The following is a 56,659-nucleotide window of genomic DNA, read 5'->3' on the forward strand; positions in this document are numbered from 1 at the left end:
GCACCGCGCGGCGAAACGGTAATCCACCCAGACGCCGTGTGTTCCACACGCAGCGTGGAGGGAATCTCCGTCCTTTAGGACGGAGAGAATGTCAATTGTGCCGTGAGTCGTGGACGGTGGGCCTCGGCGGCCTCGCCGGCTGATGGGAGGCATTCCGGGGGCTATCGTGACCCATGTCCTGGTGCCGGATTCAAGGGACTTCCTTCGCCAGTTCGGCGATCCGTGCCCAGGCCGGTGAGGAAGCGCCGGCCGCCACGCCGGCCAGCCGGGTGATTGTCGGGTTGGGCGGCGGCCCGGCGTCGGTGCTGCCGTCCTGTCCGGCGTACCATCGCCGGGTCCGTTCGGCCAGCGCGGGCAGGCGCGGATCGTCCGGTGACCAGTCGAAGGCGCCGTCGTAGTCGAGATACAGCGCGCGGAACTCGGGATCGGCGATGGCCGCCAGTTTGTCGGCGATCCATGCCGCCGCCAGCTCCGGCGCCACCGACTGCAGCAGGATCCACAGTTCGCGCTCGAGTAGTACGCTGCGCTCGCTGACCCCTATCTGGCGCAGCCGCTCCAGATAGCCGGTGACCTCTGCCGAGACGAACAGCCGGTCCCCGCTGTGGAGCTGGGCGATCCGCTGCCGGGTCCGGAGGATCTCCTCGGCTCGCCTCCGTAGGTTGCGGTCGATCTCGTCGAGCGCCGCGGTGAACCGCTCCGGGCCGGCCCCGAGCAGCTCCTTGATCCGGGCCAGCGGCACCCCGGCCTGGACCAGTGTCCTGATCTTGACGAGCTGGATCGCCTGCTCGGCGCCGTAGCGTCGGTAACCGGACGAGTCGCGTGGCGGCTCGGGCAGCAGGCCCCGGTCGTGGTAGACGCGCACCGCCTTGATTGTCACGCCCGCGTAGTCGGCGAGCTGGCCGATGGTCAACAGGTGCCGCCCGTCGGCCAGCTCGTCGCTCATGAACCGCATCGTGTCAGACGGACGAGCGCCGGGTCATCCGACCGCCGGCGCACCGGTACGCCGCCCCGCCGTGGTAGGACACCAGGTACTGCGACGGCAGCCCCTCCAACGGGATTCCAGCCGGGGCGAAGAGATCCTTCCCGATCGGCACGTAACGCAGCGGCGGCGCCGTGAACGAGCCACCAACGAAGCCGGTGAAGATCCGCTCCTGCACCTCGTCCGCTGGCTCGTAGGTCACCTGCTCCTCCAATCCGCCATCCACAACGCGCACGTCGACCCGGAGCTGGTTCGAGCGGTACGTCCCCGCGTACGGCTGAAGATCGACTGCCTCCGGCGCGTAGGCCGGCGTCTCCACCGTGCCGAACAGCCCGGCGAGCCAGAGCAGCAGCTCGTCGTGCAGCGCAAGCGCCCGCGAATCGTTGCCGTACGCGGCGAACACCAGGTCGTGCTCCGGCATGACGACCAGCACCGCCACTCCACCAGGCGAGGCCCCGGACATGGTCAGCACCGTCGTGCCGCCGAGTGACCGCACCAGCCAGCCGAGGCCGACGGGCGAGGTGTTCGGCGTACCCGGGTCGTACATGACCGACTGCATACGCGCGACCGACCTCGCCGACAGCACCCGCGTGCCCGACGGCACCATGCCGTCGCCGAGATGGACCCGCCCGAAGCCGAGCAGGTCCTCGATGGTGCCAATCGGCGTGCTGCCGGCCGGCCCCCACGTCTGCGGCAGCATGAACATGCCGGTCGGCCGGATGTCACCGGTGGTCGGATCGGGGAAGTGCCCGATTGCGGTGGAGCGCAGGATGGCCCGCTCGGCGGAGGTGCAGGCGCCGGTCATCCCGGCGGCCGCGAAGACGTCACGCTCGAGCAGTTCGTGGTATGGCCGCCCGGTCACCACCTCCAGCAGCCGGCCGGCGACGATCATGCCGCCGTTGGAGTAGCTGACGTACTCGCCCGGCTCGAAGAGAACGCCGCACTCGCGGCCGAGCCGCTCCAGGTAGATCTTGAGGGCGTCGCGGCCGACCGCGTCCGGGAAGAACAGGTCGGCGTCGATGCCGCTGGTGTGGGTGACGAGGTGGCGGACGCGGATCTTCTCGGCCGTGCCGGGCGCGGCCAGCCGGAACTCCGGCAGGTAGTCGACGACCGGCGCGTCGAGGTGGAGAGCGCCCCGCTCGACCTGCTGGAGCACCAGCGTCGTCGTCATGATCTTGGTGATGGACCCGAACAGGAAACTGGTGTCCTCGCCCATAGGTGCTCCGGTGGCGAGGTTCGCCACACCGTGAGCGACGACGGCCTGCTCTCCCGCGTGGTAGATGCCGGCGAGGAATCCGGGAACCTTGGTAGCCTCGCAGAAGTCGGCTGCCCGCTTGCTGATGTGTGCGATCTCGTTCATGTCATCGATCCTCGAACCCTGCCCCAGGGACAAGGTCAAGCCCCATTTTGGCGGCGTCGCCGATCTCGCCCGAGTCGACATGAGGCCGTCGGGCACCCGGGCCTCTGCTCGGCCGGGCAGCCGCCGCCGGCCTGATCACCGCCAAGGCCGCCGATCTGATCAGCGCGACTCGCTTCGGCGACGCATTGATCGAGCACCTGGCCGCCGAGCAGGGCGTGACCGCGCCGGTCCTGCGGATGTGCCGCCGCCCCGCCGAACGCATCGTGGCCGCAGCCGTCACGCGTGGCGACCTGTCCGGCCCGATCCGCTCGTCTCGCCGACGAAAAGCCGCTATGGCGGTCTGACAACGTGGTCGAGGTTCGGGGCCGTTTCCGTCTCGGTCGCCCTGTCACGGCGAAACTCGTCGTCGCGTACCGGGTCGTTGGTCACGGCCTCGGCGAGTCGGGCGGTGAGGTGTCGGATGTGTGTGACGAGTTCGGGTGGTTGGTGGATCTGGAAGCGGAAGCCGAACGATGTGACGTAGATGGCGATTTCGTCGAGGGAGTTGGATCCGGTGTGCAGGAGGCAGGTGTGCGGGTCGACGGCTTCGATGACACCGACGGTGGGTGGGATGCGTTCGGCGGCGGCCTCTGCTGGCGCGTGCAGGGTGATCCGGGCCTGGTAGCGGTAGGGCGCGGTGGAGACCCCGCGGGTGAGGTAATCGGCGAGGTCGACGTCGGGTGCCGGTCGGGGGGTGAAGCGGGGGCCGGTGGGGATGCGGGGGCGGATCCGGTCGACCCGGTAGGTGCGCCAGTCGCGCCGGTCGGTGTCCCAGCCGACCAGGTACCAGCGTCGGCCGGTGTGGACCAGCCGGTGCGGTTCGGTGTCGCGTAGCGAGTTAGCGCCGTCGTGGCGTTGGTAGTCGAAGCGGAGCCGCTGCTGCTCGCGGCAGGCGGCAGCGAGGACGGTCAGCACGTCCGGGTCCACGGTGGGGCCGGTGGTGGGGACCGTGACGGTGACCGAGTGCAGCAAGTTGACACGGTGCCGTACGCGCGACGGCAGTACCTGTTCGAGCTTGGCCAGTGCGCGTAGCGAGGTTTCCTCGATGCCGGTGACCGTGCCGCTGGCAGCGGTACGCAGGCCGATGGCGACGGCGACGGCCTCCTCGTCGTCGAGCAGCAGCGGCGGGAGCTTCGTTCCGGCGCCGAGCCGGTAGCCGGCGGCGCCGGGGGTGGCGTGCACCGGGTAGCCGAGGTCGCGCAGTTTCTGGATGTCGCGGCGCACGGTCCGCACGTCGACCTCTAGGCGTTGCGCCAGATCGGCGCCGGTCCAATCGCGCGGGGTTTGCAGCAGCGAGAGCAGGCGCAGCAGCCGGGCGGAGGTTTCCAACATGCCGCAAGTCTGCCAGGAAGTTAGGACCGAACCTGCCCTAGCTGCCTCGTAGCGTGATGCTCATGAGCGAACAGATCACCCCGTTCCGGATCGAGATTCCCCAGGACCGCCTCGACGACCTGCGTCACCGGCTCGCCCACACCCGTTGGCCGGACGAGCTGCCCGGCGTCGGCTGGGAGGCCGGGGTGCCGCTGGACTACCTGAAAGACCTGGCCGACTACTGGCAGACCAAGTACGACTGGCGCGCCCACGAGGCACAGCTGAACGAATTTCCCCAGTTCACCACCGTCATCGACGGACAGAACGTGCACTTCCTGCATGTGCGTTCGCCCGAGCCGGACGCACTGCCGCTCGTCATCACCCACGGCTGGCCCGGATCGGTCGTGGAGTTCATGAAGATCATCGGACCGTTGACCGATCCCGCCCGACACGGCGGTGATCCCGCCGACGCCTTCCACGTCGTGGCCCCGTCACTGCCCGGCTTCGGCTTTTCCAGCCCGCTCGCCGGCCCAGGCTGGCACACCAGCCGAGTGGCCAACGCCTGGGCCGAGCTGATGAAACGTCTCGGCTACCACCGCTACGGCGCCCAAGGCGGCGACACCGGAGCGATCGTCTCCCCCGAACTCGGCCGCATCGACCCCGATCACGTGATCGGCGTGCACGTCAACAACCTGGGCACCTTCCCCTCCGGCGATCCGGCCGAGCTGGTCGGCCTCACCGAGGCCGACCAGGCCCGCCTCGCGCTCATGACGACCTGGGGCCGGGACATGAGCGGGTATGCCATCGTCCAGTCGACCCGGCCGCAGACGATCTCCTTCGCCCTCACCGATTCACCGGTCGGCCAACTGGCGTGGATCGTCGAGAAGTTCAAGGAATGGACCGATCCGAACGCCGCCCTACCCGACGACGCTGTCGACCGCGACCTGATCCTCACCGACGTCTCGGTCTACTGGCTGACCAGCACAGCCGGATCCGCCGCCCGCATCTACTACGAAGACGCCCGCACCTGGGGCCAGGCCAAGCCACGTTCAGGGGTACCGACGGGGGTGGCGGTGTTCCCCAACGACATCACCATCCGGCCCCTCGCCGAACGTGACCACAACGTGGTGCACTGGTCCGAGTTCGACCGCGGCGGGCACTTCGCCGCCATGGAAGCACCCGACCTTCTGGTCGGTGACGTGCGGGAATTCTTCCGCCAGTTCCGCTGACGGCCCCCAAACAGGGCGGGTGAAGATGCTGGTCAGGTAGCCCTTCACGGTCCCTCGGACGTCTGCGCACGCGGCGCCGGAGTTCTTTACCCGCGCCGACGTCGAGCAGCTCTATGCCAGCCGCTACGAGGTGCACTTCAACTCCGCCCGCACCGGTGTCCGGCTCGTGGGCCCCAGGCCCACGTGGGCCCGCCGTGACGGCGGGGAGGCCGGACTGCACCCCTCGAACATCCACGACACGGCGTACTCCGTCGGAGCCTTGGACTTCACCGGCGACACCCCGATCCTCCTGGGGCCCGACGGTCCCAGCCTCGGCGGCTTTGTCTGCCCCGTCACCGTGGTGTCCGCCGACCGTTGGAAGCTGGGTCAGCTCCGGCCGGGCGATACCGTCGCGTTCGTGCCGGTGCGCGGCGAGGCCGCCGCCTCGCCGCGGCTGCTGGACCTGCCGGCGTACTTCCCCGGCGGAGACGGGGACGACGGCGTGCTGCGCCGGCTCGACGGCGACCCTGCGGTCACCTACCGCCGCCAGGGCGACGACGCCGTCCTCGTGGAGTACGGCGACATCGTGCTCGACCTCGCCCTGCGGGCCCGGGTACACGCACTCCACACGGCGCTGGCCGGGCGGGGCCTGCCCGGGGTCCTCGACCTGACGCCCGGCATCCGGTCGCTGCAGGTGCATGTGGACCCTGACGTGCTGCCGCTGCCGGCGCTGCTCGACCTGCTGGTCGAGGCCGAGGGGTGCCTGCCCGCCACCACCGACCTGGTGGTCCCGAGCCGGCAGGTGCGCCTGCCGCTGAGCTGGGACGACCCGGCGACACGGGAGGCGATCGCCCGCTACATGGCCGGCGTGCGGGACGACGCGCCCTGGTGTCCCTGGAACATCGAGTTCATCCGGCGGATCAACGGTCTGGCCTCCGTCGACGACGTGTACCGCACCGTGTACGACGCCGAGTACCTCGTCCTCGGCCTCGGGGACGTCTACCTCGGCGCGCCGGTGGCCACCCCGCTCGACCCGCGGCACCGGCTCGTGACGACGAAGTACAACCCCGTCCGCACCTGGACGGCGGAGAACTCCGTGGGCATCGGCGGCGCCTATCTGTGCATCTACGGCATGGAGGGCCCGGGCGGGTACCAGTTCGTCGGACGCACCACCCAGGTGTGGCGCACGCATCCGGCTCCGGGGGAGGACCCGTGGCTGCTGCGGTTCTTCGACCGGATCAGCTGGTACCCCGTCGAGCCCCAGGAGCTCCTCGACCTGCGCGCCGACCTCGCCGCCGGCCGCACCGGCCTCGACGTCACCGAGGGCACCTTCTCGCTCGCCGAACACGAGCGGTTCCTGCGCGACAACGCCGAGCCGATCGCCGCCTTCCGGGCGACGCAGGCGTCCGCGTTCGACGCGGAGCGCCGGGCCTGGGAGGAGGCCGGGGAGTTCGATTGGGCCGAGGCCGCGGCCGCAGTCGAGGTGGCGAGCGCGGCGGACGTGGTCGTGCCCGAGGGTGGCGCCCGCGTGGACGCGCCGTTCGTCGCCAACGTGTGGAAGGTGGAGGTCGCCGTGGGCGACGTCGTGGAGGAAGGGCAGACCCTGGTGGCACTGGAGGCCATGAAGATGGAGACGTACGTCGCCGCGCCGTCCGCCGGCGTCGTCACCGCCGTGCCCGCGAGCCCGGGAGCGCAGGTCGCGCCAGGCGACGCCCTCGTCGTGCTGGGACGGGCCTCGTGAGCGCCCGCCCCGAGGCCTTCATCGTCCGCCGCGACGCGGCTGAGGTGGAGGCGGAGCTCTCCGCGTCCTCCGGGCCCCTGGCCGGTCTCCGGCTCGCGGTGAAGAACAACGTCGACGTGGCCGGCTTCCCCACAACGGCCGCATGCCCGGCGTACGCCACCGGGCCCGCGGGTAGCGACGCCGTGGCGGTCGCCCGGCTCCGCGCCGCCGGCGCCACCGTGGTCGGTGTGACCAACCTCGACCAGTTCGCCACCGGGCTCGTCGGTCAGCGCAGCCCCTACGGCGGTGTCCGCGACGCCTGCCGCGCGACGCACGTGTCCGGCGGGTCGAGCTCCGGCTCAGCGGTCGCCGTGGCCCTGGGCGCCGCCGACATCGCCATCGGCACCGACACCGCTGGGTCCGGCCGGGTGCCGGCCGCCTTCCAGGGGATTGTCGGCATCAAGCCGACGCTCGGCGTGGTGTCGGTGGAGGGCGTCGTCCCCGCCTGCCGGTCCTGGGACGCGGTGACGATCTTCGCCCGTGACCTGGACACCGCCGACGCCGCGATGGCGGCGATGGCAGGTGGCCCCGGCACGCGTCGCTGGCCCGCCGACGCCCCGCTCGCCGTGCCGGCCGCGGCTCGGGTCGCGGTCCTCGGCGAGCTGCCCGCGATGGCTCCCGGCTGGGCTGAGGCATTCCGGGCGGCGGCCGACCGGCTCCGCTCGGACGGGTGCGTCGTGGACGCGATCCCCTTTGCCTCGTTCCTGGCAGCGGCCCGGCTGCTCTACGACGGCGGGCTGGTCGCGGAGCGGCACGTCGCGGTCGGCGCGTTCGTCGACGCCCACCCCGAGCTGGTCGACCCGGCGGTCGGCGGGATCATCTCGCGGGCGGGTGAGGTCAGCGGCTCCACCCTGGTGCGCGACCTGGCCCGCCTCGAGTGTTGCGCACCGAGTGCCTCGGTCTCCTCGACGGGTTCGACGCGCTGCTGGTCCCGACCGCGCCCTTCCAGCCGACCGTCGCCGAGGTCGTCGCCGAGCCGGTGGCCGCCAACTCCCGGGTCGGCACCTACACCAACTTCTGCAACCTCTTCGACCTGTGCGCGGTCGCGGTGCCGTCGGGCACGGTCGACGAGGGGCCGGCCGGAGTGGCCCAGTTCGGGGTCACCGTGGTCGCGCGGGCGTTCCACGATGCCGTGGCGCTGGACCTGGCACGCCGGGTCATGCTGCTCACGCCGCCTCCGCAGGAGTACGCCGGCGGCGTGGCCCCGCTGCCGGAGCGGCCGCTCCCGTGGCCCGCCACGATCATCGACGGGGGAGTGGAGGCCGTCGAGCTGATCGTCGTCGGCGCCCACCTCGTGGGGCAGCCGCTCGAGCAGGAGCTGCGCTCGCTCGGGGCGCGGTGGCTCGGACCGGCACGGACGGCCCCGGCGTACTCGCTCGCCGCGCTCGACACCACGCCACCCAAGCCGGGGCTCACCCGCGTCGGCGGCGACGGCGTCTCCGTCGACGGAGAGCTCTGGGCACTCTCCGTCGGTGCGCTGGGCAGGTTCCTGACGGCGCTTCCCGCGCCGATGAACCTCGGCCGGTCGAGCTCGACGACGGCCGCTGGGTGGTCGGGTTCGGGTGCGCCGCGGACGCAGCGGCCGCCGGTGAGGACATCACCGCCCACGGCGGCTGGCGCGCCTGGCTGGCGGCGCGGGCCTGAGCCCGCTGTCCACGTCCGAGCTCACAGCCGACGGCCATCCGGCAGGCTGCCGACTCGGCCGGCGGCTGCACGTCGTAGGAGACGGCACAAGTCTGTGCGGTCGGACAGCGGCGGGATGCCGCGAAGGACGTCTCCCGCAGGGACACCGGAGAGGCGGCACGGAAAGTGCTCAAGATCGATGAACGATGCGGTACCGCCGGACGTCATCGATATCGCGGTGCGTCACTTCGCCGAGCGCATCGCGTAGCCAACGATACCTTGAAGGGAAGTGAACATGGCAAGCAGACGCATCGCGCGCGTTGGTCTGGCCATCGGGGTTATGGCCCTGTCGCTGCTCGCCGGCGCCTCGCCCGCATCTGCCATCATCGCCGGCCACGACGCCACTACGAACTATCCGGCCATGGGCTCGCTGCAGGAGCTCCAGTCCGGGGGTGGCTTCGACCACGCCTGCGGCGCCACCCTCGTGCACCCGCTGTACGCCGTCACTGGAGCGCACTGCGTCACCAACTACCCCGACGGGACAGCCAAGGATCCCGACACGTTCCGGGTACGGTTCGGCTCAACGGACCGTACCGTCGGCGGGACGCTGGTATCCGTCGCCCAGGTGATCCCCCATCCGGACTGGAACTGGTTCAACGGTGGCACCGGCCAGCCCGCGTCCGATCTGGCGATGTTGCGCCTGAGCGCCCCGGTGACCACGATCCCGTTCATCATCGCGCGGCCGAGCGGCTCGCCGCCCGCCGTCCGCATCATCGGCTGGGGCAAGACAACGCCCGACGCCAGCGGCCCCTATCCCACGATTCTGCAGGAGGACAACACGTTCATCCTGCCGAACTCGGAGTGCGCCGCCGCAGGCATCACCGCCGGGGAGTTGTGCGTCGACAGCCACGGCGGACACGGTATCTGTCTCGGCGACAGCGGCGGGCCTGCTCTGCAGGAGCTTTCGCCGCACATCTGGCTGGCGCTGGGAACCGTCAGCCGGGGCGCGGGGACCGCGTGCGGCGATGCGGTCATCGTCTTCACCGACCTGGCGTACTACGGGCCGTGGATTCTGCACGTGGTGTTGACCGGCCAACCGTAGCGATCACCCGCCCGGGTGCCGGTGGAACGGTTCCACCGGCACCTCGGCGTTGATGACAGCTGCATCAACAATGCTTGACGTTCGATCAGAAGGCTCGGCGACGCAGGTTCGCGGACTCTTCGCACAGGGCTGAAGCTTCGGCCGTACCCGGAGGGCTGCTCTGGCCGCCGACATGGGTTCGGTTTGTCGTGGGCAAGCCGCCATACTCATGGCTGATGTCCACCGGACATGCACGGTGATTTCATGACTCATGTCCAACGACGCCGTCCGGTTCTCGCTTCTCGGTCCGGTGCGCGCTTGGCGGGGCGACGACGAGATCGATCTCGGAGCGCCACAACAACGCGCGGTGCTGGCGCTGCTCATGGCGTACGCGGGACAGCCGGTGACCATGGCGCAGTTCATCGACGCCCTGTGGCACGAGGAGCCGCCGCTGTCCGCCGTCAACGCGGTCCACCGCAGCATCGGGCTGCTGCGGAGGGCGCTGGAGCCGACCCTGTCGCCCCGTGACCCCGGCCAATGGCTCAGCCGGTCCTCGGCGGGATATCAGCTCGCCGCCACCGCCGGCAGCCTCGATCTGCTGCGCCTTCGGGCGCTCGCCGACCAGGCGCGTACCGCGCCCGCCCCCGAAGCGGTGACGCTGTTCTCGCAGGCCCTGCGCCTCCGGCTCGGTCCGTGCGGCAGCGGGCTCGAACCGGGTCTGCTCGGCCATCCAGTGTTCGTCGCGCTGGAACACGAGATTCTCGCCGTCGCCCGTGAGGCCGCCGATACCGCGGTCGCCCACGGCGAAGCCCGGCAGCTCCTCGCGCCCATCCGCCGGCTCGCCGCGGAACACCCGCTCGACGAGGCCCTCGCGGCCCGACTCGTCCGCCTGCTCGCGGCCACGGGGCTCCAGGCCGACGCGATAACAACCTATGCCCGGGTACGCGAACGGCTGGCCGACGAGTTGGGCGTGAGCCCCGGCGTCGAGTTGCGGGCGGCGTACGAGCACGTCGTGCGGTCCGAGACGGTGGGCTCCGAACCGGAGCCGCCGACGGCGGGCAGCCGTCCACGGCAGCTGCCCGCCGACTTGCCGACCTTCGTCGGACGGGACGCCGAGATGGCTGCGGCCCTGGCGCTCGCCCCGGCCGACGGGCCGGCCCCCACCGTCGTGATCACTGCGATCGGCGGGATGGCCGGGGTCGGCAAGACCACCCTCGCCATCCGCTGGGCGCACTCCGAGGCCGCTCGCTATCCCGACGGCCAGCTCTACGTCAACTTGCGCGGCTTCGGCCAGGCCGAGGAGGTCATGTCCGCCACCGAGGCGATCACCGGATTCCTGGAGGCACTCGGCGTCCGACGCCAGGCCATGCCGAGCAGCCTCGACGCACTCGCCGCGCTCTATCGCAGCACCATCGCCGACCGCCGGATGCTCATCCTCCTGGACAACGCGCGGGACGAGGAACATGTCCGTGGGCTTCTTCCGGGTACGCCCGGTTGCCTGGTCATCGTCACCAGCCGCAATCCGTTGCGCGGCCTCGTGGCCCGGGACGGGGCGCACCCGCTGCGACTCGACGTTCTGACGCCGGCGCAGTCCCGCGACTTCCTCACCACACGACTGGGCGCGCCGGCAGTGGATCGGGAGCCGCACGCCGTCGACGCCATCGTCGACCGTTGCCGGGGACTGCCGCTGGCTCTGGCGATCGTGGCGGCGCGGGCGCTCAGCCACAGACCCTTGTCCCTCGCCGCGGTCGCCGACGACCTGCGCGCCGCCGCCGGGCTGGCCGACCTCACCGGGTTCGATCCGGCCAGCAACGCCCGGACCGTCTTCTCATGGTCGTACCAGATCCTCTCCGCCGACGCGGCACGGCTGTTCCGGCTCATGTCGCAGATACCCGGCACGGACATCACTGTGGCTGCGGCGGCGAGCCTGTGCGGGCTGACCAGGGACGAAGTCGCCCCGCTCGTCAGCGAGCTGACGCTGTCCGGGCTCGTCGGCGAGGGCAGCTACGGCCGATACACCCAGCACGACCTGGTCCGCGCGTACGCCGGTGAGCTGATCGACGCCGCCGAAGCGGCCGAAGCCCGGCGACGTGTGCTCGACCACTACTACCAGTCGCTGGACGCGGCCGAGGCGCTGCTCGTCCAACCCCCGCTCACCACGTCGTCGCCGCCCCGGACCGGGGTGACGCCGGAACAGTTCGCGTCGTCGGCGGCCGCGACCGCCTGGATCGCCGCGGAACAGCAGACCCTGTACGCCGCGATCCGGCGGGCGACCTCCGCCGGCGACCACGCGTACGCGGTGGGGTTGAACCTGCTTCTGGTACGCCACTTCCTCAGCAGCGCGCCGTTGGCCGTCGCCGCCTCCCTGCTCCAGCTCGGCATCGACAGCATGGGGTCCGGCGCCGATCCCCTGGACGAGAAGCGCCTCCGGGACGGGCTTGCCACGGCGCTGGCGAAACTGGGCAGGTTCGACGACGCCATCAAGGAACTGGAGCGTTCTCGGCTCCTGGAGGCCGAGCACGGTGACCTCACCGCCCAGGCGGCGACGATGATGACGATGGCCCGCATCCTGTACTTGCAGGGGGCCTGGGCCCGGTCCCTCCTGCTGCTCGACGAGTGCGTCTTGATGTATGTCGAGGCAGGGAACCAGCGTGGCCAAGCGCGTGCGCTCAGCGCCAAGGGCTGGGTGCACACGGAGAACGGCGACCACGAGGCGGCGTTGGCGGCCTGTGAACGGGCCCTCGCCGCCTATCAAGACCTGCTCGACCCGGCGGGCGAGGCCGCCACGTGGCACAGCATCGGCCACACCCGGTTCCAGCTCGGCAAGTACGCCGAAGCGGAGGAGGCGTACAACCACGCGATCGAGCTGTGCCACCGGTCCGACGATCGTGACCTGGTGGCTCAGGTGCTGGAGAGTCTGGGTGACATCTACGCGGCCACCGGCGGCTCGGCGCGGGCGCGCACGGCGTACGAGCAGGCTCTATCCATAAAGGAGGATCTGGGGCTGCCGACGGCCGGCGCGGTGCGGGCAAAGCTCGCAGCGCTGAGGCCGTAGGCCTCAGACAGTGCCGGGGGCTAGCCGCAGCTGTCTTCCCAGATCTGGCGGGCGCGCTGTTCGGTGGTGCCGTAGTTGTCGGAGATGTTGAGCAGGGTGGAGCGGGCGGTCTCGAGGTGGACGGTCATCTGCTGGGCGGCGATGTTCCAGGCGGCTTTGGCCACGGTGTAGTGCTCGCGGGCGTCACCGGCCCGCGAGCCTGATTCTCACTCCCTCCACCAGAGCGGCCCGAAGGTTGCTTCGGGCCGCTCTGTGCTGTTGGCTGACGATTGCGCCGATCGCACTGAGGAGCGTGAATGTAATCACTCCGTGTCACGATGTGGGACGGAACGTGCGCGGCGCGGCCTCCGACGTACCGGGCGCGCGCCGCTGATCGGCGGCCGAAGACGTCGGCACGGAGTCGTCAACATCCGATCGACGCCTGCTGGACAAGCATTTGGCGAGGGTCGGCCGGAGCCGGTTGCCGGTAACGTTGTGGGCCGTGGCCGATACCGATGCCGTCGTGATCGCGAGTCGTTACCGCTTGGTGCGTACCCTCGGCGAGGGTGGCATGGGCCGGGTGTGGGCCGCGCGCGACGAGTTGCTCGGCCGGGACGTGGCACTCAAAGAAGTCGTGCTGGAGCGCGGGCTGAGCCGGGACGAGATGGAGGAGTCGCGCCAGCGCGCGATCCGTGAGGCCCGGTCGATCGCCCGGATCGGGCATCCCAATGTCGTCGGCATCTTCGACGTCGTCACCGACAGCGGTTCGCCGTGGATCGTGATGGAACAGGTCGAGTCCCGGTCGCTGTTCGAAGTGATCCGGGACGACGGCCCCGTGCCACCGCGGGAGGTGGCGCGGGTCGGGCTGAGCGTGCTCGCCGGGTTGCGGGCGGCGCACGAGGCGGGAGTGTTGCATCGCGACGTCAAGCCCGCCAACGTGTTGCTGGCGACGGGCGGCCGGATCGTGCTCACCGACTTCGGGCTCGCGACCGCGAGCGGGGACTCGGGCATCACGCGTTCCGGAATCCTGCTGGGTTCCCCGTCGTACCTCGCGCCGGAACGTGCGCTGGACGAGAACACCAGCCCGGCCAGTGACCTGTGGTCGCTCGGCGCGACGCTGTACGCCGCGGTGGAGGGCCAGCCGCCGTATGAGAAGTCGACGCCGGTGGCGACTCTGGCGGCCCTGGCCACCGAGCCGCCACGGCCGGCGCAGCGAGCCGGAGTGATGGGTCCGGTGCTGGACGCGCTGCTGACCCGGGACCCGGCCGAGCGTGCCGACGCCGCGACCGCCGAACGGCTGCTGCGAGCCGCTGCCGAGGGTGTGGAGCCGGAACCGGTGGGAGCGGCCGAGCCGACGGAGCCGGGGGAGAAGGAAAGCGAGGCCGACAGCGAGCCGAGCCCCGGCGAAGGCGGCTCTGTCGTAAGAGGAACCGCGACCGCCGTGGTGGTCAAGCTGAGGCGGCCGCGGCGGCAGCGGTTGTGGGCCGCGGTCGGTGGGACGCTGGTGATCGCCGCGGTCGCCGTACTGCCCGCCATGGCCAGTGATCTGGCCGGCGGAAAGACACCGGCGAGGACCGCCGACGAGCCTTCGACGGGCACGGAGATCGTCGTGGTGGAACCGACGCCGTCGTCGTCAGATCTGTTGGTTCTCTCGTCCGCCACCGCCTCTCCCGACCCGACGGCGACTCCCAAGGTGCCGGGAGGCCCGGCGACGGCGCCTCCCAAGGTGCCGGGACGCCCGGCGACGTCGGCCGCGCCGTCGAGCCGGCCCACGGCTTCGCCGCTCGGCCCGGCCGTCGGCCGTCAGTTCAAGGGCATGCAGACCGCGACCTGCCTGCAGTTGAACACCGCAACCGGGGCGATCGAGTTGTGGCGTTGCGACGGCCGGGGCGCGCAGAAGTTCGACCTGCGAGCCGACCGCACCCTGCGGGTGCTCGGGCGGTGCGTGCAGATCGAGGGCACCACCGACGGCGCTCGTCTGGGCACCGGCGACTGCACCGGCGAACTCGCCCAGCAGTTCGACTACAACACCTCCTACGACCTGGTCAATCTCCAGGTCGTCAAGTGCGTCGACGTGACCGACGGCAAGCCCGGCAACGGTGTGCCGGCGCAGGTGTGGGAGTGCACCGGCAACGGCAACCAGAAGTGGTGGCACTGAAAGCTGAGGCTGCTGCAAGCCCGTGCGGCAGAACTCGACCGGGCGGTACGGCTCTGCGAGCAGGCCGCCACGACAGGGAGCCTCCCGCAGTGGAAGCGGGAGGCTCCTTCAACTGAAGAAGTCCCGCCCCTCCAATCGGTGCGGCCGATGGTGGGGCGGGGCTGTGTGGTTCGGGATCAGCCGTCTGCCATGCGGTCGCGCCGGACCGGGTCCGTGCCGCCGGGCCGGCTCGGCACGTGTGCGTACGCGAAGACGGTGGTGGCAGCAGCACGAGTGCCCATGACGGTCCTCCCCTGAGATGAGGTGGCCGAGCCACCTCGAGCTGGGAAGAACGTAAGCCCCCGCTTGTGGAGAAAAACTTGGCGCGAGTCGCCTCGTCAGGGCTCCGGCGAAGCAAGCTTCCGCCGGACGGCCTCCGCGTCGTGATGATCGAGGTCCTCCAAGATCGCAAGCGCCTGCTGCCACGATCGACGCGCTGACGGCAGATCGTTCAGGGCGGCGTACGCGTCGGCCCGATGGGTCAACGCCGTCGCCTCACCGTACCGTTCTCCGACCTCCCGGGCGATCTCGAGCGACCGGCTGAAGCAGTCGAGCGCATCCTCGTTCTGCCCCAGCTTTTGCAGCGCGAAGCCCAGGCTGTCCCAGGTCGACGACTGATTATTGCGGTCGCCCAGCTCCTCGAAGACCGGCAGCACCTGCCGGCACAGATCCCGTGCACGTTCGTAGTCGCCGAGCTGGGCGTGCTCCCATCCGGCGGCGCTCAACGCGTTGGCCAGGGACAGCCGCTCACCCGGATCCCCGCGGAACAGCTCCGCCGCGCGTTCGGCGTGCGACAAAGCTTCCTGGTGGCGCTGACGCTGGTCGTACGCCATCCCCAGCGACATGTGCACACGGCCCTCACCGATCAGATCCCCGAGCCGCCGGTGGATGCCGAGAGCGGTGTCCAGATCTTCGACGGCCTCGTCGAACCGGCTCAACAGGATCAGCGGGTACGCCCGCACGCGCCGGGCGAATGCCTCGGCGGCGAGGTCGCCCAGCCGTTGGACTGATCGCACCACCGCGGATTGAATGTCGATCTCGTCGAGCCAACCGGTGCGGGCCCGCCGGACATCGGCCAGAGCCCAGCCGAGCTGCCAGACACGTGCGTCGAAACCGTGAGCCTCCGCCAAGGCGATAGCCGCCCGCAGAACACGTTGCTCATTCCTGCACCAGTCGACGGCACCACCGCGCGCGGTCAGATCGGTCGGTGTCACACCTTCGAGCGGCGCCTCGATCGGCGGCGGCTTCCGATAGGGACTCACCAGACGGTCAGCCGCGTACGCCGTCTGCGCGTAATGATCGAGAAGCCTGGCAACCGCCTGTCGCCTCAGCTGCTCCGAATCGATCTGCTCGGCGACCTCTGCCGCGTACGACCGCAGTAGGTCATGCATCGCGTAGCGGTCCCCGGGCTGTTCGGTGACGAGTCCGGCAGCGACCAGATCGGCGAGAAACTCCCGTGCCGCGCCCGGCGTGGCACCTGCCAGGCTGGCCGCGGCGTCGGCGGAGATGTCGGGCGCCGGATGCAGTCCCAGCAGCCGGAACATCCGGGCCGGCGCGGACGCCAGCTGCCGGTAGGACCAGGAGAACACGGCGCGGATGTCGGCCTGCGGGTCGCCTGCGGACAGCGTGTCCAGCCGCCGGGTGGCGTCGCGCAGTCCGGCACTGATCTCGCCCAGCCGCACGTCGGGATGGGTCGCGGCGTGGGCTGCCACGATGGTCACGCCGAGCGGAAGACCGGCGCAGGCCGCGAGGATCTCGTCAACCGCCGCAGATTCGGCCCGCATCCGCTCGTCGTCGAGGCGTACCGAGAGCAAGCGGCGGGACTCGTTGTCCGGCATGGCCGCGAGCACGACCGGCCAGGCTCCCTGGGAAACAACCAGCCCCGCCAGCCGATCGCGGCTGGTGACGATGACCATGCTGGTCGCCGTCCCGGGCAGCAGCGGGCGCACCTGCTCCGTGTCCCGGGCATTGTCGAGCAGCAGAAGGAATCGTCGACCGGCCACTTTGCTCCGGAACAGGGCGGCCTGCGCGTCCAGATCCTGCGGAATGGTGGCCGGGGCGACTCCGAGCGCCTCCAAGAACGACCGCAGGATGTCACTGGGATGGACCGCCACGTCGCCGGGGCCGAATCCGCGCAGATCGGCGTACAGCTGGCCGTCGGGGAACTGCGTGGCGACCTGGTGAGCGAGGTGCAGCGCGAGCGAGGTCTTGCCGATTCCCGCCATTCCGCCGATCGCGGTGATGACCACGAACGGGCCGTTCTGCATGCGGGCCTGAACGGTCGCGATCTCGGCCGCCCGGCCGACGAAGACGGGGAGGCCTATCGGAAGCTGCGCCGGTCGGGGCAGCGGGCGTGACAGGCCCGCCGTGGCGGCGGGTGGCCGTAGCACCGCGTCCCGCGCACCCACCAGCTCGCCACCGGGATTCAGCCCGAGTTCGTCGCGCAGTTTGGCCCGCACCTTGTCGAACCGCTCCAGCGCATCGGTCTGCCGGCCCGACTCGGCCAGCAGGCGGACTACCCGCGCCTGCAGCGGCTCATCGAGGACGGCTCGATCCGCCGCGAGCTCCACCAGCGAGAGGAGCGTGGCATCAGGGCGTCCAGGAAGCGTCGCGTCCGCGGCCTCCCGGGCCGCCATGACATATTCGCGGTCGATCGCCGTGAAGACCGGCCTCTCCCGGACGTCCGCGCTCACACCTTCGGCGGCCGTGCCGCGCCACAACCTCAAGGCTTCCGCGAAGCGGGCAACCGGGTCGCCGTCCTGCCCGTGCGCCTGCTCGACCAGGCGGCGAAACCGCAGCAGATCAGAAGTCTCGGCGTCCGCCCGCAGCCGGTAGCCACCACCCGCGCGCGTGAGCCAGCTACCCGGCTCCCGCGGGGCCAGCTGCGGCTCCAGCGCCCGGCGGAGGTACCCGATGCTTCGATGGACCGTGTTCACGGCCGAATCCGGCGGGTCCTGCCACCACAAGCTGTCGACGATCTCGGCGATCCGCACCGGCTGTCCGGCGTGAGCGAGCAGGACCGCCAGCACCGCCCGCTGTTGTGGCGCCCCGAGATCGAGTTCCCGCTCGCCGTCCCACACCCGAACCGGGCCCAGCAGGGTGAACCACAAGCTGTCCAGCACCCGCTCCGCTCCTTTGACCTGCTACTGGTCTCGTGCCCAGGCTAGTCGGACCCTCACGGGCATCGCTGCCCTCGCGCTGGGATCCACTCCTTCTCGCTTCTCGGGTACGCCCGGACGGACGAGCCCAGCCGGTCGTCCGGTAGGTGACAAATCCGCGAACTCTGTGTTAGCCGCCGCCCGTCGCCGATGCCGTCTGGCGATCATCAAGCCGCGGTGAATCAGCCGGCCCTCCGAGCCGTAAAACCCCACGAGAGCGATGCCCGCGTTGCTTGGAGGTGGGGGTGTCAGTCGGCCGGTGGTCGGTCCAGGTCCAGTGCGAGCGCGTCCAACCGGGCGCGCTGCCGTTCGGCGAACGCGTCGTAGACGCCGTCCAGGAGCTGACGGGCCCGAGCGGCGGTCCGAGCCGCGGCTTCGTGGTCTCCGAACCGAGCCTGGCAGACGGCCAGGGATACCACGCCGTCGGCGCTGTCGTACGCCAACTCCGGCGTCACCGCCAGCGCACGTTCGTACGCCTCGACAGCATGTGCGCCGTCACCAGCCTGTTCGTACAGACGAGCCGTCACGATCAACAGGTGCTGCTCGCCCCCGAGACTGTCGTAGTCGCGGTAGGTGTCGATGCCGCGGCCTAGCTCCGCAACTGCTGCCGCGACGTCGCCCGTGCGGTGGAACAGCAGAAGCGCCGAGAACTCGCGGCAGGCGCCGAGAAACTCGTGAACACGGGTGGCTTCGGGATCGCGGCTTCCGGGCTCGGCGGCGCGGGCCATCTCCTCGGACAGGGTCCTGACCTCGCCGGCCAGCTCCGCGGCAAGCTCGATGTCTTCGCCGGTGGGCCAAGCATGGCGGTCGACCAGCGCACCCGCCATCCCCAGCAAGCCGCTCGCCGTACGCAGCGGGTTGCCGGACATGCGGCCTACCTCGGCCGCCATCTTGAAATGCTGGTACGCCTCATTGTGCTCGCCGAGTTTGGCGTAGCCGCGTCCCAGACCGGTGTGGAGGTAGCCCCGCCACCAGGTGGCGCCCAGCCGCTGCGCTGCGGCGAGAGATCGGCTGCTGGCGGATATCGCCTCGTCCCAGCCGACCAAGCCGTTGCCGGGGTCGTAGGGGTTTGTCTGGAATCCGTTCAAGCCCCAGCCGAAGAGCATGACGCACTCGTCAAAGCCCTCCTGCTCGGCGAGGTCCAGCACCGCCCGCACGTTTTCGTGCTCCTCGGCGAACCAGGCCAGCGCGTCCTTCTTGTCTGCCGGCAGCCAGGGCGTCACGACCGGACCCGGCTGGCCGGCGTCGGCCGTCACCCGGTACGGAGCGACCATCTTCGCCGCCGCGATCAGCGAGTACGCGTAATGCTCGACCGTCCGGCGGGCGGTCTCCTGACGCTCGGCGGCGTCGCCCAGCTCAGCCGCGTACGCCCGGACCAGGTCGTGCGCCCCGTAGCGGCCGGGGCGGTGCTCGTTCAGCAGCTGCGCGTTGCACAGTTCGGCGAGCAGGTCCAGCGTCTCTGCCCGGCTGCGTCCCGCGACGCTGACCGCCGTACTCAGCGCGACGTCGGTACCTGGATGCCGGCCGAGCCGGCGGAAGAGCTCGGCGGCGCCCGGCGAGAGCTGCCGGTAGGACGAGGCGAAGACCGCTCGCACGTCCCGCCCGCTGGTGACGCCGGTGAAGGCGTCCAGCCCGGCGCGTCGCCGGATTTCGGCCGCGACCGCGCTGAGCGTGAAGGCCGGACTGCGCTCCACCCAGGCCGCGCAGATCGCCAACGCCAGCGGAAGGCCGCCGCACACCTCGATGATTTCCGCGGCGGCCTCGGGCTCGGCGTCCAATCGATCCTTGCCCAGTCGCGACCGCAGGTAGCGGTGGGCGTCCGTTTCGGAGAAGACGCCCAGCTTGATCAGCCGTGCGCCGTCCTCGACCGCCAGCCCGCCCAGGTAGCTCCGGCTGGTGACGACGACCGTGCAGCCCAGAGCGGTGGGCAGCAGCGGGCGTACCTGGTCTTCGTCGCGTGCGTTGTCGAGCACCACCAGGACGCGTTTCCCGGTGAGCGCGGTGCGGTAGAGAACGGCCAGGTCCTCCAGCGTCGATGGTTGATGGGACCGCTGCACGCCCAGCGCTTCCAGGAAGTGGCGCAGGGCCTCCGCCGGTTCCAGGGGCGAGTTCCGGGACGAGAAGCCACGCAGATCCAGGTACAGCTGACCGTCCGGATAGAGGTCCAACGCGCCGTGCGCCCATCGCACCGCCAGGCAGGTCTTGCCGACACCGCCGAGCCCGGCGACCACCACGAGAGGCATCGCGTCCTCGGCGAGGCTCTCGAGCCGAGCGAGTTCGGCGTCTCGACCGCTGAACGATCGCAAGTCGGCCGGGAGCTGGGCCGGACGGGGCACAACCGCCGCAGTGCTTGCGGCCGGTGTGGGCAGCGGCTGAACCTCCGGCTCGATCAGCAGGGCCTGATGGGCCAGCCGCATCTGCGGGCCAGGCTCGATCCCCAGCTCGCGGACGAGCAGGTCACGGAACCGCCGGAAACGCCGCAGCGCCTCGGCACGCCGGCCGGCCGCGGCAAGAGCACGCAGCAGGCGCGCGTGGAGCCCTTCATCGAGCGGATACCACGTGGACGCGCGATCCAGCGCCTCGACGAGCACCTCGACACGCCCGGTGCCGAGGGCCAGGTCGGCCGCCTCGGACAGCACCGTGACGTGTTCGCGATCCAGCGCGGCGAAGACCGGATGCCCGCGGACCTCCGGCGGAAGGTCGGACGCGGCAGGTCCGGACCACAGGGCGAAGGCTTCCGCGTACGCGTTGTCGGCCGCTTCCTCGTCGGCCGGTTCTGCCGGTCGCCGCGCCTGGGCGACGAGTTCCCGCCAGCGCAGAAGATCCGCGTCCGTGTCGTCGGTGGCGAGCGCGTATCCCCCGGAAACGCGGCGGATGAGGCCGGCGGGATTCCGGGGTGGGTGTTCCGGCTCCAGCAGCCGGCGCAGGCGGCTGATGTACTGCTGAACGGTGGCGGCAGCGGCGGACGGCGGTGCTCCGGCCCACAGGACGTCTTCGAGGGCGGAGGAAGCGACGGGTCGGCCGGCGGCGGCGACAAGTGTTGCCAGCACGGTGCGTTGCTGCGGCGGCCCAAGTTCGATATCGACGTTGTCGCGCCATCCGCGCACTGGTCCAAGCACTTGGAACCGCAATCTCAATGGGGCTCCCGTCAGACGCCGTTGCCGTGTAACTGCAGCGGTTCCGCCGCGCTGCTGACGACCCTACTCCGGCGGCGATGGTAGCGCCCAAACTGGCTCGTCGCGGCCACCCTGGCGGGATCATGGCCGTGGATCAGCCGACGGGGCACCGGCCACGTCACGCGGCAACGCCGTCGAACAACCGCGTCAACGGGTGTTCGACGGCGTCGGTGCCGGGCGGCCGGCAGGACGGGGCAGCCGTCGTGCTAGGCGGCCGGCACGAGGCGTACGCGCCGATGGGTGGTATTCGGTGACGTCGTGTGCGGACGGGCGTATTCCGTCACCGGATGCGAGGAAGCCGTGGTGGATTCACCGGCGAGGATGCTCTGATGGATGGCGCGCAGCTGGACCCCCGGCTCGAGACCCAGGTCGTCGATGAGCGCTCGGCGGGTCTTCTGGTAGTGCTGCAATGCCTCGGCTACCCGGCCGCTGCCGTGCAGCGCGGTCATCAGCAGCCCCTGGACGTCTTCGCGCAGTGGGTCGGCTGCGGCCATGCTCGTCAGTTCCGGGAGAACCTCGCCGTACCGCCCGAGGCCGACCATGGCCCGGAGGAAGTCGACCCGGGCGGCGGCGACGAGCTGCTGCAGACGCAGACGCTGGCCCGCCACGTACGGCCCGAAGGTGCCGGCGAGCGGCTGACCACGCCACAACTCCAGGGCCGCGTTCAGCTCGGCGCGGGCGGTGCCCCAGTCGTTGCGACCGGCGGCCTCGGCTCCGCGTGCGGTGTGCCGGCTGAATCGGTTGACGTCGATCATCTCGCGTGTGGTGTGCAGGATGTACCCGCCGTACACCGAGTCAATTCGGGCAGGGGCGTCGGGGCTGAGCTCGCTCAGAACTCGCCGCAACCGCGACATGTAGGTGCGAACGGTGGTGACGGCGGACCGGGGCGGCTCGTAGCCCCACATCCCCTCGATGAGTTCCCCGAGCGTGGCCACCGCACCTTCGCGGAGCAGCAACATGACGAGGATGGTCCGCTGCTGCGGCGATCCTAGGTTCAACTCCGCGTTGCCGAGCCAGGCCCGTACCGGGCCGAGGAGGCCGAAGTTCAGGGTCTGCGATGCGTGGGTCTCAGCCATACGGCAACGGTAGCGAGCGAGGTTGATACGAACATTAGTTCAAGGACTGAATGAAGCGTTCAGAGTTTCTTCAACCTGATGACGCATCAGACCACCAGGGCATCGACAGGGGATCAACGCCGGATCGCCTCGGCTCGGAAGCGCGAACCCGGGAAACAACCCCGCGGTCGCGGCAGGAGCACGTTGTCAATCTGACGGCGATGTCTTGTTGATGTCGCGGGCCTCCACTCATCGTGCCCAGTCCAAAGAGGCGAGCGGCTTGGGTGAGGAGGCACGATGGCAACGCTGACTGACGCTACTACCGTTACGCGGGGCAGGATGCCCTCGGCGGATGCCGAATCTCGGATGCGTGAGCTGTACGAGAAGTCGGCCGAGGCGGTGTTCCGATTTCTGCTGCGTCTGGCGTTCGGTCGCCGGCAGCTGGCGGAGGACCTTCTGCAGGAGACCTATCTGCGCGTCTGGCGGAAGTTGGACCAACTGCCGGCGGATCCGGCGTCCGCGGCGCCGTGGCTGTTCACCGTGGCTCGCCACGTGGCGATCGACGCCGCGCGTGCCCGCGACGCGCGCCCGGCGGAAGTCGGCGCTTCCGAGATCCCCGCGATTCCCACCGCGGACGGCCTCGCCGACCACGTGGTCGATTCCCAGATCGTCCGGGCCGCGTTGTCCCGCCTGAGCGACCAGCACCGCGAGGTGCTCTTCGAGGTCTACTACCGGGACGCGGCCCCGCTGGACGTCGCGCGGCGGCTCGGAGTTCCGCTGGGCACCATCCGTTCGCGGACGTTCTACGCGCTCCGGTCGCTCAGTGCACATATCGCCGACGCCTGCGGCGAACGTGTCACCCGGCCGGACCAGTCCCACGTGAGGCCCAGTACCCGAAGGCTGTCGACGCATCCGAAGCAGGTGCTCAACGCGCGGTAGCCGAAGCGGCGGCCAGGGCAGACGTCACCCTTGCCCGGGTTCGCCAGCCAATCATCGATACCCACGCCGCTGCCGTCCGCGGAGCTTTCCCCCAGACCGGGCGGTTCAGCGGCCCCGGCTCTGGCCGACGGCAAGACGGCTGAGCGGGCGGCCTTTAAGGACGCGTACGAGAATGCGCTCACTGCACCAGCCGACCGGGCGACACTGCTCGGTGAGATTGCGGCAGCCCGGTACGCCCCGTGGCCGGGTGTCGCAGTGGGATCGTGTTGGACGTCGCGGGGAGCGGACATCGTCCTGTCCGCCGGATGTCCCACTGATGGGACTTGTTTCGTCCCACAATGCCGCCCGTACATTTGCACGAAACATCTTCGTAGCGGTTCGGCAACCAACGCCGACGCGGTCCCGGAAGCAGGACGAGCGCAATGTCTGCGACGGCACGATGACATCCCGCGACTCCGGTGTGGACACCCTGGCTGCTTCCTTTTTGCCACCTTCCCTGCCGCCCTACCAATTTGCGTGCGGTCAGTGTCGCCAGAGAATCGGCCGCCGGCGCCTGATGGTTTGTGGGTGCGGTCGTGCCTGAGTTGTGGATTCCGACGGATCCGGAGTGGGCGTGGGCGTACAAGGCGATTTTGTATACGTCGGGGGAGGAGTTTCCGGAGGCGCGTGAGGCGGAGTTGCGGGGGTTGGCGCGGGATCTGGTGGAGTTTTCGCGTCAGTTGAATGCTGCGTCGTTCGGGGTGAACACCTTTGCGCATGGGGTGTTGGCGGCGTTGGAGGGCGATAGTTCGCGGGCGTTCCGTGGGTTTGTGTCGGATGTGGCGGAGGAGGTGCCGCAGGGTGCGCAGGTGGCGACGTTTTTGGCGGACTCGGCGCAGGATTTCGCGTTGGACACCGAGCAGACGAAGTACACGGTCACGATCGCGATGTTCCAGCAGGTCCTCGACATTTTCCTGGCGTTGTCGGCGGGGTTGACGGTTTTGGTGCCGTTCCACATCGGGATGGGTGGGCGGGTCGTTCGGGCGTTGATCCAGGGGTTGAAGGGGCGTACGCAGCAGCGGATCGCGAAGTTGGTGATCGAGGGTGTGGATGAGGGTTTGGAGGAGGTGTGGCAGTCCGGGCTGGGGCAGGCGGTCCAGTTCGCGGAGGGTAACCGGAAAAAGGTCGACGGGCAGGGGTTGGGGATCGACTTTGTCGCGGGGATTTTCGTCGGCTGGGTGGCCAGCGTGCTGCATTTGGGGGGTAAGAAGTGGGCGCCGAAGGCTACGGACTCGTCGGTCGGGCATGGGGTGCTGGACGGGTTGTCGGAGTTGCCGGTGGAGGCGGTCCTGTCGTCGATCATGGGGGCGGGGTTCAACCCGGGCGCCACGTTTGTCGCAGGGTTGATCGGCGGGGTGTCACAGAAGTGGGCCGAGATGATCGGCGGCGGGCACCGGCCACCAGGCGACGTCGACCACAGCCGCCCACCGTTGAAAGACGGACCCAACCTCACCAACGCCGGCACGGGCCCGGGTGATGGCGAGCAGTTGCCGGCGTACACGCCGGGGGCCAGCCCACCGGAGTACGCGTCACTGCCAGGCACGGTCCCGGCCGAGAACCCACCCGGGTACACCACCCCACCGGGCCAACCCCCCCACAGCACCAACCCCAACGGCACCGGCCCCACCACCACCGGCCCGAACGACACCACGCTTCCCGGGACGTCCACCGGGAACGGCACGACCAACGCCACTGGCCCGGTCACGACCGACGGTGCTGACCCGCTGACGTCCAACGGCGCCACCACCCTGGGTGGCGGCGGGACCGCGAACGGCACTCCCATCCCGGCCACCAGCACCGGTACCGACGCGACGACCCCACCGGGCACGAGCACCGGAACGTCAACCGTCAACGGCGGTGGCACGCCGACCTCGGCCGACAAGTCCAGCACCGTCACCGGCCAACCGACCACCTCCACCAGCACGATCGGGTCGACCCCGACCAGCAGCCAGAACCTCAGCACCGTCGGCACCCCACCCACCCTGACCGTCACCGTCGACGATCCCACCGCCACCACCGCGAACACCACCACAGCAACCGCTTCGCCCAGCACCACGGCACAGACCGCAACCCCGAACACCGCCACCACCACCGCCACCACCACCGCCACCACCACCGCCACCACCACCGCCACCACCACCGCCACCACCACCGCCACCACCACCGCCACCGCCACCGCCACCGCCGCCACCACCACCACCGGCACCAACACCGCGCCGACCACCGCAACGCAAGCCGCCACCACCCCGGTCGCAAGCGCGACAACCGCCGCCGATCCGACCAACCCCGCAACCAAGGCCCCAGCGACCGGCAGCAGCCCGACCGAAACCACCCCGCCACCGGCAACCGAACCCACCACGAGCATCGAGGTCGCCACCCCGATCACCGTCGCCCCACCGGCCGCCCCCACGCTGGCAACCACCGCACCGACCAACGCGACAACCGTTGCCCCGCTCGGGCCGAGCAGGGTCGTCGGGCCACCGCGACCAGGTACGCCCACGTCGAACGCCAGCGTCGATCCGCCGGTCGAGCGTCCGGCCGCGTCCACGCAGGCCGCCTCCGCAGCAGCAGACAGACCGGTCACGACCAGTGTCGAGTCGCCGGTAGCACCGCAGCAGGCCCAGGACGTGGATGACGGTCAGCCTGTTCGTCTCGCCCTCGCCCAGGCCGATAACAACGAGCCCGGACCGGTGCGGGCGCGCCCCGTGCCTTCAGGAATCTCGCTGCTGCCCGCCGCCGACGAGGCCAGCCAGTCCCACGCGGAAGCGTTCGCTCCGCACAAAGACCACTTCCATGTCTTCGCACATGGCACCGAAGACGCAATCGAGGTCGACGGGCGCCGGATCGACCCGCAGCAGTTGGCAACCCTGATTCGCGAGGAGTCCACCTGGGACGGCCGCACCGTCGTTCTCGTCGCGTGTGACACGGGTGCCAGCCCGACTTCCGGCTTCGCCGCGGGCCTCGCACGTGAGCTGCCTGGCGTTACCGTCATCGCACCCAGCGGCACCGCGTGGACCACGCCCGACGGCCGCGCCGTCGTGGCCCCGACCGCCTTTGACAACGACGGCCGTCCCCGCCTGGCATCCACCCCCGGCGATCAATGGCAGGCAATCACCGCAAGCGCGAAATCCGGCCCCAACTCCGCTGTGCAGGTCGCCTCCCTCGGACCAGTGCTACCCCTGATCCCGCCCCATTCGACCGCCCGTACGCCGTACCGGCAGTCCGTGGCCTGGACCGCCGGAGTCGGTTCGCGGCGGACCGTGCCCCCACCGGCCAACGGCGCGACGTCAGCCGACCCGGACCCGCAGACCGACCCCGTCGCGGATCAGACCATCGGGGTTCCGGTGGCTGGGCTGCGGCGCCTGTTCGAGCACCTGGCCAGTGACGACCGGAGTGGCGGAAGTCCGAGCGCCGACTACGGCCGGGAGCAGGCGCGAAACGCCATCGCTTTCGCCGACGAATGGTCGCAGGAGTACTCGGCTCAGCGCGGTCGTGTCCGGCCCGAGACGGAGCACCAGCTCGAGGTGGACGCCGTGGCCGGGTTCGTGGCTCTGGTCTACACGCAGACCGCCGCGCTCGCTGCGGGCTGGCACAACCTTGCCGGCGATCAGGTCACCGACCACGCGGCCGTCGCATCACGAACGGCGCTGTTCGCGATCCAGGCCGCGTTGCCGCCGCAGGTGCGTGCCTGGATGCAGGTCCACGCCCAACAGCTGAGCAACGACCTGTTCCGCCACTACCTGGAGCAGAACGGGCAGTGGTTGCGAGAGCAGGGCTACCAGGGCAGCGACGGGGTCGCCGGAATGCCGTTGCTTGGCCCAGGCGAGACGCGCACCATTGAGCAGTACGTCGCCGGGGCCTTCGGCGCGTCCGACGAGCGCATCGATCAACATCAGGCGATGGGCATCGACGTCAGCCCGACCAGTCTGGCCGCCGGTTCGGACGGAATGTCGCTCGTGGTCGTGCAGCTGCCGACCCGCGGCAGTGACCTGCTCCAGCAGCGGAACCGGGACCTGACCGGCTGGGCGACCTCGCTCACGCAGGAGATCCAGCAGGCCGAGTCGCAGGCGCGTGCGGACAGACTGAAGAAACTGGCGGATGCACTGCGGGTTCTGCGCGAATGGCCGGGCGCCGGGCGGCAGACCCCGACAACCGCCCGGTTGCAGGCCGTTGACGCTGCCGTGGCCGCGTACCACCAAGGCGGCGACTTCGACCAGTGGCGGCAGGCGCTGATCGGCATTCACGAGACGATCACCGCGTCCAGGGACGGTGAAGCCGGCTCTTCGGCCGAGCGGCAAGCCATCGCCGATCTTGATACTGCGGTCGCGGTGATGCTCGATCAAGCCACCAGCAGTCCCACCCCCGCCGGCCCGGCTACGGCTGACGAAGTGGCCGAGTCGCAGGCACGTGAGGAGAGACTGAAGAAACTGTCGGACGCGCAGCGGGAGCTGCGTGATTGGCCGGGCGGTGGACCGAGGACGTTGAGGTCGGCCAAGTTGCGGGCTGTCGACGCTGCCGTGGCCGCGTACCACCAGAGCGGCACGGTCGACGAATGGCGGCGGGCGCTGGTCCGCATGGACGAGGCGATCAACACGTGGATGAGCAGCAAGGTCAGCTCCTCGATCCACCGGCCACACGTACTCAGGCTGCAGACCGCCGTCACGGTCATGCTCGGCCAAACGCCCGTTGATAACGCGACGGCCGACGCGTCGGATGCGCCTGCGGACAACTCGGAGGAACCGGCGAATGCGCAGCGGGTGTTGCGTGACTGGCCGGGCGGTGGACCGAGGACGCTGAGACCGGCCAAGTTGCGGGCCATCGATGCGGCCGTCGCCGCGTACCGCGACACGCATGATCTCGACCAGCGGCGTCAAGCGCTGGCTCGTATCGACGAGGCGATCACGGCGTGGACGGGCGGCACAGTCGGCTCGTCGAACCAGCGGCCGGACGTTGCCCGGCTGCAGTCCGTGGTCAAAACCATGCTCGGGCCCGCAGCGGAAACGGTCGCGGCGGGTGAGCCGGCCAGCGCACCGGTCCGGCCCCGGCCCGGCGATGACCGGCGCCGGTTGCGAGCGGTCATGCGTCAGTGGCGGCGTCAGTCGCGGCTGCCCGGTAAGCCGCGTTCGCGATATCTGCGGGCGGTCGACGCCGCGGTGGCCAAGTATCGGACGGCGCGGACCTCCGATGAGCGGCGGCGGATTCTGGCTGACATCGAGCTGGCGATCGCGAAGTGGCAGGACGTCAAGCGAGGCAAGTCAGCCCGTTGGGATGCGGTCAACGAGTTGCTGGACGTCGTCGCCACCCGGCTGGACCGCTCTGCTCCCGCAGACGCGTCGTCGACGGCGGATGCTCAAACACCCGGCACGCAGACAGATCCTGAACAGGCGAGGTTGGTGCTGCGTCAGTGGCGGCAGCTGTCGCAGCGGCCCGGTGTGTCGCGTTCCTGGGACTTGCGGGCCATCGACGCCACGGTCGCGCGGTTTGAGAAAGCCGAGTCCGCCGAGCAGGAGCAGCGGGCTCTGACCCAGCTCAAGCGGGCGATCACCGCTTGGCAGGCTGCCGCGCGGGGCAACGCGGCCCGCTCGGACGTCGTGAACGTCTTGCGGGACGCGGTCAATGACCTGCAGAACCAGCCGTCCGAGGCGAACATGTCGGCTACCGCACCGCAAGCGTCCGACCCGGCGAACGCGGCTTCGACGCCGCCGGCCACGACGGCCGACCCGGCGCCGGCAGCGGCGGTGGCGGAGATCGGCCATGCGCTGGTGCGTACGGCGATCGGCATCGACACGGCGATGGAGGAGGACGACGGCCATCGGTATCCGGCGCGGCCGGGGTTGTCGTCGTTGACGGATCTGGTGTCGTACGCGAACGATCCGGCCCGACGAAATCGGCCGGAAGACCGCGTCGGGTTCGCGCGCACCACGGCCGATGAGGTACGCCGGGCCCTGGCACAGGCCGGTCCGGGCAGCCGTGGATTCGTCGTGGCCGCTGGCCAACCGGAAACGATTCTGAACGTCTCTCAGATGGATACGGAGACGGTGTTCGTCCATGGGCAGGCCGGTGTCGAGGTCACCGTGGACGATGCCACGCCCGTGTGGTTCCTGCCGACCACCGGCGGAATTGCTCCCGTCACCGGCGGTGGCCGGGCCTGGCGATCCGACGCCAGCCCGGCCCTCGCCGAGCGTGTGATCATGAGATGGCCGACCCGGCAGGCAGACCGCCCGCCGGAGTGGATCGAGGCTGACGAGCACCTGCACGCCTTCCAACAGGCTGCCACCCTGCAGCAGCGGCAGAATGCCCTGGCCGGGCTCGGCGCGGCGATCTCTGCCTGGCAGATGAAGCAGCTGACGGCCGGCGCCAGCTGGACCAATGCGCAGTCGCGGCTGTGGCGGCAGATCAGCAATCTGCAGCAGTCGGTCGCGCTGCTGCTACCCGCGTTCGCCAGCGTCGACATCACCGCCTCCGGTGTCACGCTGCTGGCCGCCACCGACCCGGACCGGGGGCGCGCCGACATCTATCCCGCCCACCCCGCCCGGTACATGGTCTTCGCCTACGGTGGTTCCGGCGGGACCGTCTGGGCCGATGGCCGACGCATCTCCCCGCAGGAATTGGCCGCGATCGTCCGCGCCGACCCGCGGGCCGAGCACCGGCTCGTGGTGCTGGCCGCCGCCGGCACCGGCGCCGATCCTGACGACGGGTACGCCGCACAGCTGGCCCGGCTCCTGCCCGATGTCAACGTCGTCGCCCCCACCGGCGGCATCCGGACCACTCCCGACGACGACATCATGGTCGATGCGCCCACCTCGGATGGCGAACCGGCGGCAAACTGGAGAGTCTTCCGGTCCCAGGTGGAACCCGACCGCGGCCGAATCCCCGGCGCCGGCCGCCTCCAGGTCGACGAGTTCGGCAACACACTGCTCGCTCCCAACCCGTTCGAGGTCGCCGAGTATGCCGCCACTGCGGCCGCGCCCGCCCCGGAGCCGCCGCCATCACCTTCGGCTGAAAACGCAGACGACACACCGGCCAGTCCAGAACCAGCCAGTCCGGAAGCAGAGCAGTCCCCGGCGGAACAGACGCCGGACGTCGAGGAGCACGCGATCGCGGTGCTGCACGGCGTCCAGCGGGCCGCGACCGACCTGATGCGGGAGATCGACGGCCTACCGGGCCTGTTCGCCGACCCGGATGACGACCTCCGGTTCGGTGAGGTCGAAGCTCGACCGGTTCTCTTGGCGGACGGTAGCGACGTCCGCAGCATCCATATCGTCCAGGAAGGCGTCGAAGCCATCGGCGACGTCGAGGATGTCGACGCCGGCGACGACATTCAGCAGGCGGCGCTCGCCGTGCTGCAGGAGTTCGACGGCGGTCCTCGCCCGTTCTCCGCCGAGGAGGACGACGGTGTCCGGTCCGGGCGGGTCCAACCCCACCCTGTTCAGACAGAGCAGGCCAGCGACGTCCAGAGCGTCCACATCGTCTACGAAGACGCCGGCGACGTGGACGCGGAAGCCGTTGACGCCGCCGCCGACGTGGATGACCTGTCGGGTGAGCGGTTGCTGTTGTCGCCGGACGAGTTGGCTGCGGCCGACGATGCCGACGACCTGTCGGGTGAGCGGTTGCTGTTGTCGCCGGACGATTTGGCTGCGGCTGACACTCTCGACTACCTGGATGACCTGGCAAATCCGTTCGCCGAATCGCCGGACGAGACCGCCGCGTCAGCTGGGCGGATCGAGGATGTCGCGGCGGACGTGGTCCGATCGGCCGAGGACGTGGACGAGGCCGCGCGGCAGGCCCAGACGCTGATCGCCTACGCGTCCGCCAGCCTGGACGGTTACCTTGGTGAAGCTCAAGCGGCTCTGGCACGGGCCCGCTTCGTGCAGGCTGACCTCGCCTTTCAGGTCAAAACGAACCGGAACCGGCTGGCCCGGGCCGAACGAGCCGACAACCGGACCACCGACAGCCGCGATCAGATCACCGATCTGACCCGGTTCATGCTCGACACCCAGTCCGAGAGTGATGTGGCGCGCGCGCTGGCGCAGGATCTCCAGCAGGAGAGCACGACCGAGGCCGAGGCGGCCACCCAGGCGCTCCTCAGCGCGTCGGACGCCGTTGCGGACATCACTGCCACCGCCGAACGTGCCCAACGGATCCACGATCAGATAGCCGCCGCCGTCGACCGGCTTCAGGACGCCCGGACCGAGATCACCGTTCTCGCCGACCACGTCGCGCTACAGATCGCCCTCGCCGATTCCGCCCGCGCGGCGGCCCGACCCGTCGCCACCCTCCCATCCGGCTCCGGCCTCGATCACCTCAGCGCCACCCACCAGGCCCTGATCACGGTCGCCAGCGGTACTGAGGAACTGCGTCAGGCCGTCCAATCGACGGTGGACCAGGCGGCGCAGACCGTCACCGACGCTCAGCTGTCCGCCCTGGAGACCGCCGATCACCTGCGGCAGCTGCAGCAACACGCGCGGCACGCGGACACCGCCGCACACGAGGTTTCCCGGCACGCCCAGACCACGCACGAAGCGGCCGCTCGCGCCGCTCAGCTTCTCACGCGAGTTCGGACAGCGCTCCAGCCCACCGGCACCAGGCGCCCGGTCACCGCCACCGGCCGGGAGCTCGTACGGCGCGTGCCGGCGGGGATGTCCCTGCTCTCCGCCTCGGATGAGGTGAACCAGGCACACGCGGAGGCGGTGGGCGAATATGACGATCGCTACCACGTGTTCGCCCACGGAAACGAGGACGCCCTGGAGGCCGACGGCCACCGGATGGACGCCGCTCAGCTGGCTGACCTCATCAGGGGGGACTCCGCCTGGCGCCAACGGCCCGTCGTCTTGGTGGCCTGCGACACCGGCGCCGACACCACCGACGGTTTTGCCGCGAAACTCGCCCGCGAGCTGCCGGGTACCACCGTCATCGCGCCCAGCGGCACCGCATGGACCACCCCCGACGGCCGCGCCGTCGTCGCTCCGGCAACCTACGACGAACACGGCCGCCCCCACCTGAAACCCGCGACCGGCGACCAATGGCGGATCTTCACCGCCAACGCGAACCCCGACCCCGACACCGACACCGACACCGACACCGACACCGACACCGACACCGACACCGACACCGACACGAGTGTGGAGATCACGACCCTCGGACCAGAGCTACCCCTGATCCTGGCCGACCCAACGGCACCAGCCCCATACGAGCATGCCGTCTCGTGGAACCCACAACACCGCTCAACCACCGCCGATGCCCAGTCCGACCTCGGGCTCGACACGCCCGCCCCGCAACCCGACGCGGCCCAGGATCCGGTGACGGTCTTCATGATGCAGCCGGGCGGCTCGGGCGGGCCGTCCCGCCACCACGACACGGCGAGCGACACCAGTTCGGTCAGCGAAGCGAGCAGTTTCCGCAACGCCGACGTCACCCTGGGCAAGCAGTCACCTCAGAGGTTGACAAAGCTCCGCAAGGACGCCGCGGTGATCGTCCAACAGCACCAGACGATCGCCGCCGGCACCGAGGTTCACCTCGCCGCGATCGATGAGGTTGCCGCCGCTTTGCATCGGGGCGGCGAGAATCATGCGGAGGCCGTCGCGACCGAGCTCGCCGGAGATCCGTCGGTCCTGGCGGAGGCGGCCGCGTCGGGCCGACCGGGTCGGTCGCCCAGCGCGGTGGACGGCGGACGTATAGGGCCGGAACGCGATCTGCCCGGCGACGGATGGACATACATCGGGGAGGGCTTTTTCCACGAGGACAGTCGCGTCCTCATCACTCTCGATGGACAGCTCCACGAGATCGACGCCTCGGCACCTGTCCCGCAGGGCGTACCGGCGACCTTGACGGGCTCCGACATGTTCGGCGTCGACTTCGCCACCGGGGACGATGTTTTGGCGGTCCATATCCCGTTCGCCGCCGAGGTGTCGCATCACGTCGTTCATACGGGCGTCGGTCCGCTGCTCATCCGCGATGATGCGCCGCTGCCAGATCTCAACGGCATACCGACCGTGCCGGGCCGGGTCACGCTCCATGTGGATTCTTCGGTCACCGATCCAGCGGTGATCCGGCAAACGCTGGCGGAGATGACCGACAGCCGGGTGCTCGTCCGGCTGCTGGATCCGCAACCCATGAGCGCACAGGAGGCGGTCGACTTCGCGGCCCAGGTCCTGAACGGACATGCCCAGCGCGGCCCGGTCGTCATTCCCGCCGACCGGTTGGACATGACCGTTTCCCACGATTGGATCATCCCCGTCGACCGGAACCGCCGCGTCACGCTCCCCGAGTTCGCGCACGAGTTCCACGCGTACCCCGGCGATTGGCCCGCACCACCGGCCCGTCCGCCGTCCGGCACGACGCTCACCTCGACGCGCGGGGTCTTCGAGATGGGCGACGGCTGGGTCATCCAGCAGACCTCGCACGGGGTCTTCGTGCACCCCCGAAACGCGCCGCCCCGGCTGCTCGGTGTCGGCACGCCATCTGACAGCGCGCGCGTCACGGTCGGCGCGCCCGGTCACGTCGTCCCCGACCGCGTGCGGCAGTACGTGGCCACGCTGCTCGACAACCTTCCCGGCGCGCGCCCTCGCGACGTCCACGTGCACGACACGCAGACGTGGCAGCTCTGGCTCCACCAGGACACCGTCGGCCCCGGCGTCCTGCACGAGGGCGCCATCTATCTGGGGCACGCCCCTCAGGGCAGCCTGCCGCCGCCGCGCGGCACCGTCCGGCTCATCCACGGCCCCGACGCCGATGTCGCCGCATACCTGAGCGGCCTGCCGCCCCAGGTGGCCCGGCACATCGTGCTCGACCCCGGCCCGGCCCGTGGGGATCTCACGCTCTCCGACGCGATAAATCTCGCCCAAGAACACCAATTGCCGGTACGCGTCGATCCTGCGCTCGTGATCGGCCCGTTGCCGGAAGGCGTACACGCGGTTCCGGTATCGGCCAACGGGCGGCTGACCTTCGCGCCGTTCGTGGACGGGTACCACATCGTGCCGCCCGGCGGGCAGCTGCCGCAGCACAATCCGGCAGGACTGCCGTCCGTCCCGGGGCCGCGCGAGATGTACCGGATGGCCGGCGGCTGGATCCTCGACGTGCTGCCGAACGGCCTGTGGGTACGCCCCGCCGACACGCCATCGGGGGCGATCACGGCGATGGAGCAGAGCCCGACCGCTCCAGGCCGCCATTCCCTGATCGTCGGCATTGACGGGGTCACCGTTCCAGCCGCCGTGCGCAGGCAGGTCGACGATCTCGTGAACCGCCTCCCGCAGGACGTCCGGGATCGGCTGGTTGTCGAGCAGGTGAGCCCGCGTCCGGCCGCACCGCCGCCGCGCCCGAGGCGTCCCCGGACGCAGCCCGGTCGGCAGGTCTTCCGTTACGACACCACAACCGGCCGCCTGGATCTCGTGACGTTCGCCCAGCGCGGCGAGTTCCGTGGCGCCGGGCAAACCCTCGGCGGTGGCGCGCCACGGACGGAACCCGCCTCGACGCAGACCCGGTACACGTACTTCGCCGCCGATCTGGAATCGTCGCGGCTGACGCAGGTGCACCCCGAGTCGGCGGACGCTGTGCACGCCACCGAGATGGCCACCGGCATCTCCGAGCGTGGGCACGTGCTGCTGGCCTACGACTGGAGCACGCAGCGCTGGAGCACGACGAGCATCGGCTCCGGGCCGGCGGATGCCGTGTCGCCGGCGAACCCACCGATGCAGCTGCTGCGCAAGGACGATTCCGGCGCCATCGATCTCGTTACGTTCATCGGCGAGCCGGTCGCGGTGCCGCAGCCGAGCGGGTATCAGTACCGCACGATCGACGGCGAGCAGTCGACGTGGCAGCCGGGCCGTTTCGAGGGCAGCATCATGGTCGATCACCTCGGCGGCCCTGGGCAGAAGGCGGTCCTCGCGCGCGATCCCGCCACGGGTGCCTGGCTTTCTGTTCCCTCGTCCGAGACATCGACCCAGCCGAAGCCGCCACCCAGCGGGAAGGCGACCAACGGCGGGGACCCGCACCCCGTCACCGGTACGCCCGAGCCACCGGCCTTCGTCTCCTATTTCCGCTTCGACGAGTCGGCGAATCTCGTGCCGGTCCCGGTACGCGGCAACCACGTCGATGTCGCCGAGGTCGATCTGTCCACGGGCGACGTCGAGCGCAGCACGTTGGTGCCCAACACGGCCACGCAGGGCCGGCTGACCTACTCCACTGAGGGGTACCTGACCACGCCGCAGGAGGGTACGCCCGGCCGTCTCACGCACGACCCCGTGACGGGTCGGATCGTCAAGCATGAGTCGCCCGTCAGCAGCCAGGGTTCCTCAAGCAGTGGCTCAGGGGCGGGCGCCGCCAAGGGCGGGGGCGGAGTCGGCTTCCGGAGCAAGGGCGGCGCGGCGATCGTCCGGACGACGAAGACAACTTCGCTGATCAAGGAGCCTCCGCCTCCGAGGCACTCCTCGCTCATCCGCGACAACCATTTCCAGCGTGCCCGCAACGACCTCGCCCGGCTGGACCAGCAGGCGCAGTTGCGGCCCAACGCCGAGCGCAGCGCGACCGAACGTCAGGCCGCCATCGATCAGGCGCTCGCCGAGGCGACCCAGGTCACCAATCAGCAGCAGATCGACACGCGTCCGGCCGCTACGCAGCTGGTCTCCGCGATGCGATCCGTGGTTCTGGCCAAGGCCAATGGCGAGCTGACCCACGAGTCCCGCCAGTACGCCCTCGAGCAGCTGTTTGCCCGGCGCGGCCTGCCGGCGATGACGCTCACCGCGGAGCAGCATGCGGCAGCGGACGCGGTCATCGAACAGCGCCTCGACTTGCTGAACAGTGCCTGGGAGCGGCTTCAGGACGATCCCGAGACCCACCTCACCCCTGCCGGGCAGCAAGCGATCCGCGACGCACACGGCGATCCGCGCATACCGCAGCACCTGGAGCTGACGCAGGATCAGCATCAGCAGGCTGCGGCGGACGAGGTGGCGCAGCGCAACCGGCGCCGCGAACTTCTCCTTCAGGAGATCGGCGAGCCGGTGCCGCAGACCTTGACCGAGGCGGGTCCCGAGCCCGTCCTCGCCCCGCCGACCGCGATCGCGGCCATCGACGCCTTCCACCTTTTCCTGTACTCCCATCGCGGTACGCAGGCCAGCACGCTGCCGACGGCCGAGCGGACATGGCAGCGGCTGACCGGGCCCGTCCACGACTCCGGCTCGGCGCGGACGCCCTTGCCCATCCTGAGTTCGGCGATACCAGCCGGCGCAACCGATGCGGTCGGTGGTACATCGCTTAATCTTGTCTGGGAACATCGGGCCGGACAGCACCAGCTCGGCGAGGCGGCCCTGAATATCCTGAACGACCGGGGCCTGCACGTGGTGGCGGCCATGCCCGGCGACGGGCCCTTCACGCTCGTCGCGAGCACGGCCGTCCATCACGGAGCGATCGGTCTGCTTTCCGCGCTGGAAAGCACGGCGGCGACGTGGGCGCAGACGCTCGCGGGCATGGTGCTCGCGGATCGGGCGCGGGGCAACGGCGACTGGCCGCTGCTGGGCCTGACGCGACCCGACGACGAGACCGTGACGAGCGTGCTGACCTGGCTGTCGGAGGGCCTTCCGCCCGACCGGGTGCCGCGGGCGGTGCTCGGCGACGCGGCCTCCGGCGCAGAGGTGGTGGTACGCCTCACCGCCCACCTGCTGGGCCACCCCGTCGATCTGATCCGCGCCGACGGCACGCAGGTGCCCCTGGGACCGAGGAACGACCTGACGCCGATCGTCGTGGTGGAGTCGCAGACGAGCGAGTTCCTTGCCACCGTGCCGTTCGCGCATGTCCCGTCGGTGATGGCCGCGAACGGGGGCACGCGCATCATCGCGCCGACCGGGCCCGATGGTGTCCAGGGCGACGCGCACCTCTTCCGTCACCTGGGACAGTTCCTCAACGACCTGGCCGGAGGGCACACCGTTCCGCCGTCGAGCGTCCTCACGGAGAACCTCCGCGACGCACTGCTGGGCGATCCCGCTGCGGGGCAGGGCATCGTCGGGCACCTGGGCACGGTCGGGAACGCGAACGCGCCGTTCGTGCCGGAACCCTTCACCAGTGATACGCCCGTGACCGAGTTTCAGGCGGAGGCACTGGCGTCGCGCGGTCTGGCTGTGGTGGACAACGCCGGCGGGTCCATCTTCGAGGCTTTGCGGGACGCCGGCACGCATGCCAACTCCCGGCTGCGGGGCCTTGCCGAGCAGAGTCCCGCCGACATCCGTGCGGGACTCGCCGGGCTCCTCCTGGCCGATGTCGCCCTCGCGGGAACCTCCTGGCCGCTGCTCAACGCCGGTCCCGCGGATTTCCCGCAGCGCAAGGTGGCGCTCGCGTCCTGGGTGGAGCAGCTCGCCTCGCCGGGCGCCACCCTGCCGCCACTGGCGGCCGTGGGACTCGCACCGGCGGTCGCGGCTCTTTTCGGCGTACGCGTGGAACTGATTCGTCCCGATCGCGTTCTGACGTTCGACCCGCCGACCGTCAGCGCCACGACGCCGACCGTCCACCTGGTCGTCAGCGCCGACGGCGGCACCTGGGCGACCGCGGACACTGGGTCGCGGGTGCCCTCGCCGACCACGTCGGACTTCCAGACCGCAAGCGAGGGCGTACCCTCGCCAACCACGTCGGACTTCCAGACCGCAAGCGAGGGCGTACCCTCGCCAACCACGTCAGACTTCCAGACCGCAAGCGAGGGCGTGCCCTCCGACTCGGAGTCGGACCACGGCATCGGCGGGGAATCCGAATCGGGGTACCTGGGCGACGTGTCCGACGAGTTGTCGGACGAGGACCCGCCGCCGTCGCCGATCCTGCCGCCGCCGCCACCGCCCTCGCCGGTCCTGCCGCCGCAGCCCGTGCCGCCGCCGAGTACCCCGCTGGCCATGGATGCCGTCTTTTACAGCGCGGGCATCCCGCGCTCGGAGCTGCCCGGCATGACGCAGCTGCTGGCCAGCATGCAGGCTACGACGAATCGCCTGGGCATACAGGTGACCGCCGCGGAGTGGGCGGCGGTGCCGCAGAACCTGCTGAGCAACTACCAGCACATCGTCACCGACGGCATGGTGGTCCGGCTGGGCGGCGCGGAGTTCCGCGTCCGTTTGGCGCTGACCGACCCGCGCGACCTGAGCAATCCTGCCGGATCCTTCGACGGCGTCAACCAGCAGCGCTCGTCCGACGACATCGAGGGCCGGGCCGACAGCGCCGCCGGGCGCTATCACGCCAACCAGGCCACCAGCGCTGTCTTTCAGACGGGCGCGCACTCGCAGTCCTACAGCGGGCAGGGCACCGCAATCCGGGCGAACCTGTCCGCGGCGTTCGCGCTCGGCATCGACCCGAGCGTCGTCCAGGTCGTGCGGCTCGGTGTCAGCGTCAGCGGCGAAGCCAACGCCATCAGTCGGGGAACGGGCCACATCAAGGACGCCGAAGGCGGGCGCGTCTTCGACTACCGCAGCGACTCGCGCATGGTGGCGCTTCAGGGTACGTGGCAGTCCCAGTGGCGTACGGACCCTCAGGTGCCGTGGAGCCAGCTGCGGGCAACCCATGCGAATCCCCCGGCCGATCAGCGGTTGATCCTCGCCGTCCCCGAGCATGACCTGAATCCGGTCCCCACACAGGTGCACGCGGTCGCCCCGCCCGTCGGTACTCCCGCCCATCAGGAGTTCCTGGAGAATCAGACGCGTATCCCGGAGACCTACTACGCCTCCGGCCTGTCGGGGATCGCCGAGCTGACGGATGAGATCGCGGCACAACTGCACGCGGCGGGCGTCAACGCGCCCATCGGCGGCCTCCTGCGCGACGAACTGAACCAGAAGGTGTCCAATCTCAACGTCCACTTCCACGAAGCGGTCAACTCTGCGGAGGGCTACCACTTCACGCTGCATGACAACGGCCGGGTCATCGCCGACGTCGCCATCCATTCACAACGGCTGGCCGGTGCGCGCCGGGTCGGCGGCAGCAGCGACGTCGGCCACATCGAGCTGGTGCGCACGGCGATCACCGGCAACAGCGGTTCGATATCGGTGGGGCAGACCTCCGGCGTCAAGGGCAGCGTCGACGTCAACATGGCGCCGCTGCCATGGCTGAAACTCGGCGTCGGCGCGTCCGCGGGCATCAACTGGAACACCTCCTACGCAAACCGCTCCGGCCGAGCCGGGCTCTGGGTGGTCGTTTCCCGGTACACCGGATTCACCTCGGCGTACGCGATGAGATTCCAGCACCACGCGACGATCTCGGTGCGTACGCGGCCCGACGCCGAACCGGTCCCGACGAACCAGGTCCAGGGCCAGGCGTTGACCCGGTTCCCGGAGCCGGCGGCGCTGGCCCATTCGCTTCCGGTCGACGCGGCGGCCGTCCACCCGTCTGCGGCGGAACGTGTGCAGACGATCAACGACAGGTCGATGATCGAGTACTCCGACGGCCTGCTCCGCAACACGGTTCCCCGGCCGAACGATCCCCAGGTCCTGCCGCTGCCCGCGCATGTGTCCGAGGGCGGGGGCATCGGGCACGGTCTGGCGCACTTCGCGGAACAGGCCCCCCGGGACCTGCTCGACGTGCTCGAACCCGAACTGCAGGCGGCCGGGTTCCTGCCACCGGACCTCGCCCGCCCGTTCCATCTCGGCGACGATCCGGTCCAGTGGGCCACCGAGACCGCCGTGGACTCCTGGATGGACAACGTCGAACTCCTCCAGAAGATGGTCTCCGTCCGGGCCCTCGACTCCCATTACGACGACATCCACCGCGACGGCATGTCGTTCACCCTGCGCGTCCGCGACAAGAAGGGTGTTGTCCGCGCCGCCCGGATCACGATCACGGCGAGGATGCATCTGCCGACGGACGCCCAGGGCAACGCGACCGGCTTCGAGCGGATCACCGACGAGTACCACGCGGTCCTGCTGAGCATGGGCATGAACACGGCCTCGGGTAGCGTCGGCGGATCCAAGGAGTTCGTCGCGGGCGTGAAGCTCAAGGGTGGCGTCGACGGCCTGCCATACAGCGACTTCCTGCGCGGTGGTGTCGACTATCAGCGCAAGGTGGGCGCGAGCGACTCGATCAACTACCTGACCAACGAACCGATCCTCGGTGAGTACCCGGGCGCACTCGCACAGTTCCGGCTGCGCAGCCGCTTCCGGATTCAGGTCGAGTACTCCACCGACCGCCAGGCGTTCGACGTGCGGATGCCCAGGCGGCACAGCGCGCTGGTGCACGTGATCCCGGGCATCAACAACCCCAACCATCCCCGGGGCAACGGCCAGCCCACCCACCGGCGGGTGCTGGACAAGGCGTTCGTCTACTCGCTGGACACCGCGGGTCTCGTGCAGCACGTGCGCGACTCACAGCCCCGGTTCACCGGGCCCGGCCGGGTCACCGACGAGGAACTCACGAACTTCGCCGGCAACATCCAGGTCCGGGCGCACTTGCGGGAGATTCTCGCCGGGCAGTACACGACCGAGCATCTGCACGAGACCGGGTTCCTCGTCGGGCGGCAGGGCGCCGTGTCGATCTCGGCCACGGTCGGCGACTCGACCTTCGTCGGGTCCACGCCGGACAAGTTCGTCCTGGGCCTGATCGACCTGTGGCTCGCGCAGACGGGCCAATCCAGCTCGGTATCCAACGGCGTCACCTTCGAGCAGATCGCCTTCGGCCTCGGCGGCGACCCGCGCAACGCCAACCTGGGCGGCGTCGCCGCCGACACCAGCAAGACCAGCCACATCGGCTGGACCGAGTCGCAATCTATCGGGCGTACCGGCGGCATCGAGCTTCTCGACCTCGACTTCCACCGGGTGTACGCCTATACCGCCCCCGCGCGCTTCCAGGTGACCGCGATGCAACGCCGGGAGGGCAAGCTCATCCCCTCGGGCGCCCAGCACACCAGGCACACCGATCGCCGTGACCGGACGATGGTGTACGTCCTGGCCGAGCCCGAGGCGCTGGCCCTGTACGCCGAGAACGAGCTGCCCGTCGACACGTATCAGCTCGAGGACGCGATGGGCCGTTGGTTCGCCGGCGAACTCGTCCTGCCGGGCGACACGGTCGCGGGGGTCCTCACCCGCATGGCGCAGGACGGGCAGGGCACGCCGGCCCGGATCCGGGTCTGGGCGCGAGGGCTCGTCAACCACCACAACGATGGCCGGCTGCCGGTCAACGACCAGCGGGTGCGCGATGCCTTCGAGCGGCAGTTCGAGCTCAGCTTCCGCCGGCAGCGCAGCCCCTACTCGTCGATGACCATGCCGGAGTACATGATCCGGGGCGGTGCCAGGGCCCTGGGCCACCACGCGGTGCACACGTTCGCGCTCGACAGCATGCGTACGCCCTTCGACGAGGTGCACGCCGCCGTCGAGCAGGCCGCGCCGGGGCTGCTCGGCCGCCATCCGCAGGTCTGGACCGGCCGGGACGACGACATGGGACGCCTGCCCGGCGGCGTGGAAGCCCTGCAGAGCCTGCTCTCCGGCGGCCGCGAGCACGCGATGATCAAAGATCTCATGCACTCCGAAGGTCTGTGGATCTACTTTGTGAACCCGGTGGGCTGGTTCAACGCCGATGTCGTCGCCGTCAACCTGCGCCTGACGCTGACCGGCCAGCCCCAGGTGCGCTCCTTCGTCGGCGAGTCCGGAATCGAGAACTACGGCCACGCGTACATCAACTCCAACAAGAAGCAGGAGCGCCAGTCGTCGTACGGATACACGGCTGCCCATGTCGGTCTCAACGGTGTCCAGGGCATGTCCGGCGGCACGTCGCTGGCGGTGGGCGGCGGCACGTCGCGCGGTATAGACCGCAACACCCAGGGCACCGAGGAGATGACCGTCTACGACTGGAGCGGCAGCTATCGCGTCGAGTCCCGGTTCACCTTCGACATCGAGGTACGCCGCCTCAACATGGTCAACCGGCCGCTCAACAACCTGATGATGCGTGCCTACCGGACGATGGCCGGACATGCCCGGCCGGTGAACGTCTCCCGCGCCGGCACCCTCGACCTCAAGGTCCCGCGCGGCCTCGCCGAGGCCCGGCCCCTGCAAACGCCCGCCAACCTGCCCAACTTCACGCCGATGCCGCGGCTGCCCGGCGACGCGTACGTGACGACGGCTCTGATCGACGACGCGCCCCGCATCGCCCGGCGGCTGCTCGCCGACGCGCTGGGCGACGTCGCCGAGAACAGCGACTTCTACTCCAGCGTCTCGCTGCCGGTGCTGTTCTCGCGCTCGCACATGGCCAACCACATGCCGCACATCCTCAGCCCCGAGGGTCACGTGCTCGCCGACGACCTGGCGCTGGCCGGGCACTCCAGCGACCGGGTTCGCCTCAGCATGCGCGGGCGCCTGTTCGACGTCCAGGTCATCGCACCGATCGTCAACGCGACCGGCACCGGCCGCTACGGCAAACACCAGAGCGGCACGAGCGCCACCTCCAACACGGCCCTGCGCGCGTGGACGGCGTCCGGCGACGCCGGCAACACCCAGACGATGGGGGTCAACGACGCCGCCCACCTCAAAGACCCCTGGGGCACGCACAACTTCGACGCCTCGACCAGCGTCAAACGCCAGAATCCGCAGGGCCAGGGCAGCACCTACACCGACAACTACCGTCGGGAGCAACACCTCAAACAACAGGGCAAAGTCTTCCTGGTACGCATGCGCGGCGTCTTCGAGCTGGAGGCGAGGCGTACGCACCACAACCTGTTCAGCAGCCCGGACTACCGAGGAACCTTCCGCAGCGACCCGATCACCGGCGACGTCTACGCCGAGGTCTTCGCCGACGAACTGGCCGCGCTGCAACAGCGAATCGCCGACCAGACCGCGGCCGGGCAGGCGCAGAACGACCCGGCACGGTGGACACCGCTCGGACCGAACCCGGCCGTGATGAACCTGCACGACATGCTTTCCGCCGCCGGGCGCGACGGCGCGGACGCGTTCCAGGCAGGCGACCACGTCACGCGGGCCGTACGCGACCACCTCGCGCAAACGCGGCGCAACCTGCCCCGGCCCCGGGGCCGTCTCGTCCACCGGAACCAGATCCAGGACACGCGGCCCGTCATCCTCCAGGTCGACGAGGCCGCCCGAGCACACCGGACCTATCTTGTCGTCCTCGACTGGGCCGAGCGACACCTCGGCGACCGCCTCGCGGAGCCGGCGCGCACGAACTTCCGGCGGTATCGGCATCAACTTCCCCGGCGGATGCCCAACCCGACCACGCCGGAGATGGTCACGACCTGGCGGGAGCGCACCACCGAAGTGATCAACTTCGTCAACGCCACCCTGCGGCCCGGCCGCGGCCCGCTCGCCCTGCCGCCCGAGGTGTCGGTGCTCGGGCTGGACCCCGTCACGATCGGCCGCCAAGTGGCGCACGAACTCGGCAGGGACGTCCTCGTCCAGGTGAGCTCGGCCGACGGGCAGGTCTGGCACCGGTCAGCGCCGGACGGGCGCACCTATCGCGTGGGACCGGACACCCGGCCCATCGACCTCCAGACAGCGGTGCGCAACCTTCCACGGTCGATACGCCATGAGATCCGCGACTTCGACATGCCTCAGGCAGACCTGGCCGATCTGTATCGCGACTCCTGGGCCCAGGGCATGACCTTCGAACAGGCCGTCGCCGAGCACATCCGTCCACTTCGAGTGCGGCGGGACACGGACCGACGGGTCGAGGATCTCCTGGCCGAGGTGGGCCGCGACGAGTTCGGCAGGCTCTACGAACAGGCAGCCTCGATCATCCACCAGTGGACGTTCGGGCGTACCGACGCCACCACGGCGATCGAGGTCCAGGCGGCGCTCGGCGACAACGACGCTTTCATCACCATCATGGAGGCGCTGACGCGCAGCCGGATCCGGGCCGAGGAGATGGCTCGCGAGCTCGGCTGGGCTCGCGGCTTCACGGTACGGCCCGCGCCATCCCCGCCAGAAGCCCGTCCGCCGGCGGTGATCATCCCGGCACCCGTCGGCACCCGCTTCGCGGGGCTCGCCGCCCGGTGGCTGGCCGCCAGACGAGGCCGGACGTCTCCCGGCGTGGACACGGTGCCGCCGCCCAGCGAGTACCTGTCCGCCGGACCCGAACAGCCCGAACTGCTCGCGGACCGTCCGGTGGAGCAGCAGGCCCGCGCGGTCGCCACATACCTGCGGGGTGCCCTGCCCGGCATGAAGGTCGAAGGGCCTGTGGAAAGACTCACCGGGAACCTGCCTCCGGGCGCCCTGGTATGGATGGGCCGCGCCCAAGACCCTGCTTCGGCATACGAGGTGACGAAGGCCGGCAGGATCCTCGAGTTCGTGACCGGCCCGCAGCCCAGGACTGTGTCGTCCTTCGTGATTCCGCAGCCCGGCCCGCGCGCCTCCGGGATCGTCTACGTGGTCGCGTTGCCCGACATGCAGGAGACCACCAAGCCGCCGATGACGGTCTTTGGTGGATTGACTGCAATCCCCGAGGAGGAAGAGGCCACCGAGCCGCCGGTGACGGTCATCGGTGGGGCCGACGGCGCCGAGGAGGAGACGACCGACTTCGCGCCGATCCGGGGGGTCCGGCCGGAGCCGACGGCGGACCGGGGCGCGCTACCACCCCCGGTCATCGGGCGGACCCGGCGGCAACCGGGCCCGGTCAGAGACGGGTACGCTCAACCGACGCCGCGCGACCTGGAGTGGCTCCGCGATCACCAGCGCAGGATCGAGGACACGCCCAGAGACGGTGACTGCTTCTTCCACGCGACGGTGGCGGCGGTCGGCCAGGACGACATCAGGCGAGCGATGGACGTGCTCACCCGGCACCTGGGTCTGCCGCTTCGGACGACAGCCGACAACATCCCCATCACCGGCCGGGATCTGCGGCTGTTCATCGCCGACGTGGTCGAACAGCAGTTCGACGGCGCATACCACGAGGCCCTTCAGCTCGACACTCTCAACGAGGTCGCCAATACGACGAACCCGCGGGCGGGGGCGGTCGACGCGTTGAGGCAGCTGGGGGACTACGCTCCGGAGTACGGAGACTTCCACCCGGCGATCACCATCAACGTCCTGCGCCTCGCCGGCCAGCTGGGCGGACCTGAGCTGGACCGGTCCGCTGTCACGCTGCGGGTGCTTCACGACGGGGCCATCATGGGCCGCGGCGACGACGAGGAGCATTACGAGCCCGATTTCCCCGTCGTGAATCGGGCCGGCCTGCACTACTTCGTGACCCGACGTGCCGGCGTACCGGTGCCGGCGGTGGCACACTTCCCACCGGTTCCCGGCAGGGTGGCGGTCGGTCACGCGATCTACGACTCGCCGTCATGGGCAGTCGACGGCAACGGCGTGTACCGCGGCATCGCCGGGGGTGACCGGACGGTCCGGGAACTGCCGGTGGGGTTGCGCCCCGGCCATCCATACGGCGAGACGACCGCCGAACAGTTCCGGGAAAGCATGCGCTGGCTGCTGCCGGGAACAGACAACAACGATGATCAGCAGGTGGCCCTCCTCGGGCTCGCCGCCGACGTGGCGGAGGAAGGAGTGCTCACCGACGACGTCGCCGCCGAGATCGCCCGTACGTTCGGCGTACGCGTGCAGGTGTTCACGACCGCCGCCGACGGACAGGTGTCCGCCCGCGAACCGGTTGGTCAGCGGGGCCGCGTCATCCGGCTGCACCAGACGTTCCGCTACGAAGGGGCGATGCAGGTCGCACCCCTCCTGGTAGACCCGCCGGGCCTCGGTCGTGCGTATCAGCCGACGACGCGGGGCCCCGTGCACGGTCTGCGGCTCGCGCATTCCGAGCGCCGGGAACTGCCGCAGGCCACCTGGTACTTCACCCACCAGGCGAACCAGGCCCTGACCACCGCACTGATGGGCTACCCGGCGGATCCGAACACTCTCACCGTCTTCCTCGGGGCGCCCGGCGTACTCATAACAGACCACTTGATCGCCGACGTGGTCGCTGACCTCGCCTCGGTCCCAAACTCCACCCACCAGCACCTGAGGTTCGTCGTCCTCGGCCGGTGGCCCGCGAACTGGTCGCCGATCGAGAGGAGTGCCCTCGCCGGGTTCGTAGGGGCGGGCGGCGGGCGAGCGACCACCGTTGATGAGCAGGAGCTTCTGAGAACGGCGCGCGCACATCCCTCGCGCGGGCTCACCAGTCCGCCCCAGATGACGACGCGCTTCCGCCCGGCTCCGGCCACGTCGCCCGGCGGGCCCATGGCGGGGTCTTCCCAGCAGCAGCCTCAATCGTCGTCCGAACAGGGAATCACCCGCCGCGAACGCGCCGCGATCGTGATCACCCTGCTGCGGAGCTATATCGAGGTCAACCCGGAGACCGAGGCGAGGCGTCAGCAGATGGCTCCGTATGTGGCCGCTGTCGACGGAGGCGATCCCGAGGCGCTCGACGAGAGCATCGCTGTCCTCGAATCGCTGCTGGAGCACTTCAAGCAGCAGGACGACAGTAGATCGACGACCACGCCGAGCGGCCTGCCTACGGCAGCACCGTCCCAGGACCCTCGGCCCGCTTCCGACCCGCCGGCCCGAGTTCCGCTGCCGTCGGGAGAGGCGGCGTACCGGGCGATGCGGTGGATGCTGGCGCCCGGCCCCCGGCCTTCGGGCCAACCTGCCCGAGTTGACTCGGCGGCGCAGGCCGACGCGATTGCCTTCGACCTTGCGGCGGTCGACGATCAGGTGCAGCAGCTGTCGCACGCGCTCGCCCAGGAGCAGGATTTCACGGTGTCGACACCCGCGAGGCTGTGGCAGGACGAGACATTGCCGGAAGGCACGCGGATCTGGTTCGGCGACGAGAACGGGTCGCGGTGGGTGGCGCTGGTGCAGCCCGATGGCCGCTACCTGAGGTATCTGCCCGACGACGACATCACCCAGGTGGACTCGCCATCGGACACCGACTTCGCCAGGCTGCTGGCGGGTGACGGCCGCTGGGTGGTCGCCACCCCGGTTCCGGTCCGCCTCGTGGGGCCGGAACCGATCATCACGGCCGGACGGGGGCCCAGGTCTCCCATTCCGCCCGGCGAGCCGATTTCAGTTCTGATGCCGCCGCTGGCGTCCGTGCAGCCACCGGCGTCCGTGCAGCCGCTGGAGCCCGATGCGCTCGTGCGTCTTGCCGAGGCCGGTCGGCTGATCCACTGGCGTGGTCTGCTGTTTGATCCACTGTCCGGTGCCGCCATTGATACGGATGTACGCCGGTTGTACCTGATCGATCCCGTGCACCCGACGCACCCCAATCCCGCTCGCCCACAACGCACCCTGCTGTATCGGGGCGGGCAGGCGCTGCGGGGGTTCGAGCTGACACACGGGGGGTACGGCTTCGGAATACTCGGTGCCCTCGACGAGAACGGACAAATCCTCGCCGGGGGTCACCCTCTCTCCCTGGAGGAGTTCATCGAGGACTGGATTGCGTTGGCCACTCTCGGCCACCGGCCCGGAACGGACCGGAACGACCGGGTCCTGCTGGCGCTCCAGATCGATCGGCGGGATCAGGCCGGTCCGTTCGTGGACGCCCTGGCGAGCTTGGTGTGGCAGCTGGAGAACGCGGGCGCGTCGTTGCCGTCGGAGATCGCGTTGCTGGAGTTCGACGGCATTTCGGTGCCGCACGTCACGATGAAGAAGGTCGCCAGCCGCGAGCCGTTGACGGCCCAGACGGTACTCGACCTGCGGCAGCCGGCCCGAGCGCAGCTGTACCTGGAGGGGCGCCTGCCCGTCGGTGCTCCCTCCTACGACGCCCTTCCCTCCTACGAGACCGCGCTCGAGTCGGCGGAAGAAGCCGTGCCTTCGGCACCGCCGGTTGCCCCGCCGCGCCTGTTGCGGGTCCCGAGCACCACGCCCTGGACCGATCCAGCCCAGGGGAGTGGTTTCGGGGTCAACGAGTGGCTGCTCCTGGGACTGTGGCCTGCCCGCTCGGTTTCCGACGACTTCACGCCCGAGTGGGCCGGGGTGCCGGCCATCGCAGACGCCGCCGAGGTGGCGCTGCCCGCTAGCGGAGCCGTTCCGGCGATCACGCTGGGGGTGGCTCACAACCGGCATCGGCCGATCTCGCTGTGGCTCAACCGGTACGCGACCGGGCCGCTTGCCGTGCCTCTCACGGACAGCACCGACATGGCCCAACTGGCGTTCTACCGCTTCATGACGTCGGCGGAGGTCGACCGTTGGGACCCGGAACACGACAACGGGCTCCACAGGTACCTGGGCTCGTTCGGCGAGCACCCTCGTGACCTGGACCTGGTGTCCGCTCTGCACGATGTTCCGGACCGCGAGCGTGATCCGGTCGATCTGATCGATGCCGAACTGCTCGGCGAGCGCGGGCGCCCGGTCACCGAGCTTCATCAGGCGATTCGTGCGGTACGCCAAGCCCGGCTCGCCGAACGCTTCCCGTCGGACGGGCTCCAGCAGGAGCTCACCAGGATGACCGAACTGATTCCGTGGGCCGAGGCGTCCCGGATCGTGGTGGAGCGTGGACGCCTCGTTGGGGACCAGCTGCGCACCACGTCGGCCGGCGACCAGGACGCCGACCGGTACGCGCAGCGACTGCCGCTGGCCGCGGACGACCCACATCGCACCTGGCTCGTGGTGCTTCCCGATGTGGTGCTCGCGGAGCAGGACGGGTCGCCGTTCGTGAATCAGCTCAGCCGGCACATGTGGGTGGTGACAGCGGCGCCGCATGCCAACGGCTGGATCGTGCACGAGATGGGCTCCAGCCACACGACACGGTACGCGACGCTGTCCGCGGCGGTGGCGCTGATCTCGGCGGTTGACGCCTCGCGCCGGATCGCCGCGACGGACGATACGGCGCGCGACCAGACTCTGGTGTCCGAACGCTTCGCCGTCCTGCCCGCCGAAGCGCGGCGAACGCTGCCGACGGTATCGCAGTCGGACGTTCCGAGCATTGGCGGGACGCGTGAAGTGACGGCGTCCTCCGCGCGTGAGCTGCTTCGCGAGGTGCTGGCGGCGAGCCAGGATCCTGCCGTCCGCCAGACGCTGTCCCAGCAACTGGAGCCGGCCGCCGAACACAGCGCCACCCTGCCGGAGCCGTCCGCAGCGCGGCCTGCGCCGCCGGAGTCGTCCGATCCCGTGACGACACTGCGGAGCCAATCCGGCCGAATCACCTGCAACGGCGTCGACTGGCGAGCGTGGGCCGATACTCGCGCGGCCGTCCCGCTCGCGGCGGACGCGTCGAGTGGCCTGGACGTGCGCCCGGTCGTGCTCCAGGGCGACACGGGAGAGGGCCAGATCATCCAGCGAGGGTTCCTGGCCGTCCGGGGCCGGCCGGGCGGGTGGACCGTCCACGTGCCCAGGTTCAGCCGCGGCCACAGCGACGTCGAGGTGCCGACCGGCCCGTACGCCGATCTCGAGGAGGCGATCATCGCCGGCCGGCGGGCGTTCGACGCCCGTATTCGTGAGCTGGCGGTGCAGGCCGGGCACTGGCGGCGCCTCGTCGGGCCGCGGGTACGGGAAATCGATCCGGTCGACACGTTCCGGCGCCACTGGGAGGCACGTCGGCGGACGGCGTCCGGTCTCGACGACGTCGAGCCAGGCCCTGATGTGGTACGCCCACCGCACACCGGCTGGCAGCGGGATCTGGTCGCCGTCCTCGACCGGTACGGCTGGGAACTCGCGAGCTGGCTCGGCGTACGCGAGGGGGCGCTTCCGGACGACGCGGCAACCGTGCTGGCCGCCGGGCCGGACGACGGCCGCATGCGGATCGTCGTGCTGCCCAGCGAACAGGCCGACGACGTCTCCGCCGACCACCCGGTGCTGACGCAGTTGACGCAGCAGGTCATCGTCGTTCTGCGTGACGGCGACGGATGGCGCGTACTCGACCGGTCCGCCACGGGACGAGCCTTTGCCGACTTGCGAGACGCGCTCGAGGCGAGCCTGGTCCTGGCCGCCACGGCCGTTCCGCCGAGGCGCGACTCCGGCACCGGCGACGCCGCCGACCGCGCGGACCTGGACCGGGCCGCGCGGCTGCTGCGGATGGCCTGGCAGTCGGCGGCGACGCCGCAACATCTGCGCCAGCGGGCATATGACACCGTCGACCTCGCCCTCCCCGCCGATCTTGCCGCGGTTCTGACCGAGCCGCGACGCCGGGACGATGCGCGCCGGTATCTCGCCTTCATCGGCACCAGCCCGATCGGCTTCGCGGACGCAGGTGCGAGGCCCGTCGAGCTCCCGCTGGACGCGGTTGCCCTTCGTGACCCTGGAGCGGGGCAGCCTCCGACGTGGCTGATCGACGCGGCCGAGGTGTGGGGGCGCACCCCGGGCGGGGCGCACGGGCTCCGCCCGGCCGAGCTGGTGCCCGCTGCGCCGGTGCAGCCGTGGAACGAGCAGACGGCGGCCTTCGCCCAGATCACGGGGACCAGGACGACTTCTGGCGACGGAATCGGGCTGGCCCGCGACCAGCTGGAGCCGCTCATCGGCGCGGTGGACGAAGGCGCGATCGTCCGCCCGTCGACGAGGCCGGACATCCAGCTGATCCCGCGGGGATTCACGCCAGACCAGCGGATGATCCCCGAGGACGGGCCGGTGTGGTTGCTGCGGCACGACTCGGGATTGACCGCGACGAGCTACGCCGGGGCGGCGGGCGAGCCGTCGACCGTGATCGTGTGGCCGGCTCAGGATCAGGATCTCCGCAGCTGGCTGCGGTCATGGCGAGGCGTCCGCGCTCGGACAGTGGTGGAACCAGGCCAGCTCGGGGAAGCCGACCAGCTGGTCACGGGCGCTCGGGAGGCCGTCAGCGCGGAGCGCTTCCTCGCCATGACGGCCGCCGGGCCCGCAGCCGATCAGCGTCCATTGATTGTGGTGCTGGCCGGGGCCACCGGGGCCGATCATGGATTCGTGCGGAGCCTGGTCACCGCGGGCGTGGTGGTTGTCGTGCGGGCCGAAGGCGGAGGGTGGACCGTCGCGACCGCACACGGGGATCTGACCGCTGGATCGATCACGCTGGCGGTCGCGATGCACCTCGACCGAATGGATCCGGAGCACCCTGACACCGAGCTGCTGCGTACGCAGGTGGTGGCGGAGGCCGGCGAGTCGCGGGCCGACGCGATCATCGCGGTGACCCACGCCGAGTACGACCGGATCGTGGCCGGGCGGTCCGTTCTGCTGGCGCGACGGGTCGAGCGTTCGGAGCCGCACTTCCTGATCCGCGTCGACCGCAGCCGTCACGTCAGCCTCGACGGTGGCCGTCGACTGCTGGTCTTCGCGGGTGCGGAGCCGGTGGAGCACCTGGGTTCGGTGACCGATCCCGGCCGCGAAAGACCCGACGACGTGTGGACCGCGCTGCGGGACGGCGGGTTGCTGACCGAGTCCGGGGCGATTCTGCTGGACCTGCCGGCCACCGCGACCGGGATCGAGGAACTGCGCGACGCCATGCCGGAAACGGTCGTCACCAACCGTTTCCTCCCGGCGGCGACGGGCAACCCCGTGATGGTCCACGCCGGTCCGGGCTTGACGGCCTACCAGGTTCGGGCGAGCGCGGGATCGCCCGAGGTCGTCGGCTACGTCATGGTCCAGCGCGTCGAAGGACCGCTGATCCTCGCCACCTACGCGCACCGCCTGATCGTCGCCCAGATCGCGCCGCCGAGCTGGTACGCGCCCGCGGGCCCGGCCGTCCTCAGCGGCAGCCGTGCGGAGGTCGCCGACACCCGGACGCTCATCGAGAGCGGCGGGATCGAGCACGGCCAGATCACGGTGGGTGGGCGCCGGTTGAGCGCCGAACAGTACGCCAGGCTGTTGCCGCTCACGACGACGTTGGGCCGGGCGTTCGAGGCCAGTCCGGGCGTGTTCGTCGTGGTGCTCACCGGCGAGGGTTCCGATATCGACGTGGAGTCTTTCGCCGCGGAGCTGTCGATGTTCGTCCCGACGATGGTGCTGACTCCTGGCTCGTCGGCCGGCTATGACACCTACATCGGCAAGATCTACGGACGGCTGGCGGGCTCGGAGGACTTCGGTGAGACGCTGACGCAGGTCAGAACCTACTGGATGAACCTGCGCCCGCCCGGCACTGGGACCGCGGAAGCGAGCCAGCATCCGGCGCTGAGCTGGCGCGACGACGTGGACGGCGAGTACGCACAGGAATTCGGCTGGCCGGTCGCGTCGGAAGATCTTCCCGTGACGGCCGCGGCACTCGGTTTCCGTGCGGCGACTCTGCAGTTGCGGGGCGACTCCGGGCTGGCGGTGATGATCAATGTTTCTGAGCTGGATCCCGACGCCGCCGACGTCGCGGCGTTCCGGGACGACCTGCGGGAGCAGGTCCGGCAGACCGCACTGGGACAGATCGGGCCGGGCATCCGGCGCGACTTCGTCGGGTTCGCCACGCAGCCCGCCGCTGGGCCGCTGGATGGCTGGGCGGGCCAGCCCGGCGTGCAGGTGATCAGCCTGGCGTTGACCGTACGCGGCAGACCGTGGGGCACGGCCCAGCCGGACGTGCGGGCGGTGCTGCCCGGCGGTGACAACGAGCCGGCGGTCCAGGGCGTCGCAGCCACCCTCGACGACCGCTACCGCGAGGATGCCTTGCACGTCGTGCTGGTGTTGCAAGGCTCGTACGTGTGGGCCGACGGGCAGCTCACCAGTGCGGCTGAACTGGTCGACATGATGCCGGACGCCGACCGGCGACAGCCGCTGGCGATCGTGACCTTCCCGGAGTCGACCAACGAGGAGGTCGAGGAGTTCCGCGACGCGCTGCGCGACGCGCTGCGCGACGCGCTGCGGACCACGTCGGTTGATCCCGACGTCGAGGTGTTCCGGCTGGAGGTTGACCCGCCATGGCAGACGCCGGGGTCGTCCTCAGCTGACGAAGCCGAAGCCGCTGACGAAACCGACACCGAGGAGGGTGACGCGGACGACGCCGATGGCGACGGCAGCGACCCGGACGACACGGGACAGCCGCAGACGACCAGCTGACGGCTTGGACATTGGATATATTCGTCGATCGCCGATCAAGCGAACGCGGTGACGGTGGACAGTCCCCCTGATAGGGACCTTGCCGTGTCCCAGGTCTGCCTGCCTATCGTGACAACAGCCCCGGGAGTCGGCTCTGCTCGCACTTCTCGTCCTGCGGCGACTTTCCGGGTACGTCGCCCCCACATCGAGGTAACCCACGATGAGCCACCTCACCCGTCCACCGGAGACCGACCTGTTCGTCCCGCTCCCCAACGGACAGCACTGGGACCCGCACACGATTCACACGCACTATTTTGGTTTTTCGATCCCCTCGGCCCAGATCGGCGCCTTCCTGTACCTCCGCTACCAACCCGCGTTCCCGCTCTGCCAGGGCGGCGTCGCGATCTTCCAGGGGACCGACAACCTCAGCAGCCTCGACATCGGCCATCTCGACTATGAGATCACGATGCCATGGCCCGAGGTCGAGGCCAACACCATCACCACGGCGAACGGTCTACGGATCGAGTTCGTCGAGCCCGGCCGGGAGGCGCGCGTCAGCTACGCCAGCGCTGACGGACAGACGAAGCTGGAGTTGACCCAGACCGCAGTGACACCGCTGTTCGCACGCGGTCACGTCATGCCGGGCGAGGAGGACTTCCACAACGACCCGATGCGCTTCCCCGGCGGCAGCGAGCAGTTCATGCACTGCGTCGGCGAACTGGTGCTCCACGGCGTACGCCACGACGTCGACTGCTTCACGCCACGCGACCGGTCCTGGCTCCAGGTACGCAAGGAGACGCAAGGCGGTGGAGACCGGCCGCCCGTGGGATGGACGCCGATGTACTTCGGTGCCGATCTGGCCTTCAATCAAGTCGGATTCGAGGCCCCGGACACCGACCCCGGGTGGTCGGGCGTCTACGAGGTGCCCGACGGTACGCCCACCCACCACTTCGCGTGGCTGCACAGCGACGGCGAGACGAAGCAGATCACCCGCGTACGCCGCAATGTGCTCGAACGGCAGCAGCACACGTTCGCGTCGCTGCGCCAGGAGATCGAGGCGGAGGACGAGGACGGCCGGATCTACCGGTTCACCGGAGAGGCGATCGCGACCGCCCCCCTTCCGGCGTGGCCCAACGTCTCGCTGCACGACAGTGTCTACCGGTGGGAGGACGAGCACGGGCGGGCCACGTACTCCACCTACCAGGAAGTCTGGTTCGACCGCTATCAGCGCGCCATGAAGGCCCGCGCGAAGAACGTCCAAGACTGAAACGCTCAAGGCTGAGAGGAGAAACTCGTGGCACTCGCCAACAAGGACCCGCAAGAGATCAGAGACGCGCTGCGGCAGTGGTTCCAGGGGCAGGTGCCCGGAGCGACGGCGGTGTCGATCGACGATCTCTCCGTGCCCAGCGCGAGCGGGATGTCGAACACGTCCGTGCTGTTCACCGCCTCCTGGTCGACCGGCGACACCACGTCGAGCGAACAGCTCGTCGCCCGTATCGCGCCCGACGGCCCGGCCATCTTCATGGAGACCGACCACGCCAAGGAGGCGGCCGTCATGAACGCGCTGGCCGGCGCCGGACTCCCGGTACCCGCGGTGCGGTGGGTCGAGGAGAGTCCCGCAGTGCTGGGCGCTCCCTTCCTCGTGATGGCGCGCGCGACCGGACGGGTGCCCGCGGACGATCCGCCGTTCACGGCCACCGGCTGGGTGCTCGAACTGTCCGAGGACGAGCAGCGGCGTCTGTGCACGGCGTCCATCGAGGCGATCGCCGACGTGAACAACGTCGACTGGAAGGGCCTCGGGCTCGGATTCCTGGCTCCGCCGGAGGGCACCGACGTCTTCGACGCGGAACTCGCCACATGGCGGAAGTTCTACGACTGGGCCCGCAACGGCGAGGTGAACCCCACCATCGAGGCGGGGTTCGGCTGGCTCGACGCCAACCGGCCCGACGACCGGCGCGAGCCGGTGCTCACCTGGGGCGACTCACGTATCGGCAACATGCTGTTCGGCGACGATCTCGCCGTGAACGCGATCCTCGACTGGGAGATGGTCGGCCTCGGCCACCCGGACATGGAACTCGGCTGGTGGCTGTTCATCCTTCGCCACCACACCGAGGGCATCGGGCTTCCCGTGCCGCCCGGCTTCCCCACCCGGGACCAGGTCGTCGCGATCTACGAGCAGGCCTCCGGCCGGACCGTGGACCACCTCGACTACTACGAGGTCTGGGCCGCGGTGCGCCTGGCGATCCTGATGCACCGCGCCGGAAACCTGATGATCGAGATCGGCCTGCTCCCGCCGGACGCGCCGATGAGATTCAACAACCCGGCCAGCCAGCTGCTCGCCAAGCTCATCGGAGCGGAGGCCCCGTCCGGGTCCGCGCAGAGCTTCATCGGCAATCGCTGACGACAAGTGCCCCGCGCTCACCTGGCGCGGGGCACTTCGTTGTCTCAGGGCTTCGCGATCCGCGACGACCACGCCAGCATGATGGCGGCGGCTACGGGCTCGGCGGTACTGAGGTGGATGGAGTGCCCGACGCCGGGCAGCACGACAAAGGCGACGTTGGCCGCGTCGGCGTGCCAGTACGGCGCCTCATGGGCGCGTACGCTGGCGGCGCTGGAGCAGTCAAGGGCGTCGTCGCCACAGAAGATGGCGTCGTCACCACCGAGCATCGTGAGAACCGGCACGGTGACCTGCTGGGTGACAGCGTCGGCCGGGGTCGGCGGGGAGCCGAACGCCACGATCTCCGGGCCCTCGACGCTGGCGTGGATGTCCTTGTTGGCTTCGTCGAGGGCGATGATCTCCGCGTTCGACGTCCCCGGACTGTGATAGAAGCCGCGTACGCCGGGAACGGTGGTGAGGTAACCGTCCAGCCCACGCCCGGCGAACTTCGGGTCCAGATTGGCCTCGTGGTTGGCGGTCGCCAGGAAATCGAACGCGGTGGCGGTGACGGCAAAGGCCGCCCCGGTGTGAATGTAACCGTCGATGTCGCCGTAGCGGGCCGCCTCCACCGCGCCCACACCGGAGCTGAACGAGTGGCCGACTGTGATGACGCGGTCGAACGGCCGCGAGCCCACGGCGCCGGACCGCAACGCGGTCACGACGTCGTGCAGGGCGACCGCCTCACCGGCGAGCGACATCGTGTCGTACGACGGGATCGTGCTCTTGCCCGTGCCGATCCTGTCGAAGGTGAAGGTGGCATACCCAGCCGCGGTCGCCGCGTTGACGTAGGAGTAGATCCCGCCACGATAAGTGCTGTCCCAGTACGTGTGGTTGTAGGTGCCGCCGGGCTGCAGAACCTGGACCGCCCTGGGCGCCGAACCCGGACGCCGGCACAACTTTCCCCACAGCTGGTACGCCGCCGGGCCCGGGTCGGCCAGCCGAACATCGAGCACGTGCTCCGTGCACAGCGGATGGAGGTTGTCGGTCGATCGGGCAGCTGCGGGGGTCGCGATCGTCGCCGACATCGCCACGATGGCTACGAGGCAGGTGACCGGTCTGGACCATCTGGGGGTAATCTGCTGATCCTTCATCGGTGTCCCCATTTCGGTGGGAATATGGTTGACAGAACCATATTGGGATGAGTTCCGATCAACAACGTTCCCGCCCGAAGTGTGCCCGGCCGCCCCCGCTTCGCTGCCTGGACAGGCCCCAGCCGCACGCGACGGACTCAGGCATTCGTCGTCAGCTTCGCCGAGTTTTCGACCACGTACCGCCTTCCACGCTGCTGGCCGGGGCAATGCGCGCGATCGCCAGGTCGCTCGGGTAGTCCCGGTACGCCGCCTCAGCTTGTCGTTTAAGTGCGCCACGAGCGCGGAGAGTGAGGTCGATGTAGGGGATCTCACTTGATGCGGTGCTGTGCAGGAGATGAAGGTTTT

Annotated in this window: 19 protein-coding genes and 2 pseudogenes; 12 read left to right on the forward strand and 9 right to left on the reverse strand. The window is 70.0% G+C overall.

The window, feature by feature from the left end:
- Positions 1-190: 190 nt before the first annotated feature.
- Both ABZ807_RS25645 and ABZ807_RS25650 read right to left on the reverse strand, forming a co-directional pair.
- Positions 191-943, reverse strand: a complete 753-nt coding sequence (locus ABZ807_RS25645; protein ID WP_357162966.1) for a MerR family transcriptional regulator — start codon at positions 941-943, stop codon at positions 191-193.
- Between the two features lie 13 nt (positions 944-956).
- The gene (locus ABZ807_RS25650; protein WP_357162969.1) at positions 957-2,339 is read right to left on the reverse strand and encodes a serine hydrolase domain-containing protein; all 1,383 of its coding nucleotides are present in this window, start codon (positions 2,337-2,339) and stop codon (positions 957-959) included.
- Between the two features lie 185 nt (positions 2,340-2,524).
- Here ABZ807_RS25650 and ABZ807_RS25655 point away from each other — a divergent pair, with 185 nt between their 5' ends.
- Entirely contained in the window at positions 2,525-2,683 is a 159-nt protein-coding gene (locus tag ABZ807_RS25655) for a hypothetical protein (protein ID WP_357162972.1), read from the forward strand.
- Here the strand turns inward: ABZ807_RS25655 and ABZ807_RS25660 are convergent.
- Complete coding sequence (locus ABZ807_RS25660) at positions 2,670-3,710, reverse strand: YafY family protein (protein WP_357162975.1); 1,041 nt, start codon at positions 3,708-3,710, stop codon at positions 2,670-2,672. The two genes, ABZ807_RS25655 and ABZ807_RS25660, sit on opposite strands and share 14 nt — an antisense overlap.
- Positions 3,711-3,784: 74 nt before the next feature.
- Here ABZ807_RS25660 and ABZ807_RS25665 point away from each other — a divergent pair, with 74 nt between their 5' ends.
- The 6 genes and pseudogenes from ABZ807_RS25665 (at position 3,785) to ABZ807_RS25690 (ending at position 12,436) form a co-directional block, all read left to right on the forward strand.
- The gene (locus ABZ807_RS25665; RefSeq protein ID WP_357163017.1) at positions 3,785-4,918 is read left to right on the forward strand and encodes an epoxide hydrolase family protein; all 1,134 of its coding nucleotides are present in this window, start codon (positions 3,785-3,787) and stop codon (positions 4,916-4,918) included.
- A 91-nt stretch (positions 4,919-5,009) separates the two neighbouring features.
- A pseudogene (locus ABZ807_RS25670) lies at positions 5,010-6,077 on the forward strand (carboxyltransferase domain-containing protein); the annotation flags it as partial.
- 327 nt (positions 6,078-6,404) lie between these two features.
- Positions 6,405-6,638, forward strand: coding sequence for a biotin/lipoyl-containing protein (locus ABZ807_RS25675; RefSeq protein WP_357163020.1), 234 nt, complete (start codon positions 6,405-6,407; stop codon positions 6,636-6,638).
- Positions 6,635-7,951 carry an amidase family protein gene (locus ABZ807_RS25680; RefSeq protein ID WP_357162978.1) on the forward strand — a complete coding sequence of 439 codons (1,317 nt, stop codon included), beginning with the start codon at positions 6,635-6,637 and terminating at the stop codon, positions 7,949-7,951. The genes ABZ807_RS25675 and ABZ807_RS25680 overlap by 4 nt, the downstream gene beginning before the upstream one ends.
- Positions 7,952-8,595: 644 nt before the next feature.
- Positions 8,596-9,402, forward strand: coding sequence for a serine protease (locus tag ABZ807_RS25685; protein ID WP_357162981.1), 807 nt, complete (start codon positions 8,596-8,598; stop codon positions 9,400-9,402).
- 250 nt (positions 9,403-9,652) lie between these two features.
- The gene (locus ABZ807_RS25690) at positions 9,653-12,436 is read left to right on the forward strand and encodes a BTAD domain-containing putative transcriptional regulator (protein WP_357162984.1); all 2,784 of its coding nucleotides are present in this window, start codon (positions 9,653-9,655) and stop codon (positions 12,434-12,436) included.
- 20 nt (positions 12,437-12,456) lie between these two features.
- On the opposite strand, the pseudogene ABZ807_RS25695 reads toward ABZ807_RS25690, so the two are convergent.
- Positions 12,457-12,624 (reverse strand): annotated as a pseudogene (locus ABZ807_RS25695) (WXG100 family type VII secretion target); the annotation flags it as partial.
- A 314-nt stretch (positions 12,625-12,938) separates the two neighbouring features.
- Here ABZ807_RS25695 and ABZ807_RS25700 point away from each other — a divergent pair.
- Positions 12,939-14,573, forward strand: coding sequence for a protein kinase (locus ABZ807_RS25700; protein WP_357162987.1), 1,635 nt, complete (start codon positions 12,939-12,941; stop codon positions 14,571-14,573).
- Positions 14,574-14,950: 377 nt separating this feature from the next.
- On the opposite strand, the gene ABZ807_RS25705 is transcribed toward ABZ807_RS25700, so the two are convergent.
- From ABZ807_RS25705 to ABZ807_RS25715, 3 genes are all read right to left on the reverse strand, one after another.
- Positions 14,951-17,734: a tetratricopeptide repeat protein gene (locus ABZ807_RS25705; protein ID WP_357162990.1), complete on the reverse strand. Its 2,784-nt coding sequence runs from the start codon at positions 17,732-17,734 to the stop codon at positions 14,951-14,953.
- Between the two features lie 284 nt (positions 17,735-18,018).
- Positions 18,019-20,889: a BTAD domain-containing putative transcriptional regulator gene (locus tag ABZ807_RS25710; protein WP_357162993.1), complete on the reverse strand. Its 2,871-nt coding sequence runs from the start codon at positions 20,887-20,889 to the stop codon at positions 18,019-18,021.
- A gap of 263 nt (positions 20,890-21,152) precedes the next feature.
- A complete protein-coding gene (locus ABZ807_RS25715; protein WP_357162996.1) occupies positions 21,153-22,022 on the reverse strand; it encodes an AfsR/SARP family transcriptional regulator in 870 nt (289 codons plus the stop codon).
- Between the two features lie 345 nt (positions 22,023-22,367).
- On the opposite strand from ABZ807_RS25715, the gene ABZ807_RS25720 reads away from it, so the two are divergent.
- From ABZ807_RS25720 to ABZ807_RS25735, 4 genes are all read left to right on the forward strand, one after another.
- Positions 22,368-22,940, forward strand: a complete 573-nt coding sequence (locus ABZ807_RS25720) for a sigma-70 family RNA polymerase sigma factor (RefSeq protein WP_357162999.1) — start codon at positions 22,368-22,370, stop codon at positions 22,938-22,940.
- Positions 22,941-23,788: 848 nt separating this feature from the next.
- On the forward strand, positions 23,789-52,807 hold the full coding sequence (locus ABZ807_RS25725; protein WP_357163002.1) for a hypothetical protein: 29,019 nt from the start codon (positions 23,789-23,791) through the stop codon (positions 52,805-52,807).
- Positions 52,808-53,006: 199 nt separating this feature from the next.
- The gene (locus tag ABZ807_RS25730; protein WP_357163005.1) at positions 53,007-54,053 is read left to right on the forward strand and encodes a hypothetical protein; all 1,047 of its coding nucleotides are present in this window, start codon (positions 53,007-53,009) and stop codon (positions 54,051-54,053) included.
- Between the two features lie 27 nt (positions 54,054-54,080).
- Positions 54,081-55,187 carry a phosphotransferase family protein gene (locus tag ABZ807_RS25735; RefSeq protein ID WP_357163008.1) on the forward strand — a complete coding sequence of 369 codons (1,107 nt, stop codon included), beginning with the start codon at positions 54,081-54,083 and terminating at the stop codon, positions 55,185-55,187.
- 44 nt (positions 55,188-55,231) lie between these two features.
- Here the strand turns inward: ABZ807_RS25735 and ABZ807_RS25740 are convergent, their stop codons facing one another.
- Positions 55,232-56,248, reverse strand: a complete 1,017-nt coding sequence (locus tag ABZ807_RS25740; protein ID WP_357163011.1) for an alpha/beta hydrolase — start codon at positions 56,246-56,248, stop codon at positions 55,232-55,234.
- A 217-nt stretch (positions 56,249-56,465) separates the two neighbouring features.
- On the reverse strand, positions 56,466-56,659 hold a 194-nt coding region (locus tag ABZ807_RS25745), incomplete at its 5' end, for a hypothetical protein (RefSeq protein WP_357163014.1).

Source organism: Micromonospora sp. NPDC047548, assembly GCF_040642975.1.
Lineage (GTDB): Bacteria > Actinomycetota > Actinomycetes > Mycobacteriales > Micromonosporaceae > Micromonospora.

Bases quoted from the DNA above. Each gene is read 5' to 3' on its own strand.
- ABZ807_RS25715 (WP_357162996.1), bottom strand. From the start codon at position 22,022: ATGGCTGAGACCCACGCATCGCAGACCCTGAACTTCGGCCTCCTCGGC.
- ABZ807_RS25645 (WP_357162966.1), bottom strand. From the start codon at position 943: ATGAGCGACGAGCTGGCCGACGGGCGGCACCTGTTGACCATCGGCCAG.
- ABZ807_RS25730 (WP_357163005.1), top strand. From the start codon at position 53,007: ATGAGCCACCTCACCCGTCCACCGGAGACCGACCTGTTCGTCCCGCTC.
- ABZ807_RS25740 (WP_357163011.1), bottom strand. From the start codon at position 56,248: ATGTCGGCGACGATCGCGACCCCCGCAGCTGCCCGATCGACCGACAAC.
- ABZ807_RS25690 (WP_357162984.1), top strand. From the start codon at position 9,653: ATGTCCAACGACGCCGTCCGGTTCTCGCTTCTCGGTCCGGTGCGCGCT.
- ABZ807_RS25685 (WP_357162981.1), top strand. From the start codon at position 8,596: ATGGCAAGCAGACGCATCGCGCGCGTTGGTCTGGCCATCGGGGTTATG.
- ABZ807_RS25720 (WP_357162999.1), top strand. From the start codon at position 22,368: ATGCGTGAGCTGTACGAGAAGTCGGCCGAGGCGGTGTTCCGATTTCTG.
- ABZ807_RS25660 (WP_357162975.1), bottom strand. From the start codon at position 3,710: ATGTTGGAAACCTCCGCCCGGCTGCTGCGCCTGCTCTCGCTGCTGCAA.
- ABZ807_RS25650 (WP_357162969.1), bottom strand. From the start codon at position 2,339: ATGAACGAGATCGCACACATCAGCAAGCGGGCAGCCGACTTCTGCGAG.